Source organism: Streptomyces malachitofuscus (assembly GCF_055571035.1).
Genome location: NZ_JBVIGA010000007.1, coordinates 149173 through 206843, shown reverse-complemented (window position 1 = coordinate 206843; position 57671 = coordinate 149173). Strand labels below are relative to the sequence as shown.

Annotated in this window: 46 protein-coding genes (2 of these 46 only partly in view); 36 read left to right on the top strand and 10 right to left on the bottom strand. The window is 72.1% G+C overall.

The window, feature by feature from the left end; genetic code table 11:
• The 17 genes in view from ACZ44S_RS12945 to ACZ44S_RS12865 are tightly spaced (at most 47 nt apart) and all read left to right on the top strand, a layout consistent with a single transcriptional unit that may run on beyond the window.
• Positions 1-1215: the 3' portion of a Wzz/FepE/Etk N-terminal domain-containing protein gene (locus ACZ44S_RS12945; RefSeq protein ID WP_466927831.1), read on the top strand. It extends 519 nt beyond the left edge of the window; the window shows 1215 of its 1734 coding nt (coding positions 520-1734); the start codon falls outside the window, past its left edge; its stop codon occupies positions 1213-1215.
• Between the two features lie 3 nt (positions 1216-1218).
• Positions 1219-3150 (top strand): asparagine synthase (glutamine-hydrolyzing), encoded by a 1932-nt coding sequence (gene asnB, locus ACZ44S_RS12940; protein WP_466927828.1) that lies wholly within the window; start codon positions 1219-1221, stop codon positions 3148-3150.
• Positions 3151-3183: 33 nt separating this feature from the next.
• Positions 3184-5358, top strand: a complete 2175-nt coding sequence (locus ACZ44S_RS12935) for a bi-domain-containing oxidoreductase (RefSeq protein WP_466927826.1) — start codon at positions 3184-3186, stop codon at positions 5356-5358.
• On the top strand, positions 5355-7709 hold the full coding sequence (locus tag ACZ44S_RS12930; protein WP_466927823.1) for an alginate lyase family protein: 2355 nt from the start codon (positions 5355-5357) through the stop codon (positions 7707-7709). The genes ACZ44S_RS12935 and ACZ44S_RS12930 overlap by 4 nt, the downstream gene beginning before the upstream one ends.
• A gap of 12 nt (positions 7710-7721) precedes the next feature.
• A complete protein-coding gene (locus ACZ44S_RS12925) occupies positions 7722-9242 on the top strand; it encodes a right-handed parallel beta-helix repeat-containing protein (protein WP_466927820.1) in 1521 nt (506 codons plus the stop codon).
• A 1-nt stretch (position 9243) separates the two neighbouring features.
• Positions 9244-10452: an O-antigen ligase domain-containing protein gene (locus tag ACZ44S_RS12920; protein ID WP_466927818.1), complete on the top strand. Its 1209-nt coding sequence runs from the start codon at positions 9244-9246 to the stop codon at positions 10450-10452.
• Between the two features lie 2 nt (positions 10453-10454).
• Complete coding sequence (locus ACZ44S_RS12915; RefSeq protein WP_466927815.1) at positions 10455-11696, top strand: glycosyltransferase; 1242 nt, start codon at positions 10455-10457, stop codon at positions 11694-11696.
• Positions 11693-12943 carry a class I SAM-dependent methyltransferase gene (locus tag ACZ44S_RS12910; RefSeq protein WP_466927812.1) on the top strand — a complete coding sequence of 417 codons (1251 nt, stop codon included), beginning with the start codon at positions 11693-11695 and terminating at the stop codon, positions 12941-12943. The genes ACZ44S_RS12915 and ACZ44S_RS12910 overlap by 4 nt, the downstream gene beginning before the upstream one ends.
• Positions 12940-13734, top strand: coding sequence for a sugar phosphate nucleotidyltransferase (locus ACZ44S_RS12905; protein WP_466927809.1), 795 nt, complete (start codon positions 12940-12942; stop codon positions 13732-13734). The genes ACZ44S_RS12910 and ACZ44S_RS12905 overlap by 4 nt, the downstream gene beginning before the upstream one ends.
• Positions 13731-14378 (top strand): PIG-L deacetylase family protein, encoded by a 648-nt coding sequence (locus ACZ44S_RS12900; RefSeq protein WP_466927807.1) that lies wholly within the window; start codon positions 13731-13733, stop codon positions 14376-14378. The genes ACZ44S_RS12905 and ACZ44S_RS12900 overlap by 4 nt, the downstream gene beginning before the upstream one ends.
• Before the next feature lie 3 nt (positions 14379-14381).
• Positions 14382-15407, top strand: a complete 1026-nt coding sequence (locus tag ACZ44S_RS12895; RefSeq protein WP_466927805.1) for an NAD-dependent epimerase/dehydratase family protein — start codon at positions 14382-14384, stop codon at positions 15405-15407.
• Between the two features lie 47 nt (positions 15408-15454).
• On the top strand, positions 15455-16708 hold the full coding sequence (locus ACZ44S_RS12890) for a DUF4910 domain-containing protein (protein WP_466928087.1): 1254 nt from the start codon (positions 15455-15457) through the stop codon (positions 16706-16708).
• Positions 16709-16713: 5 nt separating this feature from the next.
• On the top strand, positions 16714-18000 hold the full coding sequence (locus ACZ44S_RS12885) for a hypothetical protein (RefSeq protein ID WP_466927802.1): 1287 nt from the start codon (positions 16714-16716) through the stop codon (positions 17998-18000).
• Complete coding sequence (locus ACZ44S_RS12880) at positions 17997-18944, top strand: glycosyltransferase family 2 protein (RefSeq protein ID WP_466927800.1); 948 nt, start codon at positions 17997-17999, stop codon at positions 18942-18944. The genes ACZ44S_RS12885 and ACZ44S_RS12880 overlap by 4 nt, the downstream gene beginning before the upstream one ends.
• A complete protein-coding gene (locus tag ACZ44S_RS12875) occupies positions 18941-20158 on the top strand; it encodes a polysaccharide pyruvyl transferase family protein (RefSeq protein ID WP_466927797.1) in 1218 nt (405 codons plus the stop codon). The genes ACZ44S_RS12880 and ACZ44S_RS12875 overlap by 4 nt, the downstream gene beginning before the upstream one ends.
• Positions 20155-20706 carry a dTDP-4-dehydrorhamnose 3,5-epimerase family protein gene (locus tag ACZ44S_RS12870; protein WP_466927794.1) on the top strand — a complete coding sequence of 184 codons (552 nt, stop codon included), beginning with the start codon at positions 20155-20157 and terminating at the stop codon, positions 20704-20706. The genes ACZ44S_RS12875 and ACZ44S_RS12870 overlap by 4 nt, the downstream gene beginning before the upstream one ends.
• A 7-nt stretch (positions 20707-20713) precedes the next feature.
• Positions 20714-22039 (top strand): glutamate-1-semialdehyde 2,1-aminomutase, encoded by a 1326-nt coding sequence (locus ACZ44S_RS12865; RefSeq protein WP_466927793.1) that lies wholly within the window; start codon positions 20714-20716, stop codon positions 22037-22039.
• A 7-nt stretch (positions 22040-22046) separates the two neighbouring features.
• Here ACZ44S_RS12865 and ACZ44S_RS12860 read toward each other — a convergent pair whose 3' ends face one another.
• Together ACZ44S_RS12860 and ACZ44S_RS12855 are read right to left on the bottom strand one after the other, a co-directional pair.
• Positions 22047-22682: a phosphatase PAP2 family protein gene (locus tag ACZ44S_RS12860; RefSeq protein WP_466928085.1), complete on the bottom strand. Its 636-nt coding sequence runs from the start codon at positions 22680-22682 to the stop codon at positions 22047-22049.
• Between the two features lie 38 nt (positions 22683-22720).
• Complete coding sequence (locus tag ACZ44S_RS12855) at positions 22721-25450, bottom strand: ATP-binding protein (protein ID WP_466927790.1); 2730 nt, start codon at positions 25448-25450, stop codon at positions 22721-22723.
• Between the two features lie 123 nt (positions 25451-25573).
• Between ACZ44S_RS12855 and ACZ44S_RS12850 the strand changes: the two genes are divergently transcribed.
• From ACZ44S_RS12850 to ACZ44S_RS12830, 5 genes are all read left to right on the top strand, one after another.
• On the top strand, positions 25574-25960 hold the full coding sequence (locus ACZ44S_RS12850; protein WP_466927788.1) for a nuclear transport factor 2 family protein: 387 nt from the start codon (positions 25574-25576) through the stop codon (positions 25958-25960).
• Positions 25957-26610 (top strand): CatB-related O-acetyltransferase, encoded by a 654-nt coding sequence (locus ACZ44S_RS12845; RefSeq protein WP_466927786.1) that lies wholly within the window; start codon positions 25957-25959, stop codon positions 26608-26610. The genes ACZ44S_RS12850 and ACZ44S_RS12845 overlap by 4 nt, the downstream gene beginning before the upstream one ends.
• Entirely contained in the window at positions 26607-27488 is an 882-nt protein-coding gene (locus tag ACZ44S_RS12840) for a Vgb family protein (RefSeq protein ID WP_466927783.1), read from the top strand. The genes ACZ44S_RS12845 and ACZ44S_RS12840 overlap by 4 nt, the downstream gene beginning before the upstream one ends.
• A gap of 17 nt (positions 27489-27505) precedes the next feature.
• Positions 27506-28171: a DUF5701 family protein gene (locus ACZ44S_RS12835; protein WP_466927781.1), complete on the top strand. Its 666-nt coding sequence runs from the start codon at positions 27506-27508 to the stop codon at positions 28169-28171.
• Between the two features lie 389 nt (positions 28172-28560).
• The gene (locus tag ACZ44S_RS12830; RefSeq protein WP_466927779.1) at positions 28561-30330 is read left to right on the top strand and encodes a lysyl oxidase family protein; all 1770 of its coding nucleotides are present in this window, start codon (positions 28561-28563) and stop codon (positions 30328-30330) included.
• 72 nt (positions 30331-30402) lie between these two features.
• Here the strand turns inward: ACZ44S_RS12830 and ACZ44S_RS12825 are convergent, their stop codons facing one another.
• Positions 30403-31827, bottom strand: a complete 1425-nt coding sequence (locus ACZ44S_RS12825) for a non-reducing end alpha-L-arabinofuranosidase family hydrolase (protein WP_466927777.1) — start codon at positions 31825-31827, stop codon at positions 30403-30405.
• Between the two features lie 388 nt (positions 31828-32215).
• Here ACZ44S_RS12825 and ACZ44S_RS12820 point away from each other — a divergent pair, with 388 nt between their 5' ends.
• Both ACZ44S_RS12820 and ACZ44S_RS12815 read left to right on the top strand, forming a co-directional pair.
• Positions 32216-33667 (top strand): endo-1,4-beta-xylanase, encoded by a 1452-nt coding sequence (locus tag ACZ44S_RS12820; protein ID WP_466927775.1) that lies wholly within the window; start codon positions 32216-32218, stop codon positions 33665-33667.
• Between the two features lie 142 nt (positions 33668-33809).
• On the top strand, positions 33810-34535 hold the full coding sequence (locus ACZ44S_RS12815) for a dienelactone hydrolase family protein (protein ID WP_466927774.1): 726 nt from the start codon (positions 33810-33812) through the stop codon (positions 34533-34535).
• 129 nt (positions 34536-34664) lie between these two features.
• On the opposite strand, the gene ACZ44S_RS12810 is transcribed toward ACZ44S_RS12815, so the two are convergent.
• From ACZ44S_RS12810 to ACZ44S_RS12795, 4 genes are all read right to left on the bottom strand, one after another.
• Positions 34665-36482 carry a sensor histidine kinase gene (locus tag ACZ44S_RS12810; RefSeq protein WP_466927771.1) on the bottom strand — a complete coding sequence of 606 codons (1818 nt, stop codon included), beginning with the start codon at positions 36480-36482 and terminating at the stop codon, positions 34665-34667.
• The gene (locus tag ACZ44S_RS12805; protein WP_466927768.1) at positions 36479-37174 is read right to left on the bottom strand and encodes a response regulator; all 696 of its coding nucleotides are present in this window, start codon (positions 37172-37174) and stop codon (positions 36479-36481) included. The genes ACZ44S_RS12810 and ACZ44S_RS12805 overlap by 4 nt, the downstream gene beginning before the upstream one ends.
• A 17-nt stretch (positions 37175-37191) precedes the next feature.
• Positions 37192-37923, bottom strand: a complete 732-nt coding sequence (locus tag ACZ44S_RS12800; RefSeq protein WP_466927766.1) for a L,D-transpeptidase family protein — start codon at positions 37921-37923, stop codon at positions 37192-37194.
• A gap of 142 nt (positions 37924-38065) precedes the next feature.
• On the bottom strand, positions 38066-38791 hold the full coding sequence (locus ACZ44S_RS12795; RefSeq protein ID WP_466927764.1) for a glycoside hydrolase family 11 protein: 726 nt from the start codon (positions 38789-38791) through the stop codon (positions 38066-38068).
• 548 nt (positions 38792-39339) lie between these two features.
• Between ACZ44S_RS12795 and ACZ44S_RS12790 the strand changes: the two genes are divergently transcribed.
• From ACZ44S_RS12790 to ACZ44S_RS12765, 6 genes are all read left to right on the top strand, one after another.
• The gene (locus ACZ44S_RS12790) at positions 39340-40848 is read left to right on the top strand and encodes an ATP-binding protein (RefSeq protein WP_466928082.1); all 1509 of its coding nucleotides are present in this window, start codon (positions 39340-39342) and stop codon (positions 40846-40848) included.
• On the top strand, positions 40845-41291 hold the full coding sequence (locus ACZ44S_RS12785) for a roadblock/LC7 domain-containing protein (RefSeq protein WP_466927762.1): 447 nt from the start codon (positions 40845-40847) through the stop codon (positions 41289-41291). Before ACZ44S_RS12790 ends, ACZ44S_RS12785 begins: the two co-directional genes overlap by 4 nt.
• Entirely contained in the window at positions 41288-41647 is a 360-nt protein-coding gene (locus ACZ44S_RS12780; protein ID WP_466927760.1) for a DUF742 domain-containing protein, read from the top strand. The genes ACZ44S_RS12785 and ACZ44S_RS12780 overlap by 4 nt, the downstream gene beginning before the upstream one ends.
• A gap of 61 nt (positions 41648-41708) precedes the next feature.
• On the top strand, positions 41709-42257 hold the full coding sequence (locus tag ACZ44S_RS12775; protein ID WP_466928080.1) for a GTP-binding protein: 549 nt from the start codon (positions 41709-41711) through the stop codon (positions 42255-42257).
• Entirely contained in the window at positions 42254-43582 is a 1329-nt protein-coding gene (locus tag ACZ44S_RS12770) for a cytochrome P450 (RefSeq protein ID WP_466927758.1), read from the top strand. Before ACZ44S_RS12775 ends, ACZ44S_RS12770 begins: the two co-directional genes overlap by 4 nt.
• Positions 43583-43642: 60 nt before the next feature.
• Positions 43643-44890, top strand: a complete 1248-nt coding sequence (locus tag ACZ44S_RS12765; protein WP_466927755.1) for a cytochrome P450 family protein — start codon at positions 43643-43645, stop codon at positions 44888-44890.
• Positions 44891-45024: 134 nt separating this feature from the next.
• On the opposite strand, the gene ACZ44S_RS12760 is transcribed toward ACZ44S_RS12765, so the two are convergent.
• Positions 45025-46479, bottom strand: coding sequence for an RNB domain-containing ribonuclease (locus ACZ44S_RS12760; RefSeq protein ID WP_466927753.1), 1455 nt, complete (start codon positions 46477-46479; stop codon positions 45025-45027).
• Between the two features lie 517 nt (positions 46480-46996).
• Here ACZ44S_RS12760 and ACZ44S_RS12755 point away from each other — a divergent pair.
• The 4 genes from ACZ44S_RS12755 to ACZ44S_RS12740 are packed head-to-tail and all read left to right on the top strand — an operon-like array spanning position 46997 to position 51786.
• Positions 46997-49264 carry a hypothetical protein gene (locus tag ACZ44S_RS12755; RefSeq protein ID WP_466927751.1) on the top strand — a complete coding sequence of 756 codons (2268 nt, stop codon included), beginning with the start codon at positions 46997-46999 and terminating at the stop codon, positions 49262-49264.
• A complete protein-coding gene (locus ACZ44S_RS12750) occupies positions 49261-50409 on the top strand; it encodes a hypothetical protein (RefSeq protein ID WP_466927748.1) in 1149 nt (382 codons plus the stop codon). Before ACZ44S_RS12755 ends, ACZ44S_RS12750 begins: the two co-directional genes overlap by 4 nt.
• Before the next feature lie 37 nt (positions 50410-50446).
• Positions 50447-51319, top strand: a complete 873-nt coding sequence (locus tag ACZ44S_RS12745; RefSeq protein WP_466927746.1) for a hypothetical protein — start codon at positions 50447-50449, stop codon at positions 51317-51319.
• 47 nt (positions 51320-51366) lie between these two features.
• On the top strand, positions 51367-51786 hold the full coding sequence (locus tag ACZ44S_RS12740) for a hypothetical protein (protein WP_466927744.1): 420 nt from the start codon (positions 51367-51369) through the stop codon (positions 51784-51786).
• Between the two features lie 607 nt (positions 51787-52393).
• Here ACZ44S_RS12740 and ACZ44S_RS12735 read toward each other — a convergent pair.
• Complete coding sequence (locus ACZ44S_RS12735) at positions 52394-53005, bottom strand: TetR/AcrR family transcriptional regulator (protein WP_466927742.1); 612 nt, start codon at positions 53003-53005, stop codon at positions 52394-52396.
• Between the two features lie 133 nt (positions 53006-53138).
• On the opposite strand from ACZ44S_RS12735, the gene ACZ44S_RS12730 reads away from it, so the two are divergent.
• A complete protein-coding gene (locus tag ACZ44S_RS12730; protein ID WP_466927739.1) occupies positions 53139-53786 on the top strand; it encodes a hypothetical protein in 648 nt (215 codons plus the stop codon).
• A gap of 118 nt (positions 53787-53904) precedes the next feature.
• Positions 53905-55515 (top strand): alpha/beta hydrolase, encoded by a 1611-nt coding sequence (locus ACZ44S_RS12725; protein ID WP_466927737.1) that lies wholly within the window; start codon positions 53905-53907, stop codon positions 55513-55515.
• An 897-nt stretch (positions 55516-56412) separates the two neighbouring features.
• On the opposite strand, the gene ACZ44S_RS12720 is transcribed toward ACZ44S_RS12725, so the two are convergent.
• Positions 56413-57671: the 3' portion of an AAA family ATPase gene (locus ACZ44S_RS12720; protein ID WP_466928078.1), read on the bottom strand. It continues 250 nt past the right edge of the window; only the last 1259 of its 1509 coding nucleotides appear in the window; its start codon lies beyond the right edge, outside the window; it ends in the stop codon at positions 56413-56415.

Below are 57671 nucleotides of genomic sequence, written 5' to 3'. Positions count from 1 at the left end.
CGGATCAACGAGGAGATCGGGGACGGACCGTCGGCAGACGGCCCGGAGGCGTCGGCGAACCTCGAGTCGCTGTTCGCCCGGCGGGCCGAACTCACCTCCCGCATCACCGACTTCGCGCAGCGTGCCGAGGAGGCGAGCCTGGGCACGCCCCGGCTGGTCGCGGGCACGCAGGTCGTGGACGCCGCGCGCGCGGTGGACCACTCCCTGCCCCGGACCGCCGCGACCAACGCCGGGATCGGGTTCGTCCTCGGCCTGGCGCTCGGTCTGGCGCTGGCCGCCGTCGGCGCGGTCGTGGCGGACCGTCCCGTGCTGCGCCGGGAGATCGCGGCGAACCTCGGCGCCTCGGTCCTCGCCGAGCTGCCCCGCCGGACGGTACGGCCGTGGCGGCGCCGGAGGGTCCGGGCGGCGCGGACGAGGCTCACGGCCTCCCTGGCCCGCACCGTGCGGGGCTCCGCGGAACCGGTGTCGCTGCTGGAGCTGGGCTGTGCGCGCGCCGCGAGCGCGATCGCCCTGGATCTCGCGGGCGCGCTGGCGGCGACGGAGCCGGTGGCCGTCGTCGACGGTCTGCCCGGCGCACAGCTCGCCCGGCGCCGTCCGAAGCCCGGGGACCCCGCCGTGATCGGCGGGGCGGACACCCTCGCCGGGCCGGCCCGGGACCACCGCACCACCCCCCACCCGGAAACACCCGACACCCACATCGCCACTCCCCCCGGCCCCCGTCCGCAACCCGCGGACCCCGCCATGGCCGACAGGGCAGACACCCTCGCCGGGCCGGCCCGGGACCACCGCACCACCCCCGACCCGGAGACGCCCGAGACACGCGTGGACACTCCCCTGCGCCGTCCGAAGCCCGGGAACCCCGGTGTCGTCGAGTCGCCCTCCGGGCGCCGGATCGGCGTGGGCTCGGTGGCGCCGGGCACCGCGTGGACCGACCTGCGGTACCTCGGCACCCGGACCGTGCTGGTGGTGCGGGCCGGGCACGGCAGCGCCGCGTGGCTGCACACCGTGGCGCGGCAACTGGCCGACCAGCGCATCGCGGTGATCGGTGTGGTGCTGATCGACCCGGACCCGCGGGACCGGACCGACGGCACGTTGTGGGAGGTCCCGCACACCGCGCCGCGCGGCCGGAGCGAGCGGTCGGCCCGGATCAACGGGACGGAGCGGACGCCGGTGCGGACGGCACGGGTCGCGGACGTCGAGCAGGAGGCGCGGTAGGACATGTGTGGCATCTCAGGCACCTACCGGTGGCCGGACGGGAAGGCCGTGACCGACCGGCTCACCGAGACCCTCGCGCACCGCGGTCCGGACGGGGCGGGCCGGTACAGTCACGCCGCCGGTGACGGCGAGGTGCACCTCGGGCACCGCCGGCTGGCCGTCATCGACCTGTCCGGGACCGGCGCCCAGCCGATGGTCTCGGGCGGCCTCGCCCTGACGTACAACGGCGAGCTCTACAACGCGCCCGAACTGCGTGCCGAGCTGACGGCCGCCGGTGTGCGCTTCCGCGGTACGTCGGACACCGAGGTGCTGCTGGAGGCATGGCGGCGCTGGGGGACGGACTGCCTGCCCCGGCTGCGCGGCATGTTCGCGTTCGGGATCTTCGACGAGCGGACCGGTGAGCTGGTGCTCGCCCGCGACCAACTGGGCATCAAGCCGCTGTTCCTCCTCCGGCGCGGCGAGGGACTGGTGTTCGCCTCCGAGCTCAAGGCGCTCGCCGCCGTGACCGGCGGGTCGCTGGAGGTGGACCCCGCGGCGCTGGTGGCCTCGCTGCTGTACTACTGGGTGCCGGACTCCCGGTGCGCGTACCGCGGGGCGGAGAAGCTGCCGCCGGGGACCTGGCTGAGGATCCGGCCCGACGGCGGGGTGCGGCGCGGCCGGTACTGGAGTCTGAAGGACGTGGCCGCCGAGGGCAGGGAGCGGGCCCGAAGCGGTGCGCAGCCGGACCTGGCGGCGGTCGTCGAGGAGTCGACACGACGGCACCTGCTCTCCGACGTTCCCGTGGCGGCCTTCCTCTCCGGGGGACTCGACTCCAGCTATCTGACCGCGCTCGCGGCCCGCGACCGGCCCGGGATCCCCGCCTACACGATCGGGTTCCGCGCCGAGGACGCCCGGTTCGAGGCGATGCCGGACGACCTGCGCTACGCCCGGCAGGTGGCCGAGCGGTTCGGCGTCGACCTGCGGGAGATCGAGATCGCTCCGGACGTGCTCGACCTGCTGCCGCGGATGACGTACCACCTGGACGAGCCGATCGGCGATCCCGCCGCCATCAACACGTTCCTGATCTGCTCGGCCGCCCGGGAGGCCGGCGTCAAGGTGATGCTCTCGGGGATGGGCGCCGACGAACTGTTCGCCGGGTACCGCAAGCATCTGGCCAACGTGCTCGCGCTGCGCTACCAGCGCGTTCCGCGGCCCCTGCGGCGCGGGATGTCCCGGGTCGTGGACCGGCTGCCGGTCGCGACGAGCCGCCGGGGGTACCGGTCGGTGCGCTTCGCCAAGCGGTTCCTCTCCTTCGCCGATCTGCCGGAGGAGACCGCGTTCCGGCGCAGCTACACCCTGTACGACCGGGACGAGCTGCTCGCCCTGGTCGATCCGGACCTGGCCCCGGCGGTCGAGGACGTGCTGGCCGAGCACGCGGACGTCTACGACGACAACGACCTCGACGACTTCGTCAACCGCATGTGCCTGGGCGACGCCCGGATGTTCCTGCCGGGCCTGAACCTCGCGTACACCGACCGGTCGAGCATGGCCGCGTCGACCGAGGTGCGGGTGCCGTACGTGGACGTCGAGGTGGTCAGGGCGGCGTTCGCCGTGCCGGGCCATCGCAAGATCGTCGGACGGCAGGGCAAGGCAGTCCTCAAGGAGGCGGCCGCCTCGGTGCTGCCCCGGGAGATCGTCTACCGGCCCAAGGGCCTGTTCAGCGCCCCGCTGCGGGCGTGGATGAGCCGGGACCTGGCGCCGCTGGTGCGCGAGGTGGTGCACGACGGCGTACTCGTCCGTTCCGGGTTCCTGCGCCGCGACGCGCTCCAGCGGCTCGTCGCCGAGGACGCCGCCGGGCAGCGGGACTTCTCCAAGCATCTGTGGCACGTGCTGACGCTCGAGTACTGGTACCGCGGCGCGACCTCCGGGTCCGGCCGGACATCCCTGACGGCGTAGAGACAGACGGCGTAGAGACGAAGAGGACTTCGGGTGAAACAGGTCGTACAGAACTACAAGAGCGGCGAACTGGCACTGCTCGACGTGCCGGAGCCGGGCTGCAAGCCGGGCGGGGTGCTGGTGCGGACCGCCTACTCGCTGATCTCCACCGGAACCGAGCTCATGAAGGTCTCCGAGGCCGGCATGTCGATGCTGGGGAAGGCCCGCTCCCGGCCGGACCAGGTGGCCAAGGTCGTGCAGAGCGTGGCCGTCAACGGGGTGCCCGCCACCTACCGCAAGGTGATGGGCAAGCTGGACTCCTACACGCCGCTGGGCTACTCGCTGTGCGGGGTGGTCGAGCAGGTCGGCGCGGGCATCGACGACGTGGCGGTCGGCGACCTCGTGGCCTGCGCCGGCAACGAGCACGCGCTGCACGCCGAAGTGAACTGGGTGCCGAAGAACCTCTACGCCCCGGTGCCGGACGGTCTCGCGCCGCGGCACGCGGCCTTCGGCACGGTCGGGTCGATCGCATTGCAGGGGGTGCGCCGCGGCGAGCCGCAGCTGGGCGACGTGGCGCTGGTCATCGGCCTCGGGCTGATCGGGCAGCTGGTGGTGCAGCTGCTGGCCGCGTCGGGGGTGAGGGTCGTCGGGGCCGATCCCGATCCGGTGCGCTGCGAACTCGCCGAGCGCCTCGGCGCCGCGGCCTGCGGCGATCCCGCGTCCGCGGCCGTCGAGGGGGCCGTCGCCGACCTCACCGGCGGTCTGGGCGTGGACCAGGTGTATCTGGCCGCCGGCGGCGGCAGCAACCAGCCCGTCGAGCTGGCCGCCCGGCTGAGCCGGGACCGCGGCCGGGTCGTCGACATCGGCAAGTGCAGCCTGGACCTGCCGTGGAACGCGTACTACGAGAAGGAGCTCGACGTCCGGTTCTCCCGTTCGTACGGCCCCGGGCGGTACGACCCGGAGTACGAGCTCGAGGGTCGGGACTACCCGATCGGCTATGTGCGCTGGACGGAGCGCCGCAACCTGGCGTGCTTCCTCGATCTGGTCGCCCGCGGCCGCGTCGACGTGGAGCCCCTGGTCTCCCACATCGCCGACTTCGAGGACGCCGTCAAGACGTACCAGCGTCTGAAGGACGGCGAACTGAAGGCCGTGGCCGTGCTGTTCCGGTACGCGGAGCACGAGGGGGAAGGCCGGGCCGCCCCGTTGGTGGCCGTGCCCGCCGTGCGCACGGGGCACAGGCCGGTGAGGGCGGCCGGGACGCCCGTGCGCCTCGCGTTCGTCGGCGCCGGGAACTACGCGACGTCCATGCTGCTGCCGCACCTGGCGGGGCGCGACGGCGTCGAACTCGCCACGGTCGTCACCACGACGGCGCTGTCCGCGGCCAACGCCCAGCGGAAGTTCGGGTTCGCCGGGGCGACCACCGATCTGGACGCCGTGCTCGGCGACGAGTCCGTCGACGCGGTGTTCGTGGTGACCCGGCACAGCACGCACGCGGACCTCACGAGGAAGGCCCTCCTCGCCGGCAAGGCGGTCTTCGTGGAGAAGCCGCTGGCGCTCACCGAGGACGAACTGGCCGGTGTGCTCGCGGCGGTGGAGGAGTCCGGCAACGACCGGCTGCAGGTGGGCTTCAACCGCCGGTTCGCGCCGCTGCTGCGGGAGGCCAGGCAGCGGTTCGGCGCCCGGACCGGTCCGGCGAGCCTGCGCTATCTCGTCAACGCGGGGCGGCTCGACCACGGCAGCTGGTACCTCCGGCAGGGCACCGAGGGCTCCCGGTTCGCCGGCGAGGGCGGGCACTTCATCGACACGGCGAGCTGGCTGCTGGACGCCGACCCGGTCTCGGTGTACGCGGTCGCCGCGTCCGGCAACGAGGACCTGCAGATCGTGCTGCGCTACCCGGACGGTTCCACCGCCGCCCTCAGCTACGTCACCAACGGGCCTTCCGGGTTCCCCAAGGAGACGCTGGACCTCATCGCGGACGGCAAGGTGCTGCGGCTCGACGACTTCGTCCGGGCCTCGGTGTACGACCGCAAGCGGTGGGTCAGTTCGCGGCTGCCACAGGCTCGGGACAAGGGCCAGAACGCCGAACTGGCCGCGTTCGTCAAGGCGGTGCGGACCGGTGGGCCGATGCCGGTGCCGCTGCGGTCGCTGGTGGCCACCACGACGGCCACCCTCGCCGTGGAGGCCGGCCTGGCGGCGGGCGCGCCGGTGACGCTGGCGGGGGCGCGATGACCATGAGCGCGGGCTGGTACCTGCGGCGGCTGTCCCGGATGGGGCCGCGGGAGATCGGCGGCCGGGTGGGCGACACGGTGCGCAGGCGGCGGTGGCGGTCGGGGCTGCCGGACTGCCCTGCCGTGACCGGCGCGCGGTTCACCGCGGTGCTGCCCGCCGGGGCGATCGCCGCGGTGCCCGCGGACGCCGCGAAGCGTCTCCTCGCCGACGCGGACCGGCTGATGGCCGGGCACGTCGAGTTCTTCGGCGTGGACCGCGACGACCTGGTGGACCCGGACTGGTGGTACGACCCGAAGACCGGGCGCCGGGCCCCCTGGGGTTACGCCTTCGGCGTGCCGTACCGGAACGAGGAGGTGGTCGGGGACATCAAGCAGATCTGGGAACCGTCCCGGCACCAGTACCTCACCCGGCTCGCCGCCGCCTACGCGATCACCGGGAACGAGCGGTACGCCGAGCGGGTGGCCGAGCATCTGCGGTCGTGGTGGTCGGCCAACGCGCCGCTGCGCGGGGTGCACTGGACCAGCGGCATCGAGCTGGGCATCCGGCTGCTGTCCTGGGTGTGGATCCGCCGGCTGCTCGACGGCTGGCCGGGCGCGGCCGGACTGTTCGAGGACAACCCGGTGGCGCACCACCAGATCTGGCACCACCAGCGCTGGCTGGCCGCGTTCCCCAGCCGTGGCTCGTCGGCGAACAACCACGTCATCGCCGAGGCGGCCGGGCAGTTCGCCGCGTCCTGCGCGTTCGGGTGGTTCCCCGCCTCGGCCCGCTGGCGGGCCGACGCGCTGCGGTCGCTCGAGCGGCATCTGCGGGCCAACACCTTCGGCTCCGGCCTCAACCGCGAACTGGCCACCGAGTACCACGGGCTGGTGCTGGAACTCGGACTCGCCGCGGTGGCCGAGGCGGACACCGCGGGGGTACCGGTTCCCGCGTCGGTCCGGCTGGTGCTGCTGCGGATGACCGACGCCCTCGCGGCCGTCGTGGACAACCGGTTACGGCCGCCGCGCCAGGGGGACGCGGACGACGGGCACGGCCTGGTCGTGGACGGCGCGGGCACCGACCGCTGGGCCTCCCTGCTGGCCACCGGGGACGCCGTGTTCGGCCGGCGCGACTGGTGGCCGGAGGTGACCGCCACCGATGTCCGCACCCCGCTGCTCACCGCGCTGATCCGCCCGGGCACCGATCCGGAACCTCCCGCCCGCCCACCGGCCCGGGACGTCCACCCGAACCGCCCTGTGCCCCTCCCCCGGCAACTCCGCCCGGACCCCGACAGCTGGCTCCCCGACACCGACCCCACGACGCCCCTCACCCGACAGCCCCACGACACGGCCGACAGGCCCGCCCGCACGCCGCCCCCCGACAACCCTCACCGGCCCGTCCCCGACACCGGACCCCGGCCCACGACCCCGCCGGCCCGAGCGGTCGACGCCGGGTCCGGGAGTCCGCTCCGTGCGGTCGTCGGTACCCGTCCACGCGGCATCGCGTCGCCTGCCGCGTGGCTCCGCCGTGGGGCCGGACGCGGGGAGCGGGTGGCGGGCAGCGTGGTGGCCGCGCTGCGTACGGGCGGCGGGGGCCGGAGGACCGGCCCCGCGCCCGCCGTGTCCCGGCCGGTGAGCCGGCCCGGGCACTTCCCCGACGCGGGGCTCACCATCCTGCGCGGGCCGGAGAAGATCTGGTGCCGTTGCGACGGCGGTCCGCACGGCTTCCTGTCCATCGCGGCGCACGCCCACGCGGACGCGCTCTCCGTTGAGGTCCGGCACGACGGCGTGGACGTGCTCGCCGATCCGGGGACGTACTGCTACCACGGGCAGCCCGAATGGCGGCAGTACTTCCGGTCCACCCTCGGCCACAACACCCTGGAACTGGACGGCGCCGACCAGTCCGTCTCCGGCGGCCCGTTCCTGTGGACCCGGCATGCGCGCAGCCGCGTCCTGACCGTGGACACGACCGCCGAGGGCGTGTCCCGCTGGTGCGCCGAGCACGACGGCTACCGGGGCTCCGTGCACCGCCGCCGGGTGGAACTGATGGCCGCGCGCCGGGAGTTGCGGGTGGTCGACGCGGTGCGCGGTCCGCGCCGGGCCGTGCGCCTGGCGTTCCACCTCGGCCCGGCGATCGCGTCGGACCTGGAGGGGAACCGGGCCGCGCTCACCTGGACCCGGGACGGCGAGGAGCGCTCCGCGGTGCTCGAGCTGCCCGAGCAGCTGTCCTGGCGGGCGCACCGCGGCGAGAACGACCCGCCGGTGGGCTGGTACTCGCCCGGCTTCGGACGCAAGGAACCGGCGACCACGCTGGTCGGCACCGGTTCCACCGGCGGCGCGGAGGAACTCACGACCGTACTCGGGTTCGGCGGCTAGGGGGGAGGACTCGTGGGGAGCACGTGGCGGCACCGGGCGACGGCGGTGGCACCGCTGGCGCTGGTCCTGCTGGCCGCGACCGGCTGTGAGAGCACGCCCGACGCGCGGCCGAAACCGACGGCCGGGCCGGCCGCGCCGGTGGCCCGGGTGTGCGCGAAGCCCGTCGCCGGGCCGGAGAAGCCGCCGCCGGGCGCGGTGACGGTCGACCCCGCGGTGACCGGTGACCTGGCCGCGAAGACCAGGAGCAACCCCCCGAACACCACGTTCTGGCTCCGGCCCGGCAAGCACCGGCTCGAACCGGACCGTTACGCCCAGGTCCTCCCCAAGCGCGGGAACAGTTACGTCGGCGCGCCGGGCGCGGTGCTCGACGGCCGCAGTACCAACCAGTACGCCTTCGGCGGCACCGCGCGTGACGTCACCATCCGCCATCTGACCGTGCGGGGCTTCGTCGCACCCCACAACGAGGGCGTGGTCAACCACGACTCGGCCGACGGATGGGTGATCGAGCACGCGACGATCCGGGACAACTCCGGTGCCGGGCTGATGGCCGGTGCCCGCCAGCAGGTCCGTGCCAGCTGTCTGCGCGACAACGGCCAGTACGGCATGAACGCCTACAAGGCCGACGGCCCCCTCGAGGACCTGGTGGTCGAGGGCAACGAGATCACGGGCAACAACACCGGCGACTGGGAGCGGCGGCGCCCGGGCTGCGGCTGCACCGGAGGCGTCAAGTTCTGGGCCGTCGACGGCGCCGACATCCGCGGCAACTGGGTGCACGACAACCGCGGGACCGGGTTGTGGGCGGACACCAACAACAACGACTTCCGCATCGAGGGCAACGTGCTGGAGGCCAACGACGGTGCCGCGCTGATCTACGAGACCAGCTACAACGCGGTCGTGCGGAACAACATGATCCGGCGGAACAACTGGGTCGAGGGCCGCCGGTACGCCGACCGCGGCGACGCCTTCCCGTTCGCGACCGTCTACATCTCCGAGTCCGGCGGCGAACCGCGGGTGCGGGCCCGCACGGACAAGATCGAGATCCACCGGAACGTGCTGGAGCACAACTGGTCCGGGATCACCCTGTGGGAGAACGCCGACCGGTTCTGCAACAGCCCCGCCAACACCTCCTCCGGTGACTGCACACTGCTGGTGGAGGACACCGCCCGCTGCGCACAGCCGGCGATCGCCACCGCACCGCTCTACTCCGACTGCCGGTGGAAGACCCAGCGGGTGGACATCCACGACAACCGCTTCGTGCTGGACAAGTCCGTCGTCGACTGCACGACGCGGTGCGACCGGATGGCGGTGCTGGCCAACTACGGCACCTATCCGAAGTGGTCGCCGTACCGGGGTGAGCGGGTGGCCGAGGCGATCACCCGCGAGCAGCACAACCGCTGGCACGACAACGTCTACGTCGGACCGTGGCAGTTCGTCGCCCACGACCCGAGCCGGGTGGTCGGCCCCGAGCAGTGGCAAGGCGCCCCGTACCGGCAGGACGCGGGCAGCACCTTCCGTGCGCAGGACGGTGGTTGAGATGGTCGTGGAGCGCACACCGAGGACGGTCGGGACCGTCTGGGGGCTGCTGGTCCTCAACACACTCGGCTCCGCCGGGGCGGAGACCGTCGTCCCGCTGCCCCGCTCCCTCATCCAGATGGTCACCATGGGCGCGCTGGTCGCCGCGTTCACCCTGGCGCTCGCGGTCAATCTCCGGCTGCGCATCCGGGCCGGCGCCTTCCTGTTCCTGCTCACCCTGCTGCTGGTGCCGAGCGTGATCTCCAGCGTGGACCTGGACTCCGGGTTCGGCGCGCTGTTCCGCTGTGCCCGGCTGACGCTCTTCGTCGGCACACTGTGGCTGGTCAGCCGCTGGTGGGACGGCAGCACGACGTTCGTCCGGCACCACATCCGGATGTACTTCGTGGTCCTCGGGTCGGTCGCCGCCGGCCTGGTCGTGTCACCGGGCACCGCGCTGCCCGACCTCTACGGCGGGCGGCTGGTCGGCGCGCTGTGGCCGCTGACCCCGCCGCAGATCGGGCAGTACGCGGCGGTGATCACCGGCCTGACCGTACTGCTCGTGCTGGGCCGCCGTACCGACGGGCGCAGCGCGGCGATGGTCGTCGTCCCGGCACTCGTCCTGCTCGCGCTGACCCACACCCGGACGGCCACGGTCGGTCTGCTCGTCGGGCTGGTGCTGGCGATCGGTTCGCTCGTCCTGACCAGCGCCGCCGCCCGCCGGTTCTTCACCTGGACGGTGCTGTGCGCCGCCGTGGCCACGGTGGTGTTCGGCTCCGCGGTGCAGGCGTGGTTCCTGCGCGGGCAGAGCGAGGAGAACTTCACCAGCCTCACCGGCAGGGCCAAGGTCTGGGACGCGCTGCTGGCGGCGCCCCGGACGACCTCGGAGCACCTGTTCGGCGCGGGGCTGGGCGACAAGTCCTTCGGCGGGCTGCCGATCGACAACAGCTGGCTGGCGGTCTACCACGAGCAGGGCATGACCGGCGTCGTCCTGGTGGCGGCGTTCGTCGTCGTGCTGGGCGGCGTGGCGCTGCTGCGGCCGCCGTCGGTGCCGAGGGCCTGCGCCATCTTCCTGATCAGCTACTGCGCGATCGCGTCGTACACCGAGGCCGGGCTGGGCGACGCCTCACCGTATCTGCTGCATCTGGCCGTGGCCGCCTCGCTGCTGGCTGCGCCCGCCCCGGCCGCCGCCCTCCCGCCGCGACGGGCCGTCCGGACGACGGAGGTGACCTGAGCATGCACGTCCTCGTGGTGCACAACCGCTACAACTCGGCGCAGCCGAGCGGGGAGAACAAGGTCGTCGACCAGGAGGTGGCGCTGCTGCGCGAAGCCGGCCACCGGGTGGAGGTGTTCGGTCGGCGCAGCGACGACATCGCCGCGATGTCCCTGCCGCGCAAGGCCGCGGTGCCGCTGCTCGTGCCGTGGAACCCGGCCGTGCGCAGGGAGCTCGCCGCCCGGCTGCGGGCCGAGCGGCCGGACGTGGTGCACGTCCACAACGTCTTCCCGTTGCTGTCACCGGCGGTGCTGGCCGCCTGCGCCGACGCCGGTGTGCCCGCCGTCGCCACGCTGCACAACTACACCCAGGTGTGCCCGCCCGGCACGCTGCAGCGGGAGGGCGGACCGTGCACCGAGTGCGTCGGGGCGACGCCCCTGCCCGCCGTCCGGCACGGCTGCTACCGGGGCTCCCGGCTGGCGACGCTGCCCCTGGCGGTCGGCCTGTCGGTCAACCGGCGGCGGTGGTGGTCCGGTGTGGAGCGGTTCCTCTGCATCTCCGCCGCGCAGCGCGACGTCCTGGTCGGGGCCGGCATGCCGGCCGAACGGCTGGCGGTGAAGCACAACTTCGTGCCGGAACCGGGTGTCCGCCGCTCGGGCGACGGCGAGCACCTGCTCTACCTCGGCCGGCTCGCCGAGGCCAAGGGCGTGCGGCTGCTCATGGCCGCGTGGGACGAGATCGCCGCCGGCGGCGGGGTGGGAGTGCCGCTCGTGATCGCCGGCGCGGGGCCGCTGGAGCGCGAGGTGACCGCCTGGGCGGCGGGCCGCGACGACGTCCGGTACGTCGGCCTGTACGACCCCGCGCGGTGCCGGCAGGCCGTCGCGCGGGCGGTCGCCGTGGTGGCGCCCTCCACGTGGCTGGAGGCGTTCGGCCTGGTGGTCGTGGAGGCGATGGCGGCGGGCGTCCCGGCCGTCGCCGCCGGTCACGGCGCCTTCGTCGAACTCGTCGAGGACGGGGTGACCGGCCTGCTGCACCGGCCGGGCGAGCCCGCCTCGCTCGCGGCCTGCCTGCGCCGGATCGCGGCCGAACCGGCCCTGGGCCGGCGGATGGGCCGGGCCGCCCGGCACCGATACGAGCAGGGTTTCAGCCCGGAGGTGGGTCTGGAGCGCCTGGTGGACGCGTACCGCTCCGCGATCGCGGGTCGGTCAGGGCAGGCTCGCGACGGGGACACCCGCGCGGGCAGGGGGGATGGGAACATCAGATGACACGATGCCGACTCTGCGGCTCGAAAGCGATGGCGAGCGTCGTCGATCTGGGGGCGACGCCGCCGTGCGAGAGCTTCCTCGCCGCGGACCAACTGGACCTGCCGGAGCCCGCGTACCCGCTGCATCTGCGGGTGTGCACCGACTGCTGGCTGGCGCAGATCCCTCCGCTGATCACGCCGGAGGAGACGTTCAAGGAGTACGCGTACTTCTCCTCGTACTCGACCTCGTGGGTGGAGCACGCGCGCACGTTCGTCGCCGGGGCCGTCGAGCGGCTGGGGCTGGGCACCGACGCGTTCGTGGTGGAGGTCGCGAGCAACGACGGCTATCTGCTGCGGCACATGGTGGAGCGCGGGATCCGCTGCCTCGGCATCGAGCCGTCGGTGAACGTCGGCGCCGCGGCGCGGGACGCGGGTGTGCCCACGCTCACCGAGTTCCTCGACCCGGCCGTGGGCACCGCCGTCCGCGAGGAGCACGGCCCGGCGGACCTGGTCGTGGCCAACAACGTGTACGCGCACATCCCCGACGTCGTCGGGTTCACCCGGGGCCTGCGGGCCCTGGTCGCCGACGACGGCTGGGTCTCCGTCGAGGTGCAGCACCTGCTCACCCTGATCGAGGAGAACCAGTACGACACGATCTACCACGAGCACTTCCAGTACTACACCGTCGCCTCCGCGATCCGGGCGCTGGCGAGCGGCGGACTCGCTCTCGTGGACGTCGAGTCGCTGCCCACGCACGGCGGCTCGCTGCGGCTGTGGGCCCGGCCCGCCGAGACGGCCGGCGAGCCCACTCGGCGGGTGGCCGAGGTGCTGGACCGGGAGAAGGCCGCCGGGCTGGGGGAGCTGTCCGGGTACACCCAGTTCTCCGCCCGGGTGGCGAAAGTGCGCCGTGACCTGCTGCGGTTCCTCGTCGAGGCGGCAGAGGAAGGGAAGACGGTCGTCGGCTACGGCGCCCCGGGCAAGGGCAACACCCTGCTCAACCACTGCGGCATACGGCCCGACCTGCTCCCGTACACCGTCGACCGCAACCCCTACAAGCACGGCAGGTTCACCCCGGGAACCCGCATCCCGGTCCTGCCTCCGGAGCGGATCGCCGCCGACCGGCCGGACTACGTCCTCGTCCTGCCGTGGAACCTGCGGGACGAGCTGGTCGAGCAGCTGTCGTATGTGCACGACTGGGGCGGCCGGCTGGTCTTCCCGATCCCGGAACTGAGCGTCGTCGAGGTCGCGTCCCGGGAGGTCACAGCATGAAAGTCGTTCTGTTCTGCGGCGGTTACGGGATGCGGATGCGCGAAGGCACCTCCGACGACGTGCCCAAGCCGATGGCGATGGTCGGTCCGCGGCCGCTGATCTGGCACGTGATGCGCTACTACGCGCACTACGGGCACACGGAGTTCATCCTGTGCCTCGGCTACGGGGCGCACCACATCAAGGACTTCTTCCTCACCTACGAGGAGACGACGTCCAACGACTTCGTGCTGCGCGGCGGGCGGACCGAGCTGCTGTCCACCGACATCGCGGACTGGACGATCACGTTCGCGCAGACCGGCATCGAGTCACCGATCGGGGAACGGCTGCGCCGGGTGCGGCACCATCTGGACGGCGACGAGATGTTCCTCGCCAACTACGCCGACGTGCTCACCGACGCCCCGCTGCCGGAGATGATCGACCGGTTCGCCCGGCGCGACGCGGGCGCGTCGATGATGGTGGTGCCGCCGCAGTCCTCGTTCCACTGCGTGGACCTCGGCGACGACGGGCTGGTGGGCGGCATCACCCCGGTGAGCGAGCTGCCGCTGTGGGAGAACGGCGGTTACTTCGTGCTGCGCCAGGAGGTCTTCGACCACATCCCGGAGAACGGCGACCTCGTCGCCGACGGCTGCGCCCAACTGGCCAAGCACGGACGGCTGGTGGCGTACCAGCACCGCGGCTTCTGGAAGCCGACCGACACCGTGAAGGAACGGGCCGCGCTCGACGCCGGCTACGCCCGGGGCGACCGCCCGTGGGCCGTGTGGGAACGGGACGGCGCGGGGGTGGGCGCGTGATCCGGCTCACCGCCGGCGGCACCGGCCGGATCGTCGCGGTCGGCGCGCACTGCGACGACATCGCCATCGGCGCCGGCGGCACCCTGCTGACGCTGTGCCGCGCGCGGCCCGGTGTCCGCGTCGACGCGCTGGTGCTCTCCGGCGGCGGGGGCCCGCGCGAGCGGGAGGAGCAGGCCGCGCTCACCGCCTTCTGCCCGGGCGCAGATCTGCGGCTGACCGTGCTCAAGCTGCCGGACGGCCGGGTGCCCGCGCACTGGGAGGAGGCCAAGTCCGCCGTCGAGGAACTGCGCGGGCGGACCGAGCCGGATCTCGTCCTGGCCCCGCGCACCGACGACGCGCACCAGGACCACCGCGGTCTGGCCCGGCTGATCCCCACCGCGTTCCGCGACCACCTCGTGCTCGGCTACGAGATCGTCAAGTGGGACGGCGATCTCGGCCGTCCGACCGCGTACCAGCCGTTGTCGCCGGACACCGCCGAACGGAAGGTACGGCTGCTGCAGGACCACTACCCGTCCCAGCGGCACCGGCCCTGGTACGACCGGGAGGCGTTCCTCGGTCTCGCCCGGATCCGCGGCATCGAATGCCACGAGCGCTACGCCGAGGCGTTCGCCGTCACCAAACTCACTCTCGACCTGGGGGAATGAACCTTGCGCGTACTGCTGACCGGGCACCAGGGCTATCTGGGCACCGTGATGGCCCCGGTCCTCACCGCCGCCGGGCACGACGTGGTCGGCCTCGACGCCGGCCTGTTCGCCGACTGCGTGCTGGGCCCACGGCCCGAGGACCCGCCGGGGCACCGCGTGGACCTGCGCGACGTCACGGCCGACCACGTGGCCGGGGTGGACGCCGTGATCCACCTGGCCGCCCTGTCCAACGACCCGCTGGGCTCGCTGGCGCCGGACCTCACCTACGACATCAACCACCACGCCTCCGTACGGCTGGCCCGGCTGGCCCGTGAGGCCGGGGTGCGGCGCTTCCTGTACGCGTCGACCTGCTCCGTATACGGTGCCGCCGGCGGCGACGACCTGGTCACCGAGGACGCCCCACTGCGCCCGGTGACGCCGTACGCGGAGTCCAAGGTGCGGGTGGAGGACGACCTGCACGCGCTGGCCGACGGCGACTTCAGCCCGGTGTACCTGCGCAACGCCACCGCCTTCGGGCACTCGCCCCGGCTGCGCGCCGACATCGTGCTGAACAACCTGGTGGGTCACGCGCTGCTGTCCGGCCAGGTGCTCGTGCTCTCCGACGGCACGCCCTGGCGTCCGCTGGTGCACGCCGCGGACATCGCACGGGCCTTCGCCGCCGCGCTCACCGCGCCGCGGGAGGCGGTGCACGACCGGGCGTTCAACATCGGCAGCGAGACCAACAACGTCACGGTCGCCGAGATCGCCGGGCAGGTCGCCGAGGCGGTGTCCGGTGCGAAGGTGGTGATCACCGGCGAGACGGGCGCCGATCCGCGGTCGTACCGGGTGGACTTCTCCCGGTTCCGGGCCGCGATACCCGGCTTCGAGTGCGAGTGGACGGTGAAGCGGGGCGCGCTCGAACTCGCCGACGCCTACCGGGAGCACGGCCTGACCCGCGAGGACTTCGAGCGGCGCTTCACGCGGCTGGCGGTGCTGCGCGCGGCCTCCGACGCCGGGACCGTCGACGACACCCTGCGGTGGCGCCGGTGACCGCGGCGGGCTCCGGCTCCGGCTCCGGCTCCGGCTCCGGCGAGGAGATGTACGCGCTGGTGGAGCGGCTGTACCCGCTGTGCCGGAGCATCACCGGCGACGGGGTGCGCGCCACCTTGGACATCGTCGGGGAGTACATCCCGCTGCGGGTGCACGAGGTGCCGACCGGGACGCAGGTGCTCGACTGGACCGTGCCGCAGGAGTGGAACATCCGGGACGCGTACATCGCGGACGCCTCCGGCCACCGGGTCGTCGACTTCGCCGCGTCGAGTCTGCACGTGCTCGGCTACAGCGTGCCGGTGTCGGCGACGATGCCGCTGGCCGAGCTGCGCGAGCACCTGTACACCCTGCCGGAGCACCCGGGTTGGGTGCCGTACCGCACCAGCTACTACGAGCCGAAGTGGGGGTTCTGCCTGGCGCAGGAGACCCTGGACGCGCTGCCGGACGGCACGTACGAGGTGTGCGTCGACTCCACGCTCGCCGACGGTCATCTCACCTACGCCGAGCACGTGGTCCCCGGGCAGGTGTCCGACGAGGTGCTCGTCTCCGGTCACGTCTGCCACCCGTCGCTGGCCAACGACAACCTGGCCGGCATCGCGGTGGCGACGTTCCTGGCCCGGGCGCTGGCGGAGCGGAACCCGTACTACACCTACCGGTTCCTGTTCGCACCCGGCACCATCGGCGCGATCACCTGGCTCGCCCGCAACGCCGAGCGGGTACGGCGGGTCAGGCACGGTCTTGTGCTGGCCTGTGCCGGAGACCCGGGCCGGCTGACGTACAAGCGGAGCAGGCGCGGCGACGCCGAGATCGACCGGGTGCTGCGGCACGTCCTGACCTCCTCCGGACGCCCGCACCGCATCGACGAGTTCACCCCGTACGGCTACGACGAGCGGCAGTTCTGCTCCCCCGGGTTCGACCTCGGCGTGGGCTCGCTCAGCCGGACCCCGTACGCCGGATACCCCGAATACCACACCTCGGCGGACAACCTGGACCTCGTCTCCCCGGAGGCGATGGCGGACACGCTCGCCGTCTGCCGTGAGGCGTTCGGGGTCCTGGACCGCAACCGGCGGTACGTCAACCTCAGCCCCTACGGCGAACCCCAGCTCGGCCGGCGGGGGCTGTACGACTCGCTCGGCGGCCGCAGCGACGCCAAGCAGGCCCAGATGGCCATGCTGTGGGTGCTCAGCCTCTCCGACGGCGAGCACGGTCTGCTGGACGTCGCGGAGCGGTCCGGGCTGCCGTTCGACACCGTCGCCGCGGCGGCCGAGGCCCTGCACGGCGCCGGACTGCTCAAGGCCTGACGCCGATGACCGTCGAGGAGGAGAAGCGAGCGACCCGGGCCGGACCCGCCCGGCGGGCCGTGGTCGGGCGGTTGTCCTGGGGACTGGCCGACCAGGCGGCCTCCAGCCTGTCCAACTTCGCGGTGGGCATCTACGTGGCCCGCTCGCTGGGACTGACCGCGTTCGGCGTGTTCAGCCTGGCCTGGGTGACCTACGGGGTGGTGCTCAACGTCTCCCGCGGGCTGGCCACCGACCCGCTGGTGGTGCGCTTCAGCGGCGTGCCGGAGGCGTCCTGGCGCGGGGCGGTGGCCCGGTCGTCGGGCACCGCGCTCGGCGTCGGTGCCGTCATCGGCGCGGTCTGTCTGGTGGCCGGGCCGGTGCTGGGCGGGGACCTGGGGGCCGCGTTCGCCGGCCTGGGCGTCGTCCTGCCGGGGCTGCTGCTGCAGGACGCCTGGCGGTACGCGTTCTTCGCCGCCGGCGACGGGCGGAAGGCGTTCGTCAACGACGTCGTGTGGGGCGTCGCCCTCGTCCCGGCGATGGTGGTCGCGGCCCAGGTCGGCACCGTGACCGCCTACCTGCTGGCCTGGGGCGGGTCAGCCGCGGTCGCCGCCGGGTACGGCTGCTTCCAGTCCGGCATCCGGCCCCGGCCGGCCGGAGCGCGCGAGTGGCATCGCGACCACCGCGATCTGGGCTACCGCTACCTGGTCGAGAACGTCGGCGTCAGCGGCTCGAGCCAGTTGCGGGCGTACGGGCTCGGAGTGGTCGTCGGGGTCGGCGCGGTCGGGGTGATCCGGGGCGCCGAGCTGCTGCTCGGGCCGTTCCTCGCCGTGCTGATGGGGCTGTCGCTGGTCACCGTCGCCGAGGCGGCGCGGGTGCTGCGGCAGGCCCCGCGGCGGCTCGGAACGTTCTGCCTCCTCCTCGGCGGCGGGCAGGCCGCCGGCGCACTGCTGTGGGGCGCGGCGCTGCTGCTGGTGCCGGACCGGCTCGGCGAGCTGGTTCTCGGCGGCGTCTGGCACTCCGCCTCCGAGCTCATCGTGCCGGTCACGCTCGGCGTCGCCGGCGCCGGTCTCGGCACCGGCGCGGCGGCGGGGCTCCGGGCCCTCGCCGCGGCCCGGCGCAGCCTGCGCTGCCAGCTGTTCGCCTCCACCTGCTACGTCGTCGGCGGGATCGGCGGAGCGGTCGTGGCCGGCACCGTCGGCTCGGCCTGGGGCGTCGCCGCCGCGGCCGCCTGCGGCTCGGCCGTCTGGTGGCTCCAACTGCGGGCCGCACTGCGCGAACACCACCACTCCCTCCCCGAAGTGAGGACACCGTGACCAACCGTCCCCGGCTGAGCATCGGCCTGCCCGTGTACAACGGCGAGGAATACCTGGCCGAGGCGTTCGACGCGCTGCTCGGCCAGACCTACGAGGACTTCGAACTGGTCGTCTCCGACAACGCCTCGACCGACGGGACCCAGGACATCTGCCGGACGTACGCCGCGCGGGACTCCCGCATCCGCTACATCCGGCTGCCGCGGAACATCGGCGCCGCGCCGAACCACCACCACGTGTTCACCGAGTGCCGCGGCGAGCTGTTCAAATGGGCCTCGCACGACGACCTGTACGCCCGCGACCTGCTGCGGCGCTGCGTGGAGGCGCTGGACGAACGGCCGGACGTGATCCTCGCGCACAGCGGCCAGGCGGTCATCGACGCCGACGGCCGGGTGAAGGTCCCCTACGAGTACGCGCTCGCCACCGACTCGCCGCACGCGCCGGAGCGCTTCCGCAGCCTGCTGTTCGAGCCCGGCGGCGACGACTTCTACGGGGTGATGCGGGCCGACGTGCTGCGCCGGGTGAAGCCGCACGACAGCTACCACCACGCGGACCGCACGTTCGTCGCCGAGATCACCCTGCACGGGCCCTTCCACCAGGTCCCGGAGCTGCTGTACTTCCGCCGCGACCATCCCACCCGCGCCGAGCGGGCGAACCCGTCCAAGCGCTCCCGGTGCGTCAATCTGGACCCGCGCCGGGCAGGCATGCTGCACCCGACCCCCCGGCTGCTCGCCGAGTACGTCTGGGGGTTCGTCGCGGCGATCCGCCGGGCGCCCCTGTCCCCCGCCGACCGGCGCGCGTGCTACCGCCATCTGGCCGCCTGGATGACCAGCCGGGCCCGGCCGGGCGCCGGCGAGCGGGTCGAGGACCGCGCCCCGGCCGACCCGGACCGGCTCACCGTCTCCGTCGACGCCCTCGTCGCCGGCCGTGAGGGGAGGCGGGCGTGAGGCCCCCGCGGGTAGGGATCTTCGGCCTGCTCGGCTCCGGCAACATCGGCAACGACGGGTCGCTCGAGGCCGTACTCGGGTATCTGCGCGCCGAGCACCCGGGGGCCGTCGTGGACGCGCTGTGCGGCGGGCCCGAGGTCGTCACGGCCCGGTACGGGATCCCCGCGACGCGGCTGCACTGGTACCGCGGGGAGTACCGGACCGCGTCCCGCGCGGGCGCGATCGCGGCCAAAGGGCTGGGCAAGTTCGTCGACGTCGTCCGCACCGCCGCCTGGGCGCGGCGGCACGACGTGGTGATCGTGCCGGGCACGGGCGTCCTGGAGACCACGCTGCCGCTGCGGCCGTGGGGTTTCCCGTACTCGCTGTTCCTGCTCTGCGCGACCGGACGGCTGGTGGGCACCCGGGTCGGGCTGGTCAGCGTAGGCGCGGGCAGCATCGGCAGCCGGCCGACCCGGGCCCTGACGCGCTGGTCGACGCGGCTGGCCGCGTACCGCTCGTACCGGGACGCCCTGTCCCGCGACGCGATGCGGGCGATGGGCGTGGACACCACGCGCGACGAGGTCTACGAGGATCTGGTGTTCGCCCTGCCGGCACCGGCGGCGCACGCGCCCTCCGGCCCGCCGGGACCGGTCTGCGTCGGTGTCATGGACTTCCACGGGAGCAACGACGAGCGTGACCGGGCCGAGGAGATCCACCGGCGCTATCTCGACGGGACGACCCGCTTCGTCCGTGCGCTGGCCGAGGAGGGCAGGCCGGTCCGGCTGCTCATCGGCGACGACCTCGACCGGCCGGTGGCCGGCGCGATCCTCGACGCGGTCGACTCGCCGCTGGTCACCGTCGCCGAGACGGCCTCACTGGCCGACCTGATGAAGGAGACGGCGGCCGCCGACACCGTGGTGGCGACCCGGTACCACAACCTCATCTGCGCGCTGAAGACCGGCACGCCGACCCTCGCACTCAGCTACTCGGCCAAGAGCGACACGCTGATGACCCGGATGGGGCTGGGCGACTACTGCCACCCGGCCCGCGAGACCGACGCCGACCGGCTGCTCGGCCAGTTCCGCGAGCTGGAGCGGCGGTCGGCGGAGCTGCGGCGGACCCTCGCCGAGCAGAACCGGGCCGCCGCCGGGCGCGTCGAGCGCCAGTTCGCCGCGTTGACGGCGGCTCTGTTCCCGTCGGCCGCTCCCGCCCCCACCCCGAGAGAGGTTCCATGAAGGCGACCGAAGTCCCGGAGATCACCGGGGCGTACCTGTTCGAGCCGACGCCGTACGCCGACGAGCGCGGCTTCTTCTGCCGCACCTTCGACGCCGACGTGGTCCGCTCGGTGGGCCTGGACCCGGACGCCTTCGTCCAGGACAGCCTGTCCCGCTCGGTCCGGGGCGTGCTGCGCGGCCTGCACCTGCGCTCCGGCGCCGGCGAGGCCAAGCTGGTGCGCTGCTCGTACGGGAGGATCTTCGACGTCGTCGTGGACCTGCGGCCCGGCTCGCCGACGTATCTGGGCCGGGCCTTCTTCGAGCTGTCCGGCGAGACGCAGACGACCCTGTACATCCCGGCGGGGTGCGCGCACGGCTTCCAGGCACTGACCGACACCGCCGACACCTCGTACCGGATCGACCGCCCGCACGACCCTGCCGAGGACGTGACGATCGCCTTCGACGACCCGGAACTCGCCATCCCCTGGCCGCTGCCGGTCACCTCGATGTCCCGGCGGGACCGGGAGGCCCCGGGCCTGGCCGAGGCCCTGAAGCACAAGGAGAGCTGAGACCGCCGTGGACACCGAAGACTTCGCACTCCCCCGCTCCCGGGCGGCCAACGAGCGGCTGCACGCCCTGATCCCCGGCGGCGCGCACACCTACGCCAAGGGCGACGACCAGTACCCCGAGGACCTGGCCCCGGTCATCAGCCACGGGCGCGGCGCCCACGTGTGGGACGTCGACGGCAACCGCTACGTCGAGTACGGCTCCGGCCTGCGGTCGGTCAGCCTCGGCCATGCCCACCCCCGTGTGCTGGAGGCGGTACGGCGGGAACTGGGCCGCGGCGGCAACTTCGTCCGGCCGTCCGTCGTGGAGGTCGAGGCCGCGGAACGCTTCCTGGCCACGGTGCCGACCGCCGACATGGTGAAGTTCGCGAAGAACGGCTCCGACGCGACCACCGCCGCGGTGCGCCTCGCCCGCGCCGCCACCGGACGCCCGCGGGTGGCCGTCTGCGCCGACCACCCGTTCTTCTCCGTCGACGACTGGTTCATCGGCACCACGCCGATGAGCGCGGGCATTCCGCCGGCGACCACCGAGCTGACCGTGCCGTTCCCCTACGGCGACCTGCCCGCCACCGAGGAACTGCTCACCCGGTACGAGGGCGAGGTCGCCTGCCTGATCCTCGAACCCGCAACCCACAGCGAGCCGCCGCCCGGATACCTCGCCGGTCTGCGCGAACTGGCCGACCGGCACGGCTGCGTCCTGGTCTTCGACGAGATGATCACCGGCTTCCGCTGGTCCGAGGCCGGCGCCCAGGGCCTGTACGGCGTCGTCCCGGACCTCTCCACCTTCGGCAAGGCGCTGGGCAACGGCTTCGCCGTCTCCGCGCTGGCCGGACGCCGTGAGCTGATGGAGCTCGGCGGACTGCGCCACTCCGGCGACCGGGTGTTCCTGCTGTCCACCACGCACGGCGCCGAAACACACGCGCTGGCCGCCGCGACGGCCGTGCAGGCCACCTACACCGAGGAGGGCGTCACCGCGCGGCTGCACGCCCTCGGGGAGCGGCTGGCCGCCGGTGTCCGCGAGGTGGCGGCGGCCATGGGCGTAGGCGAGCACGTCGTCGTCCGGGGCCGGGCCAGCAACCTGGTCTTCGCCACCCTCGACGAGCGGGGGCGGCCGTCGCAGGAGTACCGCACGCTGTTCCTGCGCCGGCTCCTCGCGGGCGGCGTGCTGGCCCCGTCGTTCGTGGTGAGCAGCGCGCTCGAGGAGGCCGACATCGCTCACACCGTCGACGTGGTGGCGCAGGCGTGCGCGGTGTACCGCAAGGCCCTGGACGCGGGCGACCCGGCCCCCTGGCTGGGCGGACGCCCGGTGAAACCGGTGTTCCGCCGCCGGGCATGACACGACCTCAGCGCCGCCGCCACCGCCGGGCGTCCGCCGTCCGGTCGACCAGCCACGCGGATGCCGGTGTCACCGCCAACGCGGTACACCAGCCACCGACGGTATCGGTCGGGTAATGCGCGCCCAGGACGACCTGCGCCCAGCCCATCGCGGCGCCCGCCACCAGTGCCGCCGCCAGCACCAGTGACGTGGCGGCCGTCCTGCCGAGGCCGAGCCGGGCGGCGGCGAGCAGCGCCACCACGAGGGCGAACGCGGTGAGGAACGCGGTGTGTCCGCTCGGATAGGAGAGGTGCCCGTCGTGGATGGTGCGTCCTACGAGGGGTTTGACCAGCTTCGTCGTCCCCACGGCCGCCCCGGTGCCGACCACGACGAGCACCGCCGTGCGAGGACTTCGCAGCAGCAGGCACCCCGTCACGGCGGCCGCGACCAGCACCGCCGCGCCCACGGGCTCCCCCAGGAAGTCCGTGGCCAGGGCGACGTTCCGCCAGGACGGCCCGGCGCCCTCCAGCGCCGTCCCCACCCGTGTGTCCGCCGCGCCGGGCCCGCTCTCCCCGGCGGACAGCACCCCGAGCAGGACGGCCACCAGCGCGCCGAGGACCGCCACCACCCCGAGCCGGACGCGCTGCGGCCGGCTCCCCGTCACCGGCCGCCGGTCCGGTCCGGCTCCCTCGTCGGCCCGGGTCACGGCGCCACCTCAGTGAGGTCCAGGGCCGCCAGTTCGGTCCGCGCGGTGACGCCGAGCTTCGGGAACGCCTTGTAGAGGTGGTATCCGACGGTGCGCGGGCTGAGGAACATCTGTGCGGCGATGTCCCGGTTGGACAGGCCCCGTGCGGCCAGCCGGATGATCTTCCGTTCCTGCGAGGTGAGCACGGACAGTGCTCCCCCGCCGCCCACGCCCTCGGACCCGGCCACGGTTTCGCCGGTCGCGTCGAGCTCCGTCCGGGCCCGCTCCGCCCAAGGGGCGGCGCCGAGTCTCCGGAACGTCTCGTACGCGTCGCGGAGTTGGGTCCTGGACTCGGCTTTGCGGCGCATGCGGCGCAACCGTTCGCCGTAGAGGAGCGCGGTCCGCGCGCGTTCGAACTGCCGGTCGTCGGGGTGCAGTCGCAGGGCGGCCCGGTACAGCTCCGCGGCCTCCGCCTCCGGTGCGAGCAGCGCGCGGCAGCGCTGGACGTGCGCGTGGATCCACGGCTGCGCGGCGTCGTGCGCCCAGGCCGTGAGCCGTGCCAGCGGCTCATGGGCGTCGGCCGGCCGGCCGAGCCGCACCGCCGCCTCGACCAGGTCGGGAATGCTGCGCAGGCCGGGCAGTTGATGACTCACCGGTCCGGTGTGCAGGGCGGTCAGGCGGGTACGGGCGGACTCCCAGCGGGCGTGGCCGAGGTCGAGCAGGGCCAGCGCCCAGTGCGCCCAGGACATTCCGGGCGGGGCCGCGCCGGGCTCGGGCGCGGCGAGCGCGTCGTCGGCGAAGGCGTGACAGCGTCGCCCGTCGCCCGTGACCGCGGCCAAGTAGGCGAGCACGCCGCTGATTTCGGCGGTCCACTGCCGGTGCCCGAGCTCCTGGGCGATGCTCAGCGCCTCGGTCGCCTCGTCCCAGGCCTCGGTGTGACGGCCGAGGAAGGCCGACGACCGGGCGACACACGCCAGCACGGGCGGCGTCCGGCCGATCCACCCTCGGTCGCGGCACCGGGCGAGGAGCTCGCCGGCCACCCGATGTGCCTCGGTGTCCCGGCCGACGGCCTGAAGGCTGGTGGCTCCGACCAGGATCGTGTCGTGCGGGCCGCCGAATCCGGTGCGTTCGGCGGCGGCGATACGGCGTCCGAGGGTCTCGGGATCCCGGTCCCCCTGTCCGATCGCCGACCGCACGGTCCAGGTGAGCAGACGGACCACGTGGGTGAGCGGGTCGTCGGACCGCAACGGCAGGGCGTCCAGCCGGTCCGCGCCGTCCGCGATCTCGTCCTTCCCGAGGTACCAGGCGGCGTGCACCGCGTCGAGCAGCATGCGGGCGGCCAGTTCCGGATCACCGGCCCCGGCCGGCCCGGCCGCCTCGGTCAGCAGCCGGCGGGCCGTACGGAGCAGTCCGTGGTGGAACGCCGCGGCGGCGCGGACCCGGACGGCGCGAACGGTCAGCGCCGGGTCGTCGGTGCTCGCGGCACCGTGCCGGGCGAGCTCCGCCATGCGGTCGATGTCGCCCTCCTCAGCGATGGCTTCCGCGGCCAGTACCAGCCGGCGGGCGCGGTCGGCACCGGACTCCGTGAGCTGTGCGGCCCGTTCGTAGGCCGCCGCCGCGGCGGCGTATCCGCTGCGCTCGGTGGCCCGTTGGGCGGTGCTCTCCAGTTCCGCGGCCACCTGCTCGTCGGGGCCGGTCGCCACGACGGCGTGGTGCCAGGCGCGCCGGTCGGCGTCCCCGGGCCGGTGGAGGACTTCGGCGAGGGCCGTGTGCACCACGTGGCGGAGGCTGACCGGCGCCGCCTGGTAGACGGCGGACCGGACGAGGGGGTGGTGGAAGCGCACGGTGCGGTTGTCCACCCGGAGCAGCCCCGCCGTCTCCGCGGGCACCAGATCCGTGGGGCGGCAGCCGAGGGACGCGGCCGCGCGCAGGACGACGTCGCGGTCACCGGTGTCCTCGGCGGCCGCGACGAGGAGCAGGTGCCTGCTCGGCTCGGGCAGCCGCCGTACCCGGTCGAGGAATGCCGCCTGCACCGCGTCGGTCATGGGCAGGGCCTCGCCCGCGGCGACCGGCCGGCCGGCGGAGAGAGCGACCGGAAGTTCGAGGAGGGCGAGCGGATTGCCCTGTGCCGCGGCCAGGACCCGGTACCGGTTGGCCGGGGACAGCGTGGCGGCGTGCTCGGCCAGGAGGTCGGCGGCGGCGGGCGCGTCGAGCCCCGTCAGCGGCAGGTGGGCGAGTCCGGGGGCCTCGAAGCCGGTCCGGGCGGTGATGATCAGCGCCGTGCCCTCGGCGTCGAGCCGCCGTGCGGCGAACAGCAGGGCCTCGGCGGACGCCCGGTCCAGCCACTGCGCGTCGTCGACGAGGCACAGGACGGGTCCGCCGTCGGCGAACTCGGCCAGGAGGGAGAGGACGGCGAGGCCGACGAGCATGCGGTCGCCCGGTTCCGCCGGGGCGAGGCCGAAGGCCCCGCGCAGGGCGCGCGCCTGCGGTGCCGGGAGGGCGTCGGTCCGGTCGAGGGCGGGCCGCAGCAGCAGATGCAGGCCCGCGAACGGCAGATGTGCCTCCGACTCGATCGCGGTGCCGCGTACGACCCGCAGCCCGTCGGCCGCCGACGCCGCGTACTCCATCAGCGCGGTCTTGCCCATGCCCGGCTCCCCGGTGATGAGCAGGCAACCGCTGCGACCCTTCCGGCAGTCGGCCAGTAAGTGGTCGATGACCGATATCTCGTCACTCCGTCCGTGCAACACGAGGTGAGAGTACTTAAAGCCGGCCGCGGATCCCCGGCCGGACTGCCGGGGCGTGACGGATTCCTCTCCCGGCCGTCGCCCCTAGCGTGGGGGGACGAGCACGGCGGCGAAGGGAGATCGACCATGTCCGGCTTCGACGGGCTGGCCGGGCGGTACCTGGCGAGTTGGAACGAGCGCGACCCGGCCCGGCGCCGCGTGCTCGTCGACGAACTGTGGACCGACGACGCCGGCTACGCCGATCCGATCGTGGCGGCCGAGGGCCGCGACTCCATCGACCAGGTGATGGCCACCGCCCAGCGGCAGTTCCCCGGCCTGGTGTACCGACAGGCCGGGAGGGCCGACGGTCACCACGGGGTGGCACGCCTGACCTGGGAACTGGCACCGGCCGGCGGCCCCGCGGTGATCGCCGGGCTCGCCGTCATGGTCACCGAGGGCGGCCGCCTGCGTCGCGTCTACGGCTTCCTCGACCCCGTACCCGTCACCACCACCTCACCTGGAGCCGGAAGTTGACACCTGATCCCCTGACCCTCCATCCGCTGCCGGCGCACGACAGGGTGGTGTTCCTCAAACCACTGGTCGGTTCACCGAAAATCGTCGTGGGCGAGTACACGTACTACGACGACCCGGAGGGCGCCACCGGCTTCGAGCACCGCAACGTGCTCTACGCCTACGGCCCCGAACGACTCGTCATCGGCAAGTACTGCGCCATCGCCATGGGCACCCGGTTCCTGATGGCCGGTGCCGAACACCCGACGATGGGCCCCTCCACCTTTCCGTTCACCATGTTCGGCGGCGCGTGGGCGGAGCGGACCCTCGACATCGTCACCGGCATGCCCAGCCGGGGCGACACCGTGGTCGGCAACGACGTCTGGTTCGGTCACGGGGCCACCGTGATGCCGGGCGTACGCATCGGTGACGGCGCGATCGTCGCCGCCGGGGCGGTCGTCACCGCGGACGTCCCGCCGTACACGATCGTCGGCGGCAACCCGGCGCGGCCGATCCGGCGGCGGTTCGACGACGCCGACGTCGACCGGCTGCTGAGGGCCGCCTGGTGGGACTGGCCGGCGGAACTCGTCACGGAGCACGCCCGCACCCTCATGGCCGGCACACCGGCCGACGTCGCCCGGATCGCCGCCGAGCACGGACTGGGGGCCGCATGACGGGCGTGTCGATCGAGGAGCACCCGGTGGGCGGCGGCGGACCGTACGCGATCACCACCGGACCGGACGGCGCGCTCTGGTACACGCTGGTCCACCGTGGCCGGATCGGCCGGCTCGTGCCCGGCGCCGCGCCGGAGAGCCACCTGCTGGACCCGGACTGCGGGCCGACGGTCGTCACCCCCGGGCCGGACGGCGCCCTGTGGTTCACGGAGTACCGGGCGCACCGCATCGGCCGGATCACGACCGGCGGCGAGGTCACCTCGTACCCGTTGCCCACCGCGGAATGCGGTCCGTTCGGCATCGCGCCGGGGCCCGACGGGGCGCTGTGGTTCACCGAGACCGCCGCCGACCGCATCGGCCGCATCACCACCGATGGTGCGGTCACCGAGTTCCCGCTGCCGGTCACCGGCGCGTTCCCGTCCGCGATCACCGCGGGGCCGGACGGCGGGATGTGGTTCACCATGAACCAGGCCGACGCGATCGGCCGGATCGGCGCCGACGGCACGGTCACCGTCCACCCGCTGCCCACCCCGGCCGCCGCTCCGGTCGGCATCGCGCCCGGCCCCGACGGCGCCCTCTGGTACGTCGCGATCGCCGCCGGTCACATCGGCCGCATCACCACCGGGGGCGAGGTCAGGGAGTTCCCCCTCCCCGACCCCTCCGGCCGACCGCACGCCATCACCCCGGGCACCGACGGCGTCCTGTGGTTCACCGAATGGGGCGGCAACCGCGTCGGCTCGATCACCACCGAGGGCGCCATCGAGGTGCACGACCTCCCCACACCGGGCTCGGAGCCGCACGGCATCACCCTCGGCCCCGACAAAGCGGTGTGGACGGCCCTGGAAACCGGCGCGCTGGCCCGCGTCACCCCGGCATGACCACCCGAGAGGACTCCATGACACACACGGCCATCGACCCCGGCGCCGAGTTCGACCGGCAGGTCCGCACCCTTGTCGAACGGGACTGGCCGGCGACGGCCCGTCTGACCCCGGAAGGGTTCACCGCCCTGGTCGCACCCCTGCGCGACCTCGCCCTCGGCATCGGACACCGTGCCTGGTCACCGGAGACCGGCCGCATCCCCTTCCTGCTCGTGGTCACCCGGGACGTCGCCCCGATCGAGCAGACGATGGTGCGCACCGCCCTCCACGGAAGAACCGAACCCGGCTTCGTCGACCGCTCCTTCGAGCCCGGCGCCCTCGAACGGTTCGTCGCCGTCAAGGAGACCGGCCTGCCCGACCGGCGCGCCTATCTGCTCTTCGACGTCGAGCGCGGAGAGGAGTTCTGCGGTGCCGTACCCAACGACGCCCTGGACACCGTCGCCGCCAGGGGACGCACCCCGCTCACCATCGAGGAGGGCATCGCGCTGATCACCCACTTCCCCGAGGTCCTGGTCAAGAACAAGTGCTTCTCCCTCGGCGGATCACGCTCCGGCGACCGCCGTGTCCCGGCGATCTGGATCAGCCGGCGCGCCCCCAAGCTCGGCTGGTGCTGGGAGGGCAATCCCCACACCTGGCTCGGCATGGCCTCGGCCGGCTCCCGCGGCGCCGCCGGGGAGCAGTAGGGCGGGCCGATGAGGCGCCGGGGCTGTCCGGAGGCCCTCCTGGGCGTGGTGGGCGGCCGGCTGCCGCCCGGGGACGGAGCGTACGTCGAACGTCTGTATGCGCAGGGCGAGTTCGCCGACGTACCGGTGCAGCCGGCCGTCGTCCCGCCCTTCGGGCCGGCTTCGCGACGGCCCGGGAGCCTGGTCCCCGGGCTCCCGGGGACGTGAGAGCAAGTCCGGCTACCGGTGGGCGCTTTTCGGACAACTGAGCGCCCTCCGGGCGAGTGGAGTCAACCCGGAGGGTGTCCGGCCCCTCTCACCGTCCGAACACAGCGGCTCCACACATGAGTTGGGGCCGCACCACTCGCTCAGGTTCCCCACGCACGCCACAGCCGGAAACACGAGGACCGATGACCAGATTCCTGCAGGGCCGCCCCAGCAGCCGCCTGACCCGCCCCTCCGTCGCAGCCGCCGCGGCCATCGCCGTGACCGCGGGCGTCGTCGCCGCCGCGCCCGACGCGAAGAGCGAGGAGACGGCGCCGAAGCTCAGCCTGATCGCCGCCTCCACCTCGGTGACGCTCGACTCGTGGAAGGAGGATCCGGGGGTCTACCTCGACCTCGGGACGTACCTCACCTCCGAGAACGGCGCCTTCGAGTTCAAGGTGAACCGTAAGTCCTACAAGCACCCGGTCGTCATCAAGCAGATCCTCCAGGACGGGAAGAAGACCCGGACCAGGACGCTTCCCGCCGGGCTCGTGAAGGACTTCACCGGACTGCCGGACTTCACGCGGATCACCCTCAAGGACGCGGCCGGCTCGAAGGTGCTGGAGAGGACCGAGGCCTTCTGCCCCAACAACGCCTCCGGGCGGGTCCGGCCGGACGCTCCCGCCAACTCGAAGTATCCGCAGAGCTGCCCGACCAACCCCTTCACGCTCGGTTCGGTGTGGGGCGTCGAGAACGGCTGGGCGTCCAACACCTACTCCGCGTACTACTCCCGTCCGGTCGAGCTGGCCCCCGGCACCTACACCGCCGAGATCAACGTGACCGAGAAGTACCGCGACCTCTTCGGCATCGCCGACAAGCCGCAGACCGTCAAGGTGGTCGTACGCGAGCGCAGTTGGGAGGACGACGGCTCGGGCTCCGCCCGCAGCTCGGCGAAGACCACCGCCTCGGGGCACTCCGCCCACTCCGAGCACGGCGGCCACGCGGACCCCGGCGTGCACGCGCAGCACGGGGCCCCCGCGGGCACCCCGCCGGCCCCCGGCGCCGAGACGAGCGGCGCCGGCCCCTCGTTCAACGCCGGCCACGGGCCCTACCCGGCGGCTCCGCCCGCCCTGCCGTGGGCGCTGAAGAGGAAGTCCCTCGGACGGCTGGCCGCCACCGCCGCCGAGGTCGGTGACGGCCCCGGCCAGACCGACGGTTCGCGGCAGGCGCCGGCCGCCCCGCCCAACGCCCAGCGGCCCACCGGCAAGGCGTCCGTCCCCGACGTTCCGAAGCCCGACCTGCGTTCGCTGCCCGCCTACGGCATCACCGTCAGCGACGGGTACGAGGAGGATCCCGGCAAGGACTACCTCGCCTTCAGCGCCAATGTGTGGAACGCGGGCCCGGCCAAGCTCGTCGTGGACGGCTTCCGCTCCCCCGGCAAGGAAGTGATGGACGCCTACCAGTACTTCTACGACGCCGACGGCAAGCAGGTCGGCTACACCCCGACCGGCGGCATGGAGTGGGACCCGCGTCCCGGCCACGAGCACTGGCACTTCCTGGACTTCGCCAGTTACCGGCTGCTGACGGCCGACAAGAAGGAGACGGTGCGCAGCGGCAAGGAGGCGTTCTGCCTGGCCAACACCGACGCCGTCGACTACACGGTCAAGAACGCCGACTGGCACCCGGACAACACCGACCTGTCCACCGCGTGCGGCGAGCAGAACTCCATCTCCGTGCGCGAGGTGCTCGACGTCGGCTCCGGTGACACCTACACCCAGGACCTGCCCGGCCAGTCCTTCGACATCACGGACCTGCCGAACGGCACGTACTACATCCAGGTCCTCGCCAACCCGGAGAACCGGCTCAAGGAGACCGACCACGGCAACAACAGCGCGCTGCGGAAGGTCGTTCTGGGCGGTGAGAAGGGCGCCCGTACGGTGACCGTCCCGCCGCACCACCTGGTGGACGCCAACTGACACCCGGGGAACCCCGGCCGCCGCACGGCCGGGGTTCCTCGCGGCGGTGGTGCCGGTCGGCCCGCCGGAAGGTCAGCGTCGCAGGGTGAGGACGCCCGGCCGCCACGGCAGTCGGTTGTACTCGCCGCCCGCGTTCGGGTCCTTGCCCTGGTAGAGGAGCTGCAGGTTGCAGGGGTCGACGGTCATGGTCTGGTCGGGGTTGTCGCGGACCAGGTCACCGTGGCTGATGTCGTTGGTCCAGGTGGCGCCGCTGTTGGCCTTGCCCGCGAAGGGGTTGCTCTCGGTGGCGGCCTGCGGGGTCCACGAGCCGCTCAGGCTGGAGGCGGTGAAGGAGCGGAAGTAGCGCCCGTTCGCGCCCATCGCCTCGACGATCATGAGGTACTGGTTCTGCCCCTTGACCTTGTAGACCTGTACGCCCTCGAACAGGTTGGCCTTCGTGTCGCTCATGATCGTCGTGTACGACGAGCCGAAGTTGCCCGGGAAGTTCCCGATCGGCATGCTCGCCCGGTAGATCTTGCCGTTGTCACCGGCGAAGAACAGGTAGATGTTCCGGTCGTCGGCGATCAGGGTCTGGTCGATCGGGCCGGTGTCGGAGCCGGAGATGCTGCCGGTGAACAGCGGCTGCGGCGCGGACCAGCCGTTGGGGTTGGTGGGGTCGCTCGACGTGCGGTAGATGAACGGCCAGGAACCCCACTGGTACGCCAGCACCCAGATGTTCTTGGGCGCGAAGTAGAACAGGGTGGGCGCCACCGCGGCCTGGTTCATCCCGGTCTGGCGGGCCGACGCCATGCCCGACCAGTTGGTGAAGGGACTGAACATCATCGAGCTGTACGCCGAACCCGTGTAGTTGGACGCGTAGACCAGGTACTGGCCGTTGTGCTTGACGGCGGTGAAGTCCTTCAGCGCGGCCCACCCGTTCGCCGGCTGCGCCAGCACGCCGGTCGAGGACCAGCGGTACGTCGACGGAAGGGAGCACGAGCCGTCCGTCGGCGGCGTCCCGGTCAGGCCGGTCCACTTCTGGTTGCTGCCGCCGTTGCACGTCCACAGCTGCACGGCCGCGCCGTTGGCGGTGGCGGCGCCGGCGACCTCCAGACACAGCCCGGACTCCACGCCCACGACCGTGCCGTCGGAGTTCACCCGCCACTGCTGGTTCGCACCGCCGGAACAGCTCCAGATCTGCACCCGGGTGCCGGGCGTGGTGGCATGGCCCGGAACGTCCAGGCACTTGTCGCCGTACACGGTGAGCCGGCCGTCGTCCGTCAACGTCCACTGCTGGTTGGTCCCGTTCCAGCAGTCGTAGATCTGCAGAGAGGTGCCGTCGGTCTGGGCGGCGCCCGTGACATCGAGACACCGGCCCGAGCCGACACCACGCAAGGCGCCGCTGTCGGCCGCACGGGCCGGGGTGGCGACGAGCATCGCCGCCAGGGCGGCCAGGACCGCTACCGCGGCGGCGACCACCGCCCACGGGTGCGCACGGCTGACTCTTCCTCTGCGCATGACTGCACGAGATTGGCGGGTCCATGACATATCCATGCGACACGGCTCCCCTCAAGTTCGGAATGTCGAACGTCTGTCGACGTATCGAGCAGCCTGAATGATAGGGAGCGGGCGAACGGCGTCAACCCCCCTCGCACGTATCGCCCCCAACCTCGAAACATTAATCAGCCATCAGCGGAGACCGGACACTTCGCTTCCCGTGCAGACAGTCGACGACCGAGCCATGAACCCCCCACCAGCACCGCCATCGGGCTTGCGAAAGTTTCGAACCCAAGCCAGAAACTTTTCCTGCCACGGCTATTGACGATGCGTCATCAACGCCTCGATCATCCCTGTCTGAGAAACCGGCCACAGATCGAAATGCCGAACAACGCTTGGAGGCACAGTCATGGGCTCGTACGCCCTCCCCAGACCCGCTGACCGCCGCAGGGTCCGCGGCCTGCTGGCGGCGCTGACCGTCGGCGTCCTCGGTGCGGTCGGCGCGCTGGCCGCGCCGCCCTCCGCACAGGCCGCCGAGAGCACGCTCGGCGCGGCGGCGGCCCAGAGCGGCCGCTACTTCGGCGTCGCCATCGCCTCGGGCAGACTGGGCGACTCGACCTACACGTCGATCGCGAACCGTGAGTTCAACTCGGTGACCGCCGAGAACGAGATGAAGATCGACGCCACCGAACCGCAGCGGGGCCAGTTCAACTTCAGCGCGGCCGACCGCGTCTACAACTGGGCGGTGCAGAACGGCAAGGAGGTGCGCGGTCACACCCTGGCCTGGCACTCCCAGCAGCCCGGCTGGATGCAGAGCCTCAGCGGCAGCCAGCTGCGCCAGGCGATGATCGACCACATCAACGGCGTGATGGCCCACTACAAGGGCAAGATCGCCCAGTGGGACGTCGTGAACGAGGCCTTCGCCGACGGCAGTTCGGGAGCCAGGCGCGACTCCAACCTGCAGCGCACCGGCAACGACTGGATCGAGGTCGCCTTCCGCACCGCGCGCGCCGCCGACCCGTCCGCCAAGCTCTGCTACAACGACTACAACGTCGAGAACTGGAACTGGGCCAAGACCCAGGCCATGTACAACATGGTCCGCGACTTCAAGGCGCGCGGCGTGCCGATCGACTGCGTCGGCTTCCAGTCGCACTTCAACAGCGGCAGCCCCTACAACAGCAACTTCCGCACCACCCTGCAGAACTTCGCCGCCCTCGGCGTCGACGTGGCCGTCACCGAACTGGACATCCAGGGCGCCTCTCCCACGACCTACGCCAACGTGGTCAACGACTGCCTGGCCGTCGAGCGCTGCCTCGGCGTCACCGTCTGGGGTGTGCGCGACATGGACTCCTGGCGCTCGGGCGACACGCCGCTGCTGTTCAACAACGACGGCAGCAAGAAGGCCGCGTACAACGCCGTTCTCAACGCGCTCAACGCCGCCGGCGGCGGCGACGGCGGCGACCCCACTGATCCGCCCGCGGACGGCGACACGATCAAGGGCGTCGCCTCCGGCCGCTGCCTGGACGTGCCCAACGCCTCCACCAGCGACGGCACCCAGCTGCAGCTGTGGGACTGCCACGGCGGCACCAACCAGCAGTGGACGCACACCGACGCCGGTGAGCTCAGGGTCTACGGCGACAAGTGCCTGGACGCCGCCGGCACCGGCAACGGCGCCACGGTCCAGATCTACAGCTGCTGGGGCGGCGACAACCAGAAGTGGCGCCTCAACTCCGACGGCTCCATCGTCGGCGTCCAGTCCGGCCTCTGCCTCGACGCCGTCGGGGCCGGCACCGGCAACGGCACCCAGATCCAGCTCTACTCCTGCTCGAACGGCAGCAACCAGCGCTGGACCCGCGCCTGACGGTCCGGCCGAAGGGCCGCCGCCCTGGTGGCGGCGGCCCTTCGCCCGTCAGCCGTCCTGTGGCCTCCAGAACACCCGCGCTGTTCTGCCGGTGGCAGAACAACCGCCCGACCGGACTCGACGATCACTACATTCCGGTCGCATGACGAAGATCACCACGCGTACGGTCGAGTACCCGGCCGACGGTCTGACGATGACCGGGCACCTCGCACTCCCGGCCGGAGCCGGTCGCCGGCCCGCAGTGCTGCTCGGGCCGGAGGGCATGGGGCTCAGCGACGTCGAGCGCCGCCGGGCCGACGCCCTCGCCGAACTGGGATACGTGGCGCTGGCCTTCGACCTCCACGGCGGGCGCTACCTGGCCAACCCCGCTGAGATGCTGGCCCGTTGCCTGCCGCTGCTCGAGGACCCCGACCGGATGCGGGGCATCGGTCATGCGGCGCTCGACGTGTTGCGCGCCGAGCCGCGCACCGACCCCGACCGGATCGCCGCCGTCGGCTACGGCACCGGTGGCGCCATCGCGCTGGAACTCGGGCGCGACGGCGTCGACCTGCGCGCGATCGGGACCATCAACGCGACCACCACGGGCCGGCCGGGCGAGGCGGCGCGCATCCGCTGCCCGGTGTGGGCCGGGGTCGGATCGGAAGACCCGATCATGCCGCCGGCGCAACGAGATGCGTTCACCACCGAAATGCAGGCGGCGGGCGTCGACTGGCGCCTCGTGGTCTACGGCGGCGCCCTGCACGCCTTCCACCACCCGCCGGTCGACCACCCCACGGTCCCCGGCACCGGCCACCACCCGCGGCACGCACAGCGAGCCTGGCACGACGTCGTCGGCCTGCTCGCGGAGTGCCTGACCGCAACGGAGTGATGTGGTCGACGAGCGCCGTTCCGGGCCGCGGGCCGGGCCTGTCGACCACCACCACCTCCGGTGGTCCCACCCGCGACGCGGTCAGCGGCCGGCGGGATCGGCCTGCCGTCGTGTCGCTCGGTGGTCCGGTCAACAGGTCGGTGCCTCGCCCGCCGGCAGCCGGAGCGTGAACACCGAGCCGGTGCCCGGCTCGCTGCTCGCCTCGGCCGTACCTCCGTGCGCGGTGAGCAGGTGACGGACGATGGGCAGGCCGAGGCCGCTGCCGCCGGTGCGGCGGCTGCGGGACTTCTCCGACCGCCAGAACCGGTCGAAGACGTGGGGCAGTTCGTCGGGGGCGATACCGGTGCCGGTGTCGGTGACGTCCAGCACCACCTCGTTCCCGTCGCGGCGCCCCGCCAGGGTGACCGTGCCGCCCGGCGGCGTGTGGCGCAGGGCGTTGGAGACCAGGTTGCCGAGCGCCTGCCGCATCCGGACCGGGTCGGCGTCCAGCCACGGTGTGCCGTCGGTGTCGGTGCGCAGGGTGACACCGGCAGCGTCGGCGGCGACGCGGTGGGCGGCGGCGACCTGGTCGAGCAGTTCGTCGGCGCGGACCGGTTCCCGGTGCAGGCGCAGGGTGCCGGCGTCGGCGTCGGCGAGGTCCTGGAGATCGTCGATGACACGCTGGAGGACGACCGCCTCCTCGTGCAGGGAGGCGAGCAGGGCCGGCTCGGGTGCCACCAGCCCGTCGCGGGTGACCTCCAGCCAGCCGCGGATGTTGGTCAGCGGGCTGCGCAGTTCGTGCGCGATGTCGCTCACCATCGCCTTGCGCTGGGCCTCGAGGCGGGCGCGGCGCTCGGTGAGCTCGTTGAAGGCGGCGGCGAGGATGCCGGTCTCGTCGCGGGTGGTGACGGGCACCCGGACATGCCGGTCCGGCGGCTGCTGGGCGGCCTCGGTCAGCGCGCGCAGCGGCCGGACCAGCCGGGCGGCGACGGCCGCCGTCACCGCCACCGTGACGGCGAGCACCAGACCGGTGGCGACGGCCACCTTGGTCCAGTTGGCCGGTGACAGGTCGAAGCGCACCGCGGGCCGGTCCCCGACACCGAGGTACAGGCCGGCGGCCGGGGCGACATGGGGGTCGAGCTGGGCGCGCAGGGCCCGGTCGGCACAGTCCCGCGCCTGCCGTCGCGTGTGTGGTTCCGCGGCGAACTTGCCCATCGGGTAGCGGGTCTCCAGGTACCGCCGGCGGTCGTCCACGAGGGGGAACAACGGCTGGGGAACGTCCAGTCCACGGCCGTCCAGACAGGTCACCGCCCGCTCGGTCAGCTCGGCGAGCGCCTTCTTCTCGGTGGCCGTGGGGGTGTTGAGCAGTCCGTCGGCGCACTTCTCGGGCACATGGTCGAGGGCGCTGCCGTCGTCGTCGGTGAGGATCGGGCGGCCGCTCGGGGTGCGCTCCACGGTCGCTTCGGCACCGTTGCGCTCGAAGCACAGCCGCCGCTTCTCCGCGAGCAGGTCGAGACGTTCGCGTTCGGCGGCGGGCAGCCGGTAGGGGCCGACGGCCCGCGGGTCGATGCCGTCGCGCTGGGCGCCGCGGTCGGTATAGGTGTCGACGGTCAGCGGGTCGACGGTCGCGGCGGGGCGCGGCGGCAGCGGAGTGCCGGGCGCCGCCGAGTCGGCGATCACCTTGCGGCCGGGGCCGGTCAGGGCGATGCGTCGGCCGATCCGGCCGGACAGCTCGCGCAGGAGGCCGTCAACGCCCTTCCAGTCGGGGTGGGTGGCCGCGTAGCCGCTCAGTTCGTTGAGGACGTCCATGTCGTCGGCGAGGACCTGCCCCTGTTCCTCGCGCAGGGCGCGGGTGGTGGTCTCCACCGCCAGCCAGGCCGTGGCCGCCACCGAGCACACCGCGATGAGCACCGGGGTGATGAGCAGCCGGACCAGGAGCCGCTTGCGCAGCGGTATGCCGGACCTCATCCGCGCCCGCCGCTCAGCTTGTAGCCGACCCCGAACACCGTCAGCAGCCGGACCGGCCGCCGCGGATCGGCCTCGATCTTCCGGCGCAGGTTCATGATGTGCACGTCCACGGCCCGCTCGGTGGACGCCCGGTCCGTGCCCCGGGTGCACTCCAGCAGCTGGCGCCGGGAGAACACCCGCTCGGGCTCCGCGGTCATGGCGAGCAGGATCTGGAACTCGGCGGGTGTGCACTCCACGGGCTCCCCGTCGCAGCGCACTTCGTGCCGCGCGGGATCGACGGCGAGTCCCGCGGCCCGCACGACGGGGTCCTCCCGTCGTTCCGCCCCGCGCCCGCTGCGCCGCAGCACGGTGCGGATCCGGGCCATCAGCTCACGGGGGCTGTACGGCTTGGTCATGTAGTCGTCGGCGCCCAGTTCCAGGCCGAGCAGGACGTCGTCCTCGGCGGAGCGGGCGGTGAGCATCAGGACCGGGACGTCGCCGTTCCGGCGCAGCACCCGGCAGACCCCGAAGCCGTCGATCACGGGGAGCATCAGGTCCAGGACGACCAGGTCGGGGCTCAGCCGCCGCGCGGCGTCCAGCGCGGCGGGGCCGTCATGAACGACGGTGGCGGTGTGGCCCTCCGCCAGCAGGGAGCGCCGTATCAGTTCGGCCTGCATCTCGTCGTCCTCGGCTACCAGTACGTGTGCGCACACCCGGCGGATCCTAGGCGTCAGCGGGCGAGGGAGGCCCGGTCGCCCATGACGACGACGGGGTTGAGGCCCGGGTCGAGCGCCCGCAGCAGCTCTCTCATGTGCTCCTTCGCCAGGCTCACACAGCCCTGGGTGGGCCCCTTGTGGTCGACGTGGATCCAGATGCCGCCGCCCCGGTTCTCGCCCATGGGTCGGGTCCAGTCCAGCGGTGACGTCCCGGGTTTGCGGTTGTAGTTGACGGCGACGACGTAGTCGAAGGAGCCCGCCAGGGGTTCGCCCTCGAAGCCGGTGCCGCTGATGGTGAAGGCGGGGCCGTGGTCGTACGGCAGCCGGGTGCCGGGGTCGGGAAGCCGGCCGCCGGCGTCGGTGAGGGAGAAGACACCGATGGGCGAGTGCAGATCCCCGGCCACGTGATGGTCGGTCCAGCCGCGCAGCGCGTTGTGCGCGGGCCGGCTCCCGCCGACGGCCTCCCAGCCCGCGTCGGTGCGTTCGTACAGGACGGCGGCGGAGCGGGAGGAGTCCTTGTCGCGTCCGGTCACGACCAGGGCCTGGCGGGTGTCGGACGGCACCTTCGCCCAGGTCCTGGAACCGAGTCCGGGCAGTTGCTGCGGGGCCACGTCGATGGTGATGTCGGGTGCGGGCGACTTCTGCTGCTGGGTCCGGGCGGCGGGCCGGCCCTCCTCCGTTCCGCATCCGGCGATCAGGAGAGCGGCGATCAGGAGGGCGGCGGCCCGGGGGTTCGGCGTGATCATGCCTCGACCCTGACGGACACTTGTTTGAAACCCGTCAGCGTCGCGGGTGCGTGCGGCGGAGACTCACGGCGGGCGCGACGGCCACTGCTGCGGGACCCGTCCCGTGGACGGGTCCCGCAGCCGGCTGTCCGCCGGGCGGCGGTCAGCCGCTGACCGTGATGGTGGAGCTTCCGCTGCTCTGGTAGCCCTCGGTGGCCATGATCATGTAGTACCTGAACTGGCCCAGGTTCATGCCCGCGCGCGCCCAGGCGTCGAAGTGGTTGCCGGTGGTGATCGTGCCGGAGCCGCTGGTCACCTTCGACTGCCGGACGCTCCAGTACTGGTCGAAGGTGCGGGTGCCCTCGACGGAGGGGGCGTTGTACCGCGTCGTCTTGTAGATGTCGTACGTGCCGCCGTCGCTGTACACGGTGCCCCGGTGCTCGCCGGTGGGCCGGTAGCTGCCCCAGTTGTCGACGATGTAGTACTCCACGAGCGGGTTCGACGTCCAGCCGTAGAGGCAGCCGTAGCCGTTGCCCGACGGGTTGAACCAGCCGGTGTAACGGACCGTCCTGCGCCCGCCGTTGCCCCATCCCTTGCCGGCGACGAAGTTGCCGCAGTTGGTCCACCTGGTGCTGTAGCTGCCGCCGCCGTTGAGTGTCATGGAGACGGAGCCGCCGCCGTCGGTCCAGAACGAGTAGTACATGCCGTCGTAGCCGGTCTGGTTGGTGGTGATGGTGGTGGCGGCGTGGGCGGTGCCGGGCAGCAGCAGTCCGGACGCGGTGGCGAGCGCGGCCGTGCCGGCGCCGCCGAGGAAGCCCCGTCGGCTCAGGCCGCCGAAGGGAGCGGGGTTCTGCTGAAGCTGGTTCTGCTGCGTGCCGTCCTTGTGCATGCGTCCTCCCGATGAAGGCTGGTGGGGGGCGGGCTGCTGCTGCTGCCCGCGGCCTTGCATGGAACACGGCGGGGGTCACCCGTCGTCGTGCCGCAACTGTCGTTCGGCGGCCATCAGTCTTCGTAGACGCCATGAGCCTGTCAACAGTTTCGACGACCTTTCGGAAACATGAACGCCACCCGTACGGACCTCGGAGAGAGCATCATCGCAGCTGAATGCGCTCTCCACACGAGACGCCACCGCGGACGAATGGACATACGAGTGCAGCACAACGCAAGGAGGGGCGCGGTAATCGAAACTTTCGACATGAAGGAACGGTGGGTGCGGAGGACGAGCGCTGCCACCCCCGAATGCGACGCATGGGCGTCAATGCGCCATCCCAGTCTCTTGGTGTGACTGAAACAGATCGGTGCCTCAATAATTTCGACCGGTTGGCCTACGCTTTGCATGCTCCCGACCCCCAAAAGGGGGTTCGTTGTGTCGTGAAGGGTTTCGCTTCTCGTGGCTGGCACCGGTGTCCGCAGGGTCGTCAATTCGGGACCGCTGTGCTGAGCCGGCCGTTAGGGAAGCCGCAACGCGACCGCGGTGCGAGCGTCGTCGTCGCCGGATGGGCCGTCACCCTGTCGGCCGCCGCCGGTGTGGGGTGGGCCGCCGTCATCGCGGACGCCGAGCTGCACCGGGCCCTCGCGGGAAGCTGTGCCGCGGCCGTCGTCCTGCTGATGGCCCTCGTAGTGATCCTCGCCCGGCGGCTGTCCGCCGAACGCGCACACGGTGCCCGGGAGGCCGCGGTGGCCACCGCCCGGGGCACCGAGGTGGCGCATCTGGCCGCGGTGCGCGTCCCGGCCATCACCGAGCGGCTGCGCACCGGACAGCGACTGGACGGTGTGCCGGGGCCGGTGGCGTCGCCGGAGGAGACCGGCGAGGAGTTCGCCCAGGCGCTGGACTCGGTCGTCGTGGCGCTCGGCTCGGACGCCGCCGTGCACCGCGAGCGGGCCCTGCGCGACTCGGTGCAGGCCGCCTTCGAATCCGTGGCGCGCACCATGCACGTGATGGCGACCGTGCAGCAGCAGGTCCTGGACGAGGTCGAGCGCTCCATCGAAGACCCTCGCCTGATGGCGGGCGTGATGAAGGCCGACCACGCCGCCTCACAGATGACCCGCAAGGCGCAGACACTCCTGGTGATGTGCGGAATCTGGCCCGCCCGTCGGGAGACCCAGCCGGTCTCGCTCTACGACTGCGTACGCGGCGCCCAGTCCCGGATCGTGGAGTTCGCGCGGATCGAGGTGCACGGCGGACAGACCCTGTACGCGGTGCCCCCGGCGGTGGAAGGGCTGATGCACTCCGTTGCCGAACTGCTGGAGAACGCCACGGTGTTCTCACCGTCCAGTTCCCCCGTCGTCGTCAGCGTGCGCGAGGTGGGCGCCGGTGCGGTCATCGAGATCGACGACGCCGGGCTCGGGATGCCGCCGGACGTCCTGCACCAGGCCCTCGGCCAGCTTCGCGACGATCTGGATCTGACCCGCCTGGGTGCGGTGCCCCGGCTCGGCCTGGCCTGTGTCGGGCGCTGGAGCCGGGAGTTGGGCTTCAACGTGGAACTGAGCGGGTCCTCGGCGTACGGCGGCACCCGGGTGGTGATGTTCGTACCCTTCCAGCTCCTGACCGACCCGCTGCCGAGGACCGCCGCACACCGCCGCCCGGCGTTCGAACCGGCCGAGCACGTCAGGCCTGTCGTGCCGGGCGTGGGCGAGGACGCCGCCCAGCCGGCCGGCGCACCCGCCCCGACGACGGCAGGCCTGCCCCGGCGGCGCAGCCGGCGCGGTGCCCACCGGGCCGCAACCGCCCCACGGCACTCGGCGCCCGACCCCCAGCCCGATACCGCGCCCGCCGAACCCTGGACGCCGGAGGCGGCACGCGCCTCGATCGCCAGTGTGATGTCCGGGACGCTGCGCGGCCGGGCGGCCGTCGACGCGGACGGCGACACCGAACCGGCGTCGCCGCCGCACGGCGGACAGTCCCTGCCCAGCAATCCGCACGAGAACGCCGGAGGCCGACCGTGACCGGAACCATCACCCGACTCCCCGACCTGGGGTGGATGCTCCGCCCACTCACCGGGATTCCCGGCGTCCGGCACGCCGTGGTGGTGTCCGAGGACGGGTTGCGTCTCGGGCACGCCTCCGCCGAGAACCTCTCGGGTCCGGTGGCCGGCCTGACCGTCGCCGACGCGGAGTCGCTCTCGGCGGCCTGCGCGGCGATGACCATGACGGGCCGGTCCACCAGCGCGCTGCTGTTCGGGCGGGGGACCGCGACACGCCAGTTGATGCTGGAGACCGACCAGGGGTTCGTGCTGTTCACCCATGCCGGGGTGGGCGCGCACCTGGGGGTCGCCACCGAGCCGGACGCCGACGTGGGCCTGGTGGCCCAGCAGATGCAGTTGCTGGTGGCGAAGATCGGCGCACACCTGAGCAGCCTGCCCCGGGACGAGGCCGCCGCGACGTCATGACGGAGCGGCCTGAGGTGCCGAGGGCCTCGGCGATCCGCCCGTATGTCATCACACGCGGCCGCACGGAGTCCGAGGGCGAGCCGCTGTCCTGGGAGTCCCTGGTGATGACGGCGGAGGCACCGTTCCCCGCCACCCTTCAGCCGGAGCACCTCGCCATCCTGACGCACTGCGAGGGGCTCATCTCGGTCGCGGAGGTGGCCGCTCACCTCGGCCAGCCGCCATCGGTCGCGCAGGTACTGCTCTCCGATCTCCTCCGATGGGGGCTGATCGTGACCCGCCCGCCCATCCCGCAGGCCGAACACGCCGATGTGACCATGCTCAGAAAGGTCCTCCATGGTCTCGAAAGCTGCCTCTGAAACCCTGGCCGACGCCGGCCCGCCACCCGCCGCGGCCGGCGGGAAGTACCTCGACTCGAGCGTGTCGGGCGCGGCGAAGATCCTGGTCGTCGGCCCGCTGGGAGTGGGCAAGACGACACTGATCGGTACGGTGTCGGAGATCGAACCGCTCTCCACCGAGGCATCGATGACCCAGGCGGGCGTCCGGGTCGACCCGGACGGGGACGACGGCAAGAAGACCACCACGGTCGGCCTCGACTTCGGCCGGCGCACCATCGACGGCGACCTGGTCCTGTACCTGTTCGGCACGCCGGGCCAGCAGCGGTTCCTGCCGGCCTGGCAGGACCTGGCCAAGGGGGCGCTCGGCGCGCTCGCACTGGTGGACGCCCGGGACCTGGCGGCCTCGTTCGACGCGCTGGGCAATCTGGAGGACCTGGACCTGCCCTTCGCGGTCGCCGTCAACGTCTTCCCGGACGGCCCCCGACACGCCGCCGACGACATCCGTACGGCCCTCGATCTGCTGCCCGACACCCCGCTGGTGACCTGCGACGCGCGGGACCGGGCCTCATCGTTCCGGGCACTGATCGCCCTGGTCCGTCATCTCATCCACGTCGCCACGGAGTCCTCATGAACACGCCGCACCCCATGGACGGGCCGGCCGTCAGCTGCCCCGTGACCGGCGCCAAGCGCGGGACCCCCGTCACGGCGGCCGCGCTCTACGGGCCCGACCTCGACGGCAACACGATGCCCGCACTGTACGAGGAACTGCGCGGCACGTACGGCCCGGTGGCACCGGTGACCATCGCCCCCGGCATCGACGCCTGGCTGGTCCTGGGCCACCGCGAACTGCTGCAACTCACCCGTGAGGAACAGGACTTCTCACACGACCCACGCCGGTGGAGCCTGCTGCGCGAAGGCCGGGTGCCGGCCGACTCGCCGATCCTGCCGATGGTCGGCTGGCGCCCCGCGCTGCTCTTCGCCGACGGGCAGCAGCACCGCAGGATGCGGGGCGCCGTCTCCGACGCGCTGGCCGGGATCAACGGGCACGAGCTGCGCCGCAGCGTCCGGGCCACCGCCGAGGCCCTGATCGCCGGATTCGCGGCGTACGGCGAGGCCGACCTCGTCGCCGCGTACGCGCGCACGCTGCCGATGCGGGTGATCGCCGGACTGCTCGGGGTGGACGACCGGACCGGCCGGGAGCTGGTGGAGGCGGTGGCGGGCCTCGTGTCCGCCACCCGCGGGGCAGGGGACGCCAGCCGCAGGATGGGCGCCATCCTGCGGGGACTGATCGAGGAGAAGCGGCGGGTGAGGGGCGACGACATCGTCTCGGCGCTGCTGCACCACCCGGCGCGGCTCACCGACGAGGAGGTGCTGCACAACCTGGTGGTCATGTTCGTCGCGGGCAACCAGACCACAATGAACTGGATCGCCACCGCGCTGCGCATCCTGTTCTGCGACCCCACGCTGCGCTCCTCGCTGAGCGGGGGCCATCTCAGCGTGGACGACGCGCTCGACCTGGTCCTGTGGCGCTTCCCGCCCACCCAGAACTTCCCGGCCCGCTACGCCACCCGCGACATGAGATTCGGCGGGCAGGACATCCGGGCGGGCGACATGCTGATCCTCGGCCTGGCAGCAGCCAACGCGGACCCGGAGGTCCTGCCGGCCGACGGCACCCCTGTCGTCGGCAACCGCTCCCACCTGGCGTTCGGCGCGGGCCCGCACACCTGCCCCGCCCAGGACCCGGCCCGGCTGATCACCCGGACCGCGGTCGACACGATCCGGCACCGCCTGCCCGATCTGGAACTGGCGGTCCCGGAAAGCGAGTTGCGTTGGATCAACTCGCCTTGGAGCAAGGGACTGGGCACGCTGCCCGTGCGCTTCACCCCGCCGCAGTCGACGCGGGGCCCGGTGCCCCCTCGGACGGCCGAGGCCCTCGCTCCCGCACGGCCGCACTGACCCGTTCGGAGTCCGTCCTTCCTCGGCTTGTCTCTGCCCCTTCGAAGACCTGGAGCCCTGTTGAACACGTCACCGGTGAACCCCGCGGCCGGCCTTCCGCACCGTCTGGACCCGGCGGGGGGCTGCCCGCACGCGGCCAACGCCCGGCTGCTGGCCCAGGGGGCGGTCACCCCGGTGGTCCTGCCCGGCGACGTGCAGGGGATGGCAGTGCTGGGCCACGACGCGCTGAAGGAGTTCCTCGCGCACCCCGACGTCGCCAAGAACGCACAGCACTTCACAGCGCTGCAGGCCGGGGAGATCCCCGACGGCTGGCCGCTGAAGACGTTCGCCACGGTGCAGGGGATGACGACCGCGGACGGCGCCGACCACCGGCGGCTGCGGTCGCTGATGAGCAAGGCGTTCACGGCCCGCCGGGTCGAGGAACTCCGCCCCTACGTGGTGGACCTGACATCCCGCCTGCTGAGCGGCCTCGAGGCGGCCGCCACCGAGGACGGCGTCGTCGATCTGCGCACCCACTTCGCCCTGCCGCTGCCGATGGGCGTCATCTGCGAACTGCTGGGCGTGGACGAGGCCCACCACGACCGGCTGCACGACCTCTCCAACCAGATCGTGGCCACGGACATCGGTCCGGCCGAGGCGATGGCGGCCAACCGGGAGATGGTGGAGGTGCTGAGCGCGGTCGCGGCCGCCCGGGCGGCCGATCCGGGGGACGACCTCACCAGCGCGCTGATCGCGGCCCGTGAGGAGAGCGGCGACCGATTCAGCCCGCACGAGCTGATCGGCACGCTGATGCTGACCATCATCGCGGGGCACGAGACGACGCTGAACCTGATCACGAACGCCGTACGCGCCCTGTGCGCCCACCGGGACCAGCTCGACCTGGTCCGCTCCGGCGAGGCGAGCTGGGCGGATGTGGTGGAGGAGACCCTGCGCTGGGACAGCCCGGTCAGCTACTTCCCGTTCCGCTACCCGACCCGCGATCTGACCCTGGACGGCACCGTGATCCCCCAGGGCACCCCGGTCCTCGCAGGGTACTCGGCGGCCGGCCGCGACACGCGGGCCCACGGCCCGGACGCGGCGCGCTTCGACATCACCCGCACCGGCGCGTCCCGCCATCTCTCCCTGGGACACGGCGCGCACTACTGCATGGGCGCACCCCTGGCCCGTCTGGAGAGCACCACGGCCCTGGAACTGCTCTTCACCCGCTTCCCGGCCCTGGACCTCGCGGTCCCGGAGCCGGAACTGCCGCGCCACGCCTCGTTCGTGGGGAACAGCGTGCGGAAGTTGCCGGTGCGGCTGAAGGGGTGAGGGAGCGCCGCTTCCGGACTCTCGGGCGAACCGACCGCCCGGTCGACGCGGTCGGGACGCCCACCTCAATCAAATCCCACACGGGGGACAGGCGCGTCAAGCGCAGCGTGCCCGCCCAGGCTCCGAGGACGGCCTCAGGGCACGGTGAAGAGGACCTTGTCCCCGTCCGCGGCGGGGTCCGCCTGCTTGAGCCTGGCCCTGATGCTGGATCCGAGCTGGAGATCCAGGGCGTTGGTCGAGACGACCTTGGCCAGCACGGCGGGGTCGGCCAGGAACACTTTGCCCTCGCGCGGCCTGCCCCGCTCCGCGTCGGTGTCGATGACCGTGGCGTCGAACACCTCGCCCACACGGTCCTTGAGCACCGCGGCCTCGGCCAGGTCCACGGTCTGCCGGGCCGCCAGGCCGCCCTTCCCCCGTGCCGTGTCGCACGGGATGCAGGACAGGGCGTCGAGCACCCAGTTCGGCGGGGCCTTGTCCGCGCACGCCATCACGCACAGCTCCCCGGTGTACCGGTCGACCAGGCGCCGCAGCGGAGCTGTGCAATGGGTGTACGGGGCCGCGATCGCTGCGTGCAGCGTGTACGCCGGCTTCTGGTCGTCGCGGAAGACGGTGTACTCCGCCTTGAGCATCGTGCTCGTGGCCTCGGTGAGGAAGGCAACGTGCTGCTGGTTCCGGGGGTCGAGCTTGCGGACCAGCGTGGCGTACGAGATGCCGGGCCGCCAGACGATGCCCAGGGCCTTCGCGATGTCGTGCAGGCGCTTGACCACGTTCTGACCGGCCTGCTCCTTCTGGGTCCGCAGGATGCCGGTACCCGTGTCGAGCATGATCCGGGCCGCGGACATCCCGGTCATGAGGGAGATCTGCTCGTTCCAGCCCTCGACCGGCAGCGTCGCCACGTAGCGCAGCCGGAACGATCCGTCCTCGAGGGTGACCTCCTGGTCCGGCAGATTCACCGAGATGCCGCCGCGCGCGATCTCGACAGCCTCCCGCAGCTCGCCGATCTCCCGCAGCAGGGCGAGGGACTCCTCCGCCGTGCCGTTCTGGATGGCCTGCTGGGCGTAGGCGTAGTCGAGCCGGGCCCGACTTCGGATCATGGCCCGGCTCACGGACGAGTCGGTCAGATTGCCGTGGGCGTCGAGGTCGTGCTGCCACAACAGGGCGGGGCGGTCCTTGTCCGGCAGCAGGCTGGCCGCGCCCTCGGAGACGACGGGCGGGTACAGAGGCACCTTGAGGTCGGGAAAGTACAGCGTCTCGATCCTGTCGTGCGCCTCGACGTCCAGAGGGCTGCCCGCCCTGACGAAGGTCGCCACGTCCGCGATGGCGTAGTACACGCGGTAGCCGCCACCGGGCCGCCGTTCCAGGTGCATGGCCTGGTCGAGGTCCTTCGAGGCCGGCGGATCGATCGTGAAGAACGGTAGGTGGGTGGCGTCCTTGTCGGGCAAGCGCGCCTCACCCGCGGCCTTGTCGGCCGCTTTGAGGACGCGCTTGGGGAAGCCCAGGGGGACCTTCAGCTCCGCGCGGAGTTCCTCCAGCGCGGTGCGCAGAGCGTCCTGGGCCTCGGCAGACATGTGCGTCAGGCGGCGTTGCATGCCCCGAGCGTAGGGCGGCGGTCATGAACCGGCGCGGCGAGCGGGGCCGGGCGGCGGAGGAGGCCAGGCGGCGGCGGCCGCGCGGGGAGGGGACATCGCCGGAGGGCGCGCGACGACAGTTACCGGCACCTCGCCGCGTTGCCGGATCGCCCGAAGCACGCCCAGCATGGGGGCGACCCTCCGCCCTGCGACGCACCACGTCGGTCTACGGGGCGGGCGGTGGTGAGGGTGTGCAGCGTGAGGAGCGCGGCGCCGGAGGCGATCCGGTCGGCGGTCAGGAGAAGACCCGCTTCCGCGGCGGAGCGCCCTCTCGGTGATCCGGCCATCGAAAACGCTGCCGCGGCGGCAGCCGTCCACATGCCGGCTGACCTGAGGGCACGGCCCCACGCGCCTGTGCGGAATTCCCCGAACCCCGGACGGCGTAAGGGCCCACCCACTACGTTACCTGCCATATCGGGAGTGGTTTCCCGAACCGGTCCTGAGGGGTAGGGAACCGGCACTGCACGCTGGGGGGAACATGTCAGACATATCCGGGGCGATCGACGCCCTGTTGGAAACGCGCCTGCGTCAGCTTCCGGCGGTGGAGTGTGAGAGCTCCCGCTGGAAGACGCTGGGCGAGCGGCTGGACGAGCTGGACACCGCCCTCGCCGACCTCCGCGTCCACACCACCCTCGATCCGGACCTCGCCGCCTCCCTGACCGTCCCTCAGCTGCCCGACATCCGTGCCGGTGCGGCCGAGGTCGCCGACTCCTTCCGGACGATCGCCGCGCGCTTCACCCGGCCCACCGTCAACCTCGGAGTGAGCGGGGCGGCCCGAATGGGCAAGAGCACCCTGCTGCAATCGGTCTCCGGCCTGGGCGACCAGCAGATCCCGACCGGTCACGGCATCCCGGTCACCGCCGTACGCAGCCGGATCTTCCATTCGCCCACGGTGCGCCGGGCCGAGCTGGAGATGCACAGCCCGGAGAGCTTCCTCGCCGAGGTGATCGTCCCGCTGCACACCGCCGTCGGGCTCGCCGCGCCGCCGCGTTCCCTGACGGAGTTCGCCGCCCGGAAGTACCCGAAGGCGGACGAGGAGACCCGCAAGCGCCTGCTGCTCACCCGGCTGCGGGACCTTCAGAGCGCACTGCCCTCGTACGAGCACCTGCTGACCGGCGGGGTGAAGTCCGTACCGCTGGAGGAGATCCGCCCCTACGTCGCGTATCCGACCAGCGAGGAGATCAAGGCCGCGGGAGCGGACGGAGTTCCGCGCGCCTACGCCGCCGTCCGCGAGGCGCGGATCGAGTGTCCCTTCCCGCACGAGCACGTGGCCCGCATCGGCATCGTGGACCTGCCGGGCCTGGGCGAGGTCACCGCCGACGCCGAGCAACGCCATGTGGACGGGCTGCGCAACGAGGTCGACGCGGTCCTGGTGGTCAAGCGCTCCTCCGACACCTCCGCGTTCTTCGACGAGACCGACGCCTCCGGGATGTCCCTGCTGGACCGGGTACGCGGCCATGTGCGCAGCATCGGTGAGTTCACCCACGTCGTGCACAACCTCGACCCGGACAAGCCGCATCTCACCGAGGACCTCCGGGGGGATCTGCTGCGCAACCTCAACGGCGGGGAGGCCGACCGCTTCATCACCGTCCTGGAGACCGACGTACGCGATCCGGGCCGGGTCGGCCGTGAGGTGCTTACGCCCCTGCTGACCAAGCTGGCCGACGGGCTGCCGGTGATGGACGCCGAGGTACTCTCCGGCACCCGTGGCCGCGCCGCCGCGGTGCGGGACCGGATCGGGCTGCACCTCACCGACGTACGGCGGGTGCTGGAGCAGGTGGCGCGGCGCGCGGGAGTGCCGGAGGAGGTCAACGACGCCAAGGCCGAGCAACTGCGCAGCGGGGTCGCCAAGCGGCTGCGGGTGCTGGTCGCGGAGCTCGCGGCGGAGGCGAACCATCCCGCCGACCCGGGCTTCGTCCAGGCGGTCGAGTCCGCCTACCAGGGCGTACTGGATTGGATCGACGACGGTTTCGGGCGCGGCGCCGAGGCCTGGCAGGACCTGGCCCTCACCCGGATGATCACCGAGGGGCATCCGGCGGACTTCGCCGGACACGAGTTCAACCGGATCCGGGTCGAAATCAGCCGCCGATTCGCGGCACTCGACGACTTCTTCACCGAGCGGCTCACTGACGCGTGGGACCGGGCGGCGGCGGCCGTGGCGGCCGAGTGCGGCGCGCTGTTCGCCGAATCCGCCGACGGCGGGACTTCCTCCGGCCGGGCCGTGCTGAGCCGCCTCGCGGAACTGTTCGAGGAATCCCCGCAACCCTGCCCGGGCCTGGCCGCAACGGTCCACAGCCTCCTCGACGTACGCCTGGAGTACCGCACCCTCCTCCACCCCCGGGTCCGTCCCGACCTCGCCCCGCTGAACATCCAGGTCACTCACCCCGACACCGGCGAGGAGATGCAGCAGGTGGCGGTGCCGCTGACGGAGGAGGGCGCCAAGGAGCTGTACGGCATCTTCAACGGCCTCGCCGAGCAGGCGGCGTTCCGCATCCAGAAGTCGCTGCTGCGTGAGGCGGCCATCCCGACGGCCGTGGTCCACGCGCTCCTCGAGCAGTTCGAGGACACCCTGATCCGCTCCGGCACCTCGGAGCAGGAGTTCCGCCGCTTCGTCCGCAGCTATCGCAACGACCTGTGGCCGGAGGAGTTCCGCGGTATCGACGAGGCCAACAGACGCTTCGCGCGGGTGGTCAGGGTGGTCCACGAGATCGCCGTTCTCACGGAGCGGGAAGGGGAGGCGCTGTGATGGACGCCCAGGGCCCGGTTTTCGAGTACAAGATCGGCCTGCTGGCGCCGAGCCAGGCGGGCAAGAGCACCTTGATCGCCGGCCTGCTGACGGAGGGGCAGCGACTGCTGAACCGGGAGACCGCGGTGCAGCTGACCGCTGCCGACCGGCCCACCCGCAACCGGATCGCCACCACCGACAACCTGGTCAGCGGGGCGCTCAAAGCCCGGGTGTTCCAACCGAAGCTGATGCCGAGCACGAGCGACCCGTCGTGGTTCCGGCTGCTGCTGGAGCCCCGGGGCCGGGACGTGCCCATCAGATTCGACATCCTCGACTATCCCGGCGGCTGGCTGGAGAACGGCGGCGAGAGTTTTGAGCACGAACACAAGTGGAACGAGTGCGAAGCGTTCCTGGCCGACAGCTCGGTGCTGATCGTGCCGATCGACTCGGTGCTCCTCATGGAGGCCGGCGCCGAACACGCCCCCCTGCTGACATCCCAGCTGCGGGTGTTCCAGATCAAACAGGTCGCACTGCGGTGGGCCAAGAACCGCCGGGAGCGGACCGGCGAGCCCGCGATGGTGATCTTTTGTCCGGTCAAGTGCGAGACGTATCTGCCGGACAGCGGCAGTCTCCAGGACGAGTCCGCGGAGCTGAGGCACCAGGTCGTCGACCAGTTCAGCGAGGTGCTGGAAACCATCCGGGAGGCCGCACCGCATGCCTCGATCCGCTATCTGCCGATCGACACCTACGGGTGCGTGGAGCTGGTCTCGGCTCGCTGGACGCCACACGCCGACGCCCCGGGCGGGGTCATCCTGGTACCCAAGTACCGGGTCCGGCCGCCCGGCACCATCGTCAGAAAGGGCCTGGACGACCTGATCAGCCTGCTCTGCCGCCAGTTGGTCGACACCGCACGCATGCAGAGCGAGCAGACCACCGCCCAGCGCCAGGCAACCGCCCGGCACTCCAGAGAGTACGCCGATCTGCGCGAGGGCTTCTTTCGCGACCTGTGGCTGAAGGTCAACGGGGAGCGCAGCCGGCGCGAGCGCGTCGCCGACAACCACCGGGAGCGCTACCTGGAAGCACAGGAGACCACCAAGTCCCTCCTCGACGTGCTGGCGGCCTTGGCCGAGCGGCAGAACGGCCCCCGCCTGCACCACCTGAGCTGACCCGGCCCGCTGAAGGTAAGGGACCCTCCTCGTGCGCATGCACCTGCGTACTCGCGGCACACCACGCGGACTCGACTACGCATTCATCAATTCCGCACCCGGCACGCGGTGGTGGGACGCGTACAGTGACTGGATCGCCACCGAGCGGCCCTGTCTGCTCGCTGTCGCCGAGGGCGGCCGGGAGCACTGGCGGGTGCTGCTCAGCGGCATCCCGTCGGCCCGCACCGACTCCGGGGGCAGGCTCATCTACTACACCCTCGTTCTGGAGGGCGCGTACGACACCGCGGAGGAGAACGAGGCGGTCGTCCTGAGCCTGGCCTCCCACCTGCTGGCCGACCTCGCGGCGGACGAACAGGGCCGTGGGGAGCTGTCCGGCCTCCTCGACGGGCTGTGCCCGGCCGAGGAGGTGGACCCTCTCCTCGCCGCCCCCGCCGAACACACCGCGGCCCGCGCGGCACTGACCGACCGGCTGCTCACGGCGATCACCGCCCTGGAGCCCCTACGGTACGAGGCCCCCGCCGGACACATCGGGAACGCCGACCGGTGGATCGCCGGACGAGCGGCCCCTGGGTCCGCGGCGGCTTTCCTCACCCGGCTGTCGGCCCTCCTCTCCGGCAAGGAACGGGGGCAGGCGCATCTGCTCAACCTGGTGTCCGAGGCTCAGGACGTGGTCGACCTGTTCCCGGGACGACTCGCGGTCCTGGTCGAGGGAGGCCAGGTCGGCGATCCGGCCATGCCCTTCGAAAGGCTGCCGGCGCTGGGGCCGCCGCGGCCTCTCGTTGCTGCCGCCCCTGCGGGACCCCACCCAAAAGCCTGGTGGCGGACTCCGACGGCCCGGGCGTCGGTGGCTGCCTTGCTCCTGCTGCTGGTCCTGGCCGGGGTCCTCTGGATCTCGGCGGTGATTTCCTGACCCCCGGCAAGAGGCGCGCTCTTCTGAACATCCAGGTCGGCGTCAGAGTGCCGCTGCCCGACCACGAACTCGGCTTCGAGAGTGCGCCGGTATTCGATGAGAGCTGGCTGAAGGAAAACCGGCTCCTGGAGTTCCGCTGCGAGTTCCGGCCGACCGGGGAGCGAGTCCGGGCGCGGCTGCGAGCAAGGCTTGCCGTCGCTTGGCGGGACGCCTTCCGGGTGCGTTTCCTGGGTGAGATCCTCCCTCCACGATTCGAGCTGATCAGGGTGGAGAACCTGGACTTTGTGGTGGCACGGGACGGGAAGAGGGTCTTCGACGTCGTCGAAGCCCGCCCGGAACAGGACGGTCACTCACTCGTCGTCCCGGTCCGCTTCGGTGGCAGCCTCCGGATCTCGAACATTGTCTACAGCATGAACAAGTCCGTGGAGCGTATGACCGACCTTCGCTCCGGCCGGGCACACGGCTAGACGCGGTGCTCGGGCAGGTTGGCGAGGGCTTCGTTGTGGCGAGCCCGTTTGTCGTAGCGGGTGGCCAGGGCGCGCCGGTACGGCAAACGGCCATCCTGGGCACCTGACGCCTGATCAGAATAAGCGTCACGAGCGTCATTTCAGCGTCAGGATGTCGCCCGGAACGCCCACACCGCACCTCATGCGCATGGACAAGACCGCAGCCCAGGAGCCCTTTGCGGCCGGTTCAAGGATCGCGACGCACTCCACATGATGCGTCATCGGAAAGACGTTGGCCTGAGCGAGCCGAAGAAAAGGCCAGGTCAGAACCTCCTTCTCGGCTCGCTCTGCAGCTTGGAGGCGCCCAGAGCGTCAAACGGGCGTCACGGCAGACGTTGTCGCCGACCGACAACGCCCTGACCGTGTTCCTCTCCGCCGAGGCTGGTGGCGGCCGGCTCCGCCATCTCCCGGGCTCCACGCCGTGATCGCGTCTCCCTCAGCGTCCGGTGCCGTCGGCACGGTCGCGCCGTGACCCCATGGAAAACCGTGACGCAACGGCGGGCGGCGGGCCGGCGCTCGCACCTCTACCCGTCGGGGGGAAGTGGCGCGGAGGGGTGGTTGGGCCGGTTCACGGCCGAGTCGCTCCGGCGGGTGGTGCGGGGCCGGTGGAGAGGACGTGGTCGACGGCGGCGTTGAGGGTCTCGGTCTCGGCGATGAGGACGGATTCGCGGGTGGGCAGGGCGCGTTCGACCGAGAGTCCATTGAGGACGGTGAGAAGGAACCTGACGTTGCGGGTGTGGTCTCCCGGGGGCAGTGCGCCTTCCTCGGCGAGCACGGTCAGCCAGTGTTCGACCCGGCGCTCCGCCTCCCGCTCATGGCCGAGGTACGCGGCGCGTACCCGTTCGGTCGGCTCGGGTTCGATGAAGGCCCGATACATCGTGCCCCATGCGGTTCGCGCGTCCTCGCTGGTGCCGATCGGTGCGAGAACCTGCCGCAGACAGTTCAGCAGCCGTTCGCGGGGCGGCAGTGTCCGGTCCCGGATCGGGTCGCCGGGCAGGAGGTGTTCGTAGATCCGCGCGAGCAGGCTGTCCTGCAGGGCGCGCTGGGTGGGGAAGTGGAACCTCAGCGAGCCGGTGCTCACTCCCGCACGCGCGGCGACCGCTCGCACGCTCAGCTTCGCCGCCATGTCCTCGGCGATCATCTCCGCAGCGGCCTGGAGGATCTTCTCGCGTGTTTCCATGCTCCGCTTTCCTTCGCTTCTCCCCAGCCTCCCACTGTACTAGCACGCCGTACTAGTACAGTGTGCTAGCGTTTCTCTAACACGCCGTACTAGTGACGGTCGGTGCGGCTGATGTGCGCAGGAGGGGCGGAGCATGGCCTGGAAGAAGTGGGCGGCGTCGAAGCGCCTCAAGCCGGGAGACGGCAGGGAACTGCAGCGGTTCCGCTGGTGGCAGCTCCCCCTGCGCTCCCTGTTCTGGCTACGGCTTCCCGGTGCCGGCGGACACGCCCGCCTGCACGCCGTCGACGTACGGCACTGGGCGCGGTTGGACAACAGCAAGATCCGGGCGCATCTGTTCCTGGACGGCAGGCACGTGGCCGAGTCGAAGCTGCCGGCGGTCTTCCCCGTCGACGGGGGCGTCATCGAGGTGGCAATGAGCAACTACGGCATCAAACGCTGCCACTACCGCCCCCGGGACGGACAGCCGCGTCAGCTCACGCCCGACCCGGCCTCGGCGGAGGGACGGCGGGCGCGCTTCGGTGCCCGCCGTCCGGGACTGAGCCGGGCGATCGCCATGGGATCGGTGCTGCTGCTCGTCATCGGTGTGGGCCTGAACCTGTTGCAGCTCGCTGAACCCCTCTCACACATTCCTCCCGTCACGCAACGGGTCGGAACGTTCGAATCGCCGGTACACCTGCCGATCTGGCTGAACCTCGCACTGGGGGGCGGGGCCGTTCTGGCGAGCATGGAGCGCGCGCTCCGCCTGCGGTACTCCTCTCTGCTCGACGCGGCGGGTCACTAACCCCTCGAAGCGAGGAAGGCACGACCACGTCAGCCCTCTTCGGCCGGCTTGCCGCACGACCGGCACGGCCCGGCCCGGCCGCACGAAACGACACGAGTACGACGAAAGGAAGATCATCATGATCCAGTCGAGGCCCAGGCCCGCCGCCCGGTACGGGGCGGCGCTCGCCGCAGCCCTCATGGCCCTGACCGGGTGTTCGTCCGGCGCCTCGGGGCCGCGCAGCACGTCCGCGGGGGCCACGTCGGCCTCCGTCCCGTCCCCGGGCCCGCTCACGTGGAGCACGTGCGGAAAGAACCTCGAATGCGCCACGATCAAGGTGCCGCAGGAATACACCGAGCCCGATGGCACGCAGATCCCGCTCGCGGTCATGCGACACCGGGCCACCGATCCCGACCGCCGCATCGGCAGCCTGATCTTCAACCCGGGCGGGCCGGGTGTTCCCGCCACCGAAACTCTGCGCAACCTGCCCAAGGCGGCCGGCACTCCTGGCGTCTTCTCGGACGCGGTGCTCGCCCGATTCGACATCATCGCGATGGATCCGCGCGGCGTCGGCGGATCGCAGGCCGTTCGCTGTCTGACCGACGAGCAGCGAGCCGACGCCGCCGGCACCGCCTTCGACCCGGCCGTCCCCGGGGGCAAGCCCCTGCCGCGGCTGCTGTCCGATGCCGCCGTGTTCACCGACGGCTGCGTCGAACACCACAGCAAGAAGTTCCTGGCCAGCCTGTCCACCGACAACGTGGCCCGCGATGTCGACCAGGTCCGCTCCGCGCTCGGCGAGGACAGGATCACGTATTACGGCTTGTCCTACGGCACCGTGGTCGGCCCGATGTACGCCACCCTGTTCCCAGACCGCGTCCGCCAGATGGTGCTCGACGCGCCCGTCGACACCAACCTGTGGTTCGGCAACTCCCTCCCCTTCCTCAACGACGTCGCCGTGGCGAGCGAACGGACGCTCAACTCCTGGATCGAGACCTGCCGCACCGAAGGGACCGCGGTGTGCCCGTTCGGCGCGGGAGACCCGCAGGCGGCGTTCGACACTCTGATCAAGACGCTGGAAGCGAAGCCGCTGAAGACCGCACCCGTCAAGGACACCACCCCGGGCGGCGAACTCGACGGCGCCATGGCCCTCGAGGCCACCCGAGCCCTGGCCGGCGACCAGAACACCTGGCCCTTGCTGACCTCGGCGCTGCTGGCCGCACAGGACGGCAACGGCGCACCCCTGTACACCCTGTGGAGCAGCGTCACGGTGTCCCCCTTCCCTGTCCCCACCGCGATGTTCGAAGCCCACACCGCGGTGCGCTGCGCCGACTGGCAGACCCCGGCCGGCATCGCCGCACACAAGGCCGCGGCCACCAAGGTCGTCACTGAGGCCAGGCGGATCGGGCCCCGGGCCGCCTACTCCGCCCTGAACTGCGCTCGGTGGTCCGCGCCGAACAAGGACCGCGTCCTCAAGCCGCTCACCGGCGCCGGTACGCCGCCGGCACTGGTGGTCGCGGGCCGACTGGACCCCGTCACCCCCCACCACTGGGCCGAGAACATGACCCGCACCCTGGACTCCGCGGTCCTGCTCACGCGTGAAGGAGTCGGACACGGCTCCTACGGCATCAACTCGTGTGTCAATAGGGCAGTTGACGCCGCCCTCGTCCATGGCACCCACCCCGCCGACGGCACCGTATGCAAGACGGACAAGCCCGCCACCACCCGTCCCCTTGTCTTCGCGAACCGTTGACTCACAGCCGATCTTCAACGGCAGACGTGGGGTTCCTTCCCGGCCCGGACGGCAAGCCGACGGTGAACGTCGCGCGGGCCGCACGGCAGGACCGCCCGGACGGCGGTGTCCGGTATGCAGGCACGCCGAACCCCTCCATCATGCCGCGTTCATGATCGCGTCGCCGCTGCTTCGCGAGCCGTTTCGTAGCGTTCACGGCAGCCGCAAACGCGGCGTGAAGCGCGCCGATGTGGTTGACGAGCGCTGCTGCTGGCCCTCCCGGACCGCAGCCGCCTGGAACCCGGCCCCGCAGCCGCCTGGCCACCTGCCTGCACCGGCCTCCGCACACTCGCCCTGACGTATGCCGTCCTGACACTCCTGGACGCCGCCCCGGCCGATGACGAGATCCCCGCCGCCCCCGAGGCGTTCAGTCTGCACGGTCTGCACACCTGGGCACGCGTCAGCGATCCTCACCCACGCCCACGGGCACCGCATGGTCGGCGAACAGGCCCCGGAACGCTGCGCTCCACGCAGCAGCCAGGAACCGTCTGAAAGGCCAACCCCGCGGACGGGGCGTCCTGGTGGTCGGCGCCGGTAACAGCGTATCGAGGTCACCGGCGTCCCGGCCGGAGCCGCACAAGAAGGCCGGCTTTCCCGACGCGGGAAGGGGGGCGGAAGCTCCTCGGTGACGTGGGTGGCGGTCTCTCCTTCGTCGCCTCACCGGTTCCGTCAGGGTCCTCCGACCGTGCGTCGAGCCGTTCCCCGTGTGCATCGTCACGGCGTCCCATGGGCACCTCCCGGGGTGGCGGTGATGCCGCACCTCGATCCCCAACGCCCTGGCGGCCCTTGTCCTGTCAGGGTCTGATCTCTTCCTCTCTACGCCGTTCATCGACTTGACGGGCAAAATCCCTGCTGAGGTCAACCGCCCCCGTAGAGGCCCGGCAGGTCGACCAGGAGGAGATCATCACGTCTGGCCGCCAATTCGACCAGGTCCGGGTAGAAACCGTGCAGGGAGAACAGGGCCAGCGTGGCGCCTGTGGTGTCGTAGCCCTGGCCGGTGAGCAAGCCCCGGATGTGCTCGAGGCGTTGCAGGTCGCCGGTGCCGCGGCGGGCGGCGGTGGCCTTGGCCTCACCGATCAGGGTGATCCGGGCGCGCGGCGCCTGCGGACGCTCACCCAGGGCAAGGGCGAGCACGTCGACCTCGTGCTTCGTGCGGGCCGCCGGGTCGGCGACCTCGGTGGTGCCGACGGGGCCCGGCAGGCCGCCGGGAAGGAGGGTATGGGCGTAGCGACGGGTGAAGGTACGGGCGAGATCCTCGAAGTGCGGTCCCAAGATCTTGGAGTTGAAGGTCGTCGTAGCGGCCTGCCACGCCTGTTCCGCGAAGCCCTGCTCGACGGTGGCGGCCTGCGGCAGCGTGATCAGTTGGTTGAAGCGGATGACGGGGTCGGCGAGCGTGATGACCGGGTGACGCGGGCGCAGAATGTCTTGCTCGCGCTGGACGTAACCGGTGGACTCCAGAACGTCCAACGGGTGTGTGACCGCGTTGCGTTGACGCTCCAGGGCTGCCCCGATCTTCGTCGGGGTCGAGGCACCCTGGGCGATCGCGGTGAGGATGTCGTAGTACAGGGTGTGCTGGGTGATGCGTGGGTCCTCCCGCAGCAGGTACTCGGTCTCTGTGCGCGAGTAGACGGCCCGGCCGGGGTCCAGGAGCGTGCGGGTCAACCAGGCGGCGAAGCCGTCCTTCGGGTGGGGGCGGGCGGCCACCGGCCGGTAGCCGGGGGCTCCGCCCAGGACGGCGTGGACCTGCAGGGCGGTCAGCGGATCGTCGATCCGCCAGAAGTCGCGTGCGGCCCGGTAGTCGAAGGCACCCAGCCGGAGGTCGATCACGGCACGGCCCCGCAACGGCTTGGTGCCCGAGAGCAGTTCGTGCATGACGCTCATGGCGGAGCCGCAGAGGATCAGCCGCGGGCCGGGGCGGACGCCGGTGCCGCTTCCGCGCTGGCGCTCGTCGTAGAGCTGCTGGAGCAGCCCGGGGATCTCCGGCGAGTGCTGGAGCAGATACGGCAGTTCGTCGATCACCAGCAGCGGCGCACCCGAGCGAACGGTTACATCAAGGGCGTTGGTCAGGACCTCGCGCCAGTCGGACAGCCGCAGCGTGCCGGGCTGCAGACCGGCGT

What these genes read in the sequence shown, in the direction of transcription:
- ACZ44S_RS12830 (WP_466927779.1), top strand. Translation starts at nt 28,561, where the DNA reads ATGACCAGATTCCTGCAGGGCCGCCCCAGCAGCCGCCTGACCCGCCCC.
- ACZ44S_RS12870 (WP_466927794.1), top strand. Translation starts at nt 20,155, where the DNA reads ATGAAGGCGACCGAAGTCCCGGAGATCACCGGGGCGTACCTGTTCGAG.
- ACZ44S_RS12835 (WP_466927781.1), top strand. Translation starts at nt 27,506, where the DNA reads ATGACACACACGGCCATCGACCCCGGCGCCGAGTTCGACCGGCAGGTC.
- ACZ44S_RS12745 (WP_466927746.1), top strand. Translation starts at nt 50,447, where the DNA reads ATGCACCTGCGTACTCGCGGCACACCACGCGGACTCGACTACGCATTC.
- ACZ44S_RS12890 (WP_466928087.1), top strand. Translation starts at nt 15,455, where the DNA reads ATGTACGCGCTGGTGGAGCGGCTGTACCCGCTGTGCCGGAGCATCACC.
- ACZ44S_RS12770 (WP_466927758.1), top strand. Translation starts at nt 42,254, where the DNA reads ATGAACACGCCGCACCCCATGGACGGGCCGGCCGTCAGCTGCCCCGTG.
- ACZ44S_RS12840 (WP_466927783.1), top strand. Translation starts at nt 26,607, where the DNA reads ATGACGGGCGTGTCGATCGAGGAGCACCCGGTGGGCGGCGGCGGACCG.
- ACZ44S_RS12885 (WP_466927802.1), top strand. Translation starts at nt 16,714, where the DNA reads ATGACCGTCGAGGAGGAGAAGCGAGCGACCCGGGCCGGACCCGCCCGG.
- ACZ44S_RS12850 (WP_466927788.1), top strand. Translation starts at nt 25,574, where the DNA reads ATGTCCGGCTTCGACGGGCTGGCCGGGCGGTACCTGGCGAGTTGGAAC.
- ACZ44S_RS12810 (WP_466927771.1), bottom strand. Translation starts at nt 36,482, where the DNA reads ATGAGGTCCGGCATACCGCTGCGCAAGCGGCTCCTGGTCCGGCTGCTC.
- ACZ44S_RS12930 (WP_466927823.1), top strand. Translation starts at nt 5,355, where the DNA reads ATGACCATGAGCGCGGGCTGGTACCTGCGGCGGCTGTCCCGGATGGGG.
- ACZ44S_RS12915 (WP_466927815.1), top strand. Translation starts at nt 10,455, where the DNA reads ATGCACGTCCTCGTGGTGCACAACCGCTACAACTCGGCGCAGCCGAGC.
- ACZ44S_RS12760 (WP_466927753.1), bottom strand. Translation starts at nt 46,479, where the DNA reads ATGCAACGCCGCCTGACGCACATGTCTGCCGAGGCCCAGGACGCTCTG.
- ACZ44S_RS12905 (WP_466927809.1), top strand. Translation starts at nt 12,940, where the DNA reads ATGAAAGTCGTTCTGTTCTGCGGCGGTTACGGGATGCGGATGCGCGAA.
- asnB (WP_466927828.1), top strand. Translation starts at nt 1,219, where the DNA reads ATGTGTGGCATCTCAGGCACCTACCGGTGGCCGGACGGGAAGGCCGTG.
- ACZ44S_RS12910 (WP_466927812.1), top strand. Translation starts at nt 11,693, where the DNA reads ATGACACGATGCCGACTCTGCGGCTCGAAAGCGATGGCGAGCGTCGTC.
- ACZ44S_RS12725 (WP_466927737.1), top strand. Translation starts at nt 53,905, where the DNA reads ATGATCCAGTCGAGGCCCAGGCCCGCCGCCCGGTACGGGGCGGCGCTC.
- ACZ44S_RS12820 (WP_466927775.1), top strand. Translation starts at nt 32,216, where the DNA reads ATGGGCTCGTACGCCCTCCCCAGACCCGCTGACCGCCGCAGGGTCCGC.
- ACZ44S_RS12780 (WP_466927760.1), top strand. Translation starts at nt 41,288, where the DNA reads ATGACGGAGCGGCCTGAGGTGCCGAGGGCCTCGGCGATCCGCCCGTAT.
- ACZ44S_RS12815 (WP_466927774.1), top strand. Translation starts at nt 33,810, where the DNA reads ATGACGAAGATCACCACGCGTACGGTCGAGTACCCGGCCGACGGTCTG.
- ACZ44S_RS12730 (WP_466927739.1), top strand. Translation starts at nt 53,139, where the DNA reads ATGGCCTGGAAGAAGTGGGCGGCGTCGAAGCGCCTCAAGCCGGGAGAC.
- ACZ44S_RS12825 (WP_466927777.1), bottom strand. Translation starts at nt 31,827, where the DNA reads ATGCGCAGAGGAAGAGTCAGCCGTGCGCACCCGTGGGCGGTGGTCGCC.
- ACZ44S_RS12795 (WP_466927764.1), bottom strand. Translation starts at nt 38,791, where the DNA reads ATGCACAAGGACGGCACGCAGCAGAACCAGCTTCAGCAGAACCCCGCT.
- ACZ44S_RS12735 (WP_466927742.1), bottom strand. Translation starts at nt 53,005, where the DNA reads ATGGAAACACGCGAGAAGATCCTCCAGGCCGCTGCGGAGATGATCGCC.
- ACZ44S_RS12755 (WP_466927751.1), top strand. Translation starts at nt 46,997, where the DNA reads ATGTCAGACATATCCGGGGCGATCGACGCCCTGTTGGAAACGCGCCTG.
- ACZ44S_RS12920 (WP_466927818.1), top strand. Translation starts at nt 9,244, where the DNA reads ATGGTCGTGGAGCGCACACCGAGGACGGTCGGGACCGTCTGGGGGCTG.
- ACZ44S_RS12800 (WP_466927766.1), bottom strand. Translation starts at nt 37,923, where the DNA reads ATGATCACGCCGAACCCCCGGGCCGCCGCCCTCCTGATCGCCGCTCTC.